Source organism: Candidatus Yanofskybacteria bacterium (genome assembly GCA_016181175.1).
Lineage (GTDB): Bacteria > Patescibacteriota > Minisyncoccia > 2-02-FULL-40-12 > IGHO2-01-FULL-4-A > 2-01-FULL-44-17.
Window position 1 is genome coordinate 1 of sequence record JACOZV010000002.1, and the last position, 57,405, is coordinate 57,405.

Here is a 57,405-nt window from a genome sequence, read left to right on the forward strand (position 1 = left end):
CATCGCCTCAACTTCAAGCAACTATACTTGGGATTTCTTGGACACGCAGGTTAGTTTTGCCGGAGGCAGGATAATGCCGAATGGCAATGTGGGGATAGGGACGACGGCGCCGGGAACCAAGTTAGAGATGGTTAACTCTGAAAACACATCAACTGACTATGATATAAAATTTATCAAAATCGGGGCAAGTATTAACAGTACAAATGTAGTTTGGAGTGCATTGGGAATGTATGATGATAACGGGTCAATATACGGGGCCGATATAGGGTTTTCGACTCCTGTTGGCGGCGGTTACTCGCTGACCTTTGGTACGAATAATGATATAGTCGGAAATCCCATAACACGCATGACCATTAATAATTTTGGCAATATTGGAATGGGAACAACAACACCGGCAATGAAGTTGCATGTGGCGTCCACGTCGGACGAGGCCGTCCTGCGTTTGCAAGATAGCGACGGAACTTGCGATTATAACCCGGAATCTACCGATACCGGTTTTTCTTGTTCATCTGATGCCAGGCTCAAAACTAATATAAGGGAAGCATCTCCAGCTCTTCCGTATTTGTTGGGCCTTCCAATAAAAGATTATGTGGTCATATCTTCGCAGGAAGAAAAAACCGGTGTAGTCGCGCAGGATTTACTGGAAAAGTATTCAGAACTGGTTTCACTTGGCGACGATGGTTTTTACAAAGTTACGCCGGTAACTTCATGGAAAGTAGTTAAGGGCATACAGGAACTTGATGCTAAAATAGCCAGTTTGTCGGCGCAATTAAACAACAACGGAGTTATTGTCGATTCTGGCAGTTCCGGCGGCAGTGTTACAATTAATAACCGGTTATCTGTTGATGATATACTGGGAGTTTACGCATCGGGGAGCGCGGTGGCGCTAGAACATTCAAGCGAGTTTGACAGTCTAAAGTTAAAAGCGGTAAAAAATTTAATTTTTGATGCGCCGGTTTCGATATTCCAGAGTATTTGGGCTAAAGGAGATTTTATAACCGATGGCATTAAAAAAACTTATTATACCGTGGCAAATATCTTACCGAACGTGGATATTGCGACAATGGCTGCCAACTGGGTTTCAAGGGATGTAATCATTTCAAATGACGCCGATTTGGATACGCTGTCGCTGTTCAGCGGTAATGGGGCGCAGGCGGCGGAGCAATCAAAGGCAGACTTGGCCGAAAACGGCAACTATATAGCAACTTATGGTGTAGATTCCACGAGGGGAGAAGTGCAACTAAGTGGGTCATCTGATTTGGTGGGTGGTGAGGCAAAAATTTACTTTGATTACTCATTCACGGCCTTGATATCTGATGTAGCGTCAATTAAGGTCATAGTTACGCCTACGACGAATACAATCCGCGGACAACTATATGTTGCAAACAAAACACCCTATGGGTTTACTATCCGCGAGCTCAACGGACTAAGCGATGGTAAATTTGACTGGTTGGTGATTGCAAGAAGAAAAGGATATGAAGGCGCAGATGGGCAAAACACAAACAGTCAAACTCAAACAACAAATGAGCCAACTCCGTTTCCGATACCAATTCCAGAGCCGAGCCTATCAGAAAATCCAACGCCATCTACGGAGCCCTCAATTAACCTCGAGTCTAGCGTGTCTCCGATTCCAACACCAGAGATATTATTGACCCCAGAACCGATCTTGTCTGAATCGCCAAGTCATACCCCATTAGAGCCGACCCCGGAACCACCCGCCAATAGCGGAGTTACGGGACAGGTACCAACACTTTCTTCTGGTCCTACACCAGAATCAAGTGTGGAAACGATACTAAGTCCAACCCCAACCCCGACTGACGCGTTGACACCATAAATTAATTTTTTTAATATCTTAATTCAGCCCTTGGTAATTTGCACGGGAGGCCGATTTGATTGGCAATTCGCTGTGATTACCGGGTCATGATTTTATGAAGGTTGATTCATACGAAGAGGATTTTGGAAATTTTTCAGAAATAAGTCAGTCAGATTCCACGGTGGTGGAAGAAGGTGAAAACCGAGATGGCAGTTCTGATGCCGTTCAGTACCAAGAAGAGCCAATTTTGGCCAACGTTACTCCTTTGTTTCGAACGACAATACGCCGGTTAGTTTATTCCGCAGTCTTTATATTGCCGCTTTGGTTTTTACCGTGGACGGCGGATATTTTGGAATTCAATAAGCAAACTTTGTTAATTGCGGTAGCCGGTATCGGGCTAGTCTTGTATCTGGTTGATATTATCAGGGGCGGTATTGTTAGTTATAAACCGACTTTGTTTTATTTTCCTGTTGCCGGCATCATGGCAGCTAGTGCCATATCGGTTATTTTTTCAGTTAACAAGTTTACCAGTTTATTTGGTGTTGGAGAGAGTCGAAGCGCCGCTTTTGTAACCGTTGCTTCATTGGCTGTCTTGTTTTTCTTGGCAGTAAACGTCATTGAAGACAGAGGAAATAAATTGAAGAAAATTGTCACTGCATCATTGGCGCTGGCATTTATTTTTGGAGTATTGCAAGTTTTTGGCATTTTTCTTTTTAAGGGAACGGTTTTTGCTTCCAGAGCTTTTAACAGTGTCGGCTCTTTGAACTCTCTAGGCATATTGGCCGCCTTATCCCTAGTATTTTTTATTCCTTCTGGTATTGCAAAAAAACATGACGACGAAAACTTGGCCGAACCGAATTTGATTTCAATGCTTGCCGGCGGCTTGCGTTATATAGGCATAGTGTCCGCTCTTTTGCTGGTCATACTTATCAATTGGTGGCCGGTTTGGGTTATTACTTTTATATCCTTGTTGACATTGGTGTACTTTGATTCTGTCGGTGATGCCAGGTTGGTCAAAAATAGGAAGATGAAATTGTTTGCAATGCCGATGGTCGTGATCGTTTTGGGCGTTTTCTTAATGTTGATTAATTTTAACTGGACGTCATTAAAATCAAAATTACCGGTAGAGGTTGCGCCATCGCACAAAACTTCTTGGAAGATAGATTTAAATTCTTTGAGAACCAAGCCTTCGGGCTATGGAGCTGAAAATTTTGCGATTGCTTATGATAAGTTTAAGCCGACTAGCATAGCTAACTCTGTTTTTTACCGATTCAGGTTTAGTGATTCGGCATCAGAGTTGTACAATTCTGCGGCAGAAGGAGGTTTTTTGGCCATATTAAGTTTTATTGCGCTTCTTTGGTTCTACTGGAAGGAGATGACAGCACGAATTAAGGACAGTTTTAATAGCGGTGCGGAGACAAGCGCTATTTGGGCCGCAAGTTTTGGCTTATTGGTAGCTTACTTTTTATACCCATTCAATGTTGTAACCATGGCATTTTTATTCTTGTTGCTTGCCTTGATAGTTCTGACTTCGGATTCCAGCCAAGAACGCACAATTAGTCTTGAAAGTGATGCGAAACTATCTTTTGCCGGTTCACTGGCCTTTATAATGGGATTAGTATTGGTTTTGGTCGCGGGTTACTTTACAACCAAAAATTACGCGGCCAATATTTCTTTGGCTAGAGCTTTGGAAAATAGCAATTTGAGCAAATCCATAGAATATTTTGTAAAAAGTGCCAACGGTAACCCGAATGATACCAGGGCTTACAGATTACTATCCCAAGCGGTTGTGGCCCAATTGGCGGAAGATTTGAAAAAAGGTCCGCAAAAGGGCGAAAGCCGTGAAACTTATGACAGCAAAATACAAAACCAGATTGCTTCGGCAGTCAGCATTGCATTAAGGGCAACCGATACCAATTCGGCTGATTCTCAAAATTGGATAAATCGCGGTTTGATTTATGAAAACATCATGACCTTAGTTAGCGGAGCCAATCAGGCGGCGGTTAATATGTATAACGAGTCTCTGACGCGCAATCCGGCCGATCCGAATACTTATTTAAGAATAGGTAATGTCTACTTGTCCGCATCTGATAATCTGCAAAGGGCGTTAAATAATTCTCAAAATCGGGGAGGTGTTGATTTTGCCGCCGTTCGCAAACAAATAAGCGATGACTTGGTAAGGGCGGAGGAAAATTATAAAAAAGCAATTTCTTTTTATAACAACTTTGGCCAAGCCCTCTTTAACTTAGCGGTGGTTTATGATCGGCAAGATAAGTTGCCGGATGCTATCAAGCAGTTTGAGAAATTACGAGCGGCCAATCCAAAGGATCCAAGCGTGGCGTTCCAATTGGGACTCCTTTATTATCGCAACAACCAGAAGAATAACGCTTTTACGGTGTGGCAACAGGCGGTGATACTTTTCCCGAACTATTCCAACGCCAGATGGTATTTGTCATTAGTCTTTGAAGAACGTGGTGATCTGGATAATGCGCTAAAGCAGGTTGAGGAAATAGAAAAATTCAACCCCGATAACGAATTAATTAGACAAAGATTGACCCAGTTGCGTTCCGGCAAAAGAACGATACCCCCGGACAGGGTTTTAGATAAAAAACCCTTAGATCAATAACCTATTCTGAAAAATAATTATTATAAAATTAGCGCCATGATTATCATGGTTGCCCTAATTATCGGGGTAGTTATGATAATTTTGCCAAACTCTTTAATTCACAGAACGCTTCCCATAGAAGCAAGTTTTGTTATTGAGAGGGGCCAATCTTTGGGTTCAGTTGCACGTTCATTGGCAAAACAAGATTTGATATTAAATAAGTATCTTTTTGTGATTTATGCCATAGCTTCCGGCAACGAGAGAAATTTTAAAGCCGGAAATTATAAAATACCCGCCAATGCCAGTATCGGAGAACTGGTAAATATTTTTGCGGAAGGCAGATCAGAGCCGGAGGGTATGGTTGTTACCATTCCGGAGGGGACGAATATCGCAGATGCGGACAGGATATTAACAAAAGCTAATATAATAAAGGCGGGAGAATTTTTGGGGGCGGCATTACAACACGAGGGATATCTCTTCCCGGACACATATAGATTTAATGAAGCCGGTGGCAATAATACGGCAAATAATGGTGTTGAAGAAATTGTTAAAAAGATGCGGGAAAATTTTGAGCTGAAAACCGTAGATGTATTTAAAGGAATTAGCCAGCCAAGAATTAAAGAGATTGTTATTACAGCTTCAATTTTAGAGAGGGAGGTAAAGACAGAGCAGGATATGAAAATAGTAGCGGGCATTATTGAAAAAAGGTTTAGTTTGGATTTGCCGCTGGAAATTGATGCCACGGTTGCTTATGGAGTTTGTTACCCGGAATTTTTATTCGGGCGTATCTGCGATGTTTCACTGGCAAATATTGTGGATAACATACCAAAGAATTCGGTCTATAATACATATAAAAGGAAGGGATTGCCAATCGGTCCGATAACGAATCCTGGATTGACGGCGATAAACGCCGCCTTGAATCCGCAGCCAAGCGATTATCTGTTTTATCTTAGTGCAAGGGACGGAACCACAATTTTTTCTAAGACCGCAGAAGAACACGCGAGAGCGAGGGCTAAGTATCTGAAATTATAAATTTTAAATTATAAATTATAATTCAAAAAAAATATGTTAATAAATTTTTTAGTAAATTACGCTCGGGCGGTTGAACTACCGACATTTGACCAGCCGGATTTGCCGGCTTTTATTAGTTCAGTTTATAGTTTCTCTCTTACTATAGTAGGTATAATTGTTTTTGTCAGGATTTTGTATGCCGGTTTTTTACTGCTGACTGCCGCAGGCAATGTTGGCAAAATAAGCGATGCTAAGACAAAAATAACCAATGCGGTTGTAGGCACAATTTTACTTTTTGCGGCTTACCTGATTCTGTATGTTATCAACCCGGATTTGGTTAAAAATACGTTTAATTTTGGCTTGAACCAATAGGGGTTGACCCCTAAAAAAATATTTGCTAAGCTAATTTTACCGTAGAAAGCGGGCAGGTTCTCGATATAGAGAATGGCATAAGTCCCGCCGAGGTATTAAGCCTTTTTTGGATCGAGCTACGGTTTAAAAGACCGTTTTTGTTTTAAAAATGAATCCCGTACGAAGTCCGAAATATTATTTCGGCAGAAACCGGAGGTTTCTTACTTCGTTCGGGATGCAGCAGCTACTTCATACGGGATGAAATCAAAAACACAAAAAAAAGAAGAACTGGCAAAGCTAAAAGACAAATTGGCAAAAGCTAAGATTGTAGTATTTTCTTCTTTTGCCAGAGATGGTGAAAAGGGTTTGAATGTCGCGGAAATGAGGAGATTAAAAAATGAACTCCGGGTAATTAACTCGGAATATTTGGTTGAGAAAAAAACACTGCTTGACAGGGCGTTAAAAGATGTCAAAAGTGAAATTGATGTTTTTCAGTACCAGGGTTCGTTGGGTGCCGCTATCGGATATGGAGACGGACAAACGGTCGCCAAGACAATTTATAGTTTTGCGAGGAAAAGCCCGGCATTGAAGTATTTCGGTGCCATATGGAACGACAAGTTCTTGGATCTCGCGCAATTTATTGAATTTGCCAAGCTGCCGTCAAAAGAGGTTATGATTGCAAGATTGCTGGGCATGATGAAGTACCCCTTGCAAGCCTTAGCGATAACATTAAAACAAATAGCAGATAAAAAATAAAACTAATTTTATAATTTTTAATTTTATAATTTTATAAATAATTTTTAATGTTTAAAAATTAAAACATTAAGATTTATTTAAAAACTAAAAATTGGAAATTAAAAATTTAAACAAAATGAACAAAGAGGATTTCATAAAGGATATTGAATCTATGTCTGTGGTCGAATTGAACGAATTAGTTAAGTCTCTTGAAGAGAAATTCGGTGTATCCGCCGCGGCTATGGCTGCGCCGGCAGCCGGAGCGGCAGCTGAAGAGGGAGTGGGAGCAGCCGAAGAAAAGGATAGCTTTTCGGTAATTTTGAAAGACGGGGGACAACAGAAGATACAAGTTATCAAGGTTGTTCGCGAAGTAACCGGCAAGGGTCTTAAAGAAGCCAAGGATTTGGTTGATGGCGTGCCGCAAACCGTCAAAGAAGGAGCCAAAAAAGAAGAGGCCGAGGAACTCAAAAAGAAGTTAGAAGATGCAGGCGCGACAGTGGAACTAAAATAAGAACCAAGAACCGCTTGAAATCAACTAACTAAAAATCCGCCGAAAGGCGGATTTTTAGTTAGTTGATTATTTGATTGTCCAAATTTTATTGTCTGCCGAGAGTATCCAGATAGTGCCGTCGGGAGATATAGAAATGTCTTGTGGCGTGCCGACGGTGTCAAGTTTGTATGTTGTCTTGATTTCACCTGTTGTTTTGTCAAAAATATAAACTCTTTTGTTGGCTTTATCTGTTTGATAAATGAATGCCGAATCCTTAGAGGTGAAAATGCGGCTGCCTGAAGCAGGAATCAGCTTAAGGTCCGACTCGCCAACTTTCTCACCCTTGAAGTATTTGAACAATTTTCCCTCACTTGTGAGTGCATAGATGTTGCCGTCGGCAGTTATGGATAGCAGATTGGCACTTTGATCACTATTGGACCAGCCAGTTCGTTTTGTGCCGCCCGTTGCTGCATCGGCATATTTGTAAATAATGTTTCCCGAGAGTGTATAAAGATTGTTTTCATACAGAATAGCATCGACTGCTGGTGATGCATCCTTTAATGAGTATTCACTCATTTTTTTAGATTCCAAATTGTAAACTCCAAAAGTTTCCGAACCGTTAAACAACAAGATTCCTGATGGAATGCTAAACAAAAATTGCGGTATTATCTTAAACTGACTCAAATTAGAATTTTCATTTGGAGTGACAGACGACACGATTCCATCGGAATCAGTCAAAAAAGCCAGATCGCCAGCTGCTGTTATAAAGTTTGCTTTGAAATTTTGATTTTGAACCGTCGGATCAGCAAAAAGTACCGGTTCCTTATTACTGGCGTGATCCAGGCCATCCAGTATCTGGTTTATTTGTTGTTTTGTATCATCGGCTTTTTTTCCGGAAATATCAGTCAGGCTTACCAGTGACGCTTGGAGCAATGATCTCGCGTCTCTTAAGTTGTTTTGAGTTATGCGTGATTCCGCAAGTTTCAGGTTTTCGCCGGCTTGTTTAATGATATTTTTCTCTGTGCCGGAATTGCCCCCAGTTTTCAATAAGACGAAAGCCAAAATTGGTATTAAAACAATTACCGATAATGCAATAAAACTGTGACGGTGAGCACGATTGTTTAATTTACCGATTAATCCCAGCTTTTTAATGGTGTTCAAAAGCGGTGTAAAAATATTAACCCTTTTGCTAACCAAAAATTCTGCGGGTATAATTCTTGACTGTTCCGGCAATTCTTGCAAGGAAACAGATTTGGTCGGTTCCTCGTTTAACAGTTGGTTTTGGTTTTCTTTTTGAACAGCGGCTGAATTTGGAGAGTTAGTAGTAAGTGATGCCGCTAATTTATCAGATGGCCCGTCAGTTTTTTCGCTTTTGATTTGGACTGGCCTGATTGTTTTGGGGGCCATAGCTGAAATTGGTATCTCTTTTATTTCGCGTATGTCCATGTGGACGCCGCAACAAGAAAAGTTGGTGGCATTGGCCGCAAGGTGGGCGATTTTTTGACCGAATTCGTCCTGGCCATCTTTAACAAAAATGTCATTTAACTGTTTCTCTCTTGAAGTTATGGATCTAAACGGAAAATAAGCAAAAATTTTGTCGTTTGGCTGTACTTTGCCAGAAATAATATTTGAAAACTGTTTTTCTCCCTCCGCATCTTTGCTGAAAAGCTCTATGTTGTTGAGGATATCTATATATCTGCCGTTGCGCGCCAAGGCTATTTTAAATTTGCCCAACCTTGAGATATAGATATTGTCGCCGGATATGGCCGCTAGGCCGATATCCAATTTGAAATTTTTATTTTGGAAAAAATCATCCAGAACCTCATTGAGTTTTTTAAGTGTTCGTTCAAAGGAGCCCTTGGCGTTTTGTTCGCGGAGAGAATACTCGGAATAATATTCCCTTTTTGCCAAAGACGAAATCAGGCTTACAACATAGGCAAGATTTTCGTCAGCATACTTAATGTGTCCCAGGATAAAAAGTGAACCCAGCATTTTTTCCTGCCCGTTTGCGCCCTGGTAAGACAAAACATCAAAGTGAACGTTGCCCCCGCTGTTTTTATATATGAGTTCTTTTACGCTTGGTTTTAGAGTTATCTTTTCCATCCCGTACGAGACAGGAAATGCTTTTTGAGCATTTCCGTATTATATAAGTTTATCTTGCTGGTATTGATAATCATAATTTTACAAAACGATTATTTGTGTTGCTCTTGCTGTCTCGTTCGGGATCCATGCTTGTATTGATAATTGACACAGTAAAGCCGATTTACTACTCTTCCTAGTGTAATTCCCTACTCTAATTCTAATCCGAAAGATATAAACATGTCAAAACACAAATCCCTCTTCGAATTATTGTTTGGTTCAAAAACAAGAGTTAAAATACTCAAGTTTTTATTTCGCAACCCTAGCCTGTCATTTAGTGTTAAAGAATTATCAGTTCGGATACAAGAACCATTGTCGGTAGTAAATAAAGAAGTTAAAAATTTTACTGAAATCGGATTGATTAAATTTAAAAAATAGCCATATTTTTAGATCATGAAAAAATCCAAAAACAAAAAAAGACGGTCAAAAAAAGAACCAGCCAAAAAGATAGCCCAAAAAATTGACAGAAAATTAAGCTATATTTTAAATACAGAGTTCGGTTCTTTTTTTGAACTGCGAGATCTGATCCTCAAATCCTTACCAGCGGAAAAAAATGACATGGTAGAAAGAATAAATAATCTTGGCAAGGTAAAACTGGCTGTTGTTTCAGGCGTGTTTATAAATAAAGACAACCCCGATCCTTATATTCCGGACCTCTTGATAGTTGGCGATGATTTGGAAAAAAGAAAGTTGCGGTCTTTTTTAAAGGCTCTAGAAGCGGAAGTCGGCAAAGAAATTAAATTCGTCATTCTAGACAAAGATGAATTTCAATACCGCCTCAACATGTTTGACCGTTTCATACGCGTGCTTCTAGACGGCCCTCACGAGAAATTGATAAATAGATTGGGAATATAACAGGGCACTTAGTTCAGTGGTAGAACGTTGCATTCACATTGCAAAGGTCGGAGGTTCAAATCCTCCAGTGCCCACACAGAGCAAACCAATTGATTGGTTTGCGTGAGGATTTGAAGACCGTAGCGATATATTTTCTGCAATTGGCGGAAAATATCGCGAGGGGCGGCCTGCGACCGAGCCGACGGAAGTCGGCGAGAATTGTAGGCAACTTCTTCGTTGCCCACCAGGCAGTGGATGTTGATAACTTGTACATAGAATTACACAAAAAGTGAATATTCAAGTTGAATAACCACCAAAAAATCGGCCATTCTAGGCGATTTTTTGGTGGTTGTGACTAATATCGGATTGACGTTAAAGTTATACACATTGCGTAGTGTTGCGGTTCTATAATTGGGTGGTATATAATTAAGGTAAAGTGTAAGAAAGTGGATAGAAGTGTGAATAAGCCAAACTTTTTGTTGATAAACATTTATAAAGAAAGATGAGAATTTTAGAATACGAACCTGTAAAAAAGATTAATGACGATTACTTAAGACTGGTAATTTATTATTTGCTGTTGCAACTATGCTTATTGGAGAATACAAACACACGCTTGATCCCAAGAAGCGTCTATCTATCCCGGTCAGACTTAGAAAAGAAATCGGTGATCGAGCGGTGCTGACCAGGGGTTTGGATAGCTGTCTTTTTCTTTTTCCAATGAAAGAATGGGAACAGTTGGCGGACAAGTTGGGCAAATTGCCTTTCGGCCAGCAGGACACAAGGGGATTTGTGAGGTTATTGTTGTCGGGTGCTTCCGAAGTTGAAATGGATCAGCTGGGAAGAATATTGATACCTGATTTTTTGAAAGATTACGCAGTGCTTAAAAAAAATGTAGTTGTCGCCGGGCTTTTCAACAGATTAGAAGTTTGGGATGAGGAACGATGGACGAATTATAAAAATAGTCTTGAAAAAAATAGCGACAGAATAGCGGAGAAGTTGGGGGAGCTTGGGGTCATCTGAATTTTGTAATTTTGTAATTTTGTAATTTTTAAATAAATCTTAATTTCTAAATGTTTAAAAATTAGGACATTATTTATAAAATTAAAAATTTAAAAATTGGTATGCATGCACCGGTTCTTCTAAACGAAGTTATAGAATATTTTGATCCCAAACCTGGGCAAAAATTCGTGGATGCGACTATTGACGGTGGTGGACACGCGCTGGCGATTTTAGAAAGAATTATGCCCAATGGTAAATTATTGGGTATAGATCCGGATAACGAACTGGTAAACAAGTTAAAATTAAAAATTCAAAATTCCGAATTCAAAAATAATGCGATTTTAGTAAATGACAGTTATGTAAATTTAAAAAAAATTGTCGGGGAGAATGATTTTATGGAAGTTGACGGGGTTTTATTTGATTTAGGCGTGTCCAGTTGGCACCTGGAAGAAGCGGGCAGGGGATTCAGTTTTCAAAAGAACGAACCCCTTGATATGAGATTCGGATTAGGCCAAGAATTAACCGCGGAAAAGATTGTAAACCGTTATTCTTACGATGAATTAGCCGAGATATTCAAAGATTACGGAGAGGAAAGGTTTGCTAAATCAATAGCCGCGGGAATAACAAAAGCCAGAAAAGACAAACCAATAAAAAATACATTTGAATTGGTAGAAGTGATTAAAAACGCGGTGCCATTCTGGTATAGGCGTGGAAGAATACATTACGCGACGAGGACTTTTCAGGCTTTGAGAATAGCGGTAAACAACGAACTTGATAATTTGAAATCAGGTCTTGAGTGTGGTGTAAATGTTTTAAAAGCTGGAGGCAAGATAGTGGTTATATCTTTTCATTCGTTGGAAGACAGGATAGTCAAAAATTTTTTCAGAGAAAGGGCTAAAGACGGTGATTTGGCCATAATCACAAAGAAACCAATTGTTGCCGGACTTGCGGAAACAAGTGAAAATCCGCGAGCCAGGAGTGCCAAGTTAAGAGTTGCCGAGAAGGAACGTCTCGGTTAAAACAAGTGGCAGTTTATGCAGAAATACTAAACCATCGCCCTTTTTACAAAAGAGGCGGGGCAAACGGATACCAAACAGTCTCTACGAAGATGGAGAATTCTTCGGTTTATAGATTCAATTTAATTTTGGTGGCAATGGCGATCGTTGCCATGACAACTTACATCTTTTTGTCTAATTTGTTGGTTTCTCAAAGATATGCTTTGGGTTTGCGTTGGTCGGAGCTTAACCGATTAAATGCCGGATTATTAACTGAAGAACAACAAGGCGTGAGCTACAATATGAAGGAATTACTTATTTATGGGCAAAAATCGGGATTAATAGAAGCCAAGGACATTGATTCAATTTTAGAAAATGACGGTTTTGCCGTTCTTAATAGATGATAGCTAGGAATATAAGAAGCGGAACACGGGCAAACGTATTATTAATTGCCATATTTTTTTTAACAGGCCTAATCATTTATAGGCTTTTTAATTTAACTCTTGCCCAACATTCTGAATTTGTAAAATCAGCAAAAAGTCAGTACAGCAACCCATCGGCATTATTGGCCGGTCGGGGCAATATTTATTTTTCTGATATTGCTTCCAATGGTACTAAAATCGTTGCGACCAACAGATCTTCCTTTTTTGCGTATTCCAACAATTCCGCTATTTCTTTTGCCAAAGAGTTGGCGGAAAAAATAGCACCGATTTTAAACCAGAATAAAGATGTCCTGGAAGCATTACTTTCACAAAAAGATAAAACTTACTTAGTTCTTGCCAGGAATCTGACAAAAAAACAAGCCGAAGCGATCAATGGTTTGAAAGTAAAAGGTTTGGCCGCCACTTCAGAAATAACTCGCTACTATGATGAAGTGTTTTCAGCGGCGCATGTTCTGGGTTTTGTCGGTTTTGATGGTAATCAGCGTGTTGGCCGCTCTGGTGTGGAATTTTCTTACGATAAAATATTGGGCGGCGAAACAAAAACGCTGGAAATTCTGGGTAACAAAACCTACTCGGATATTTTCAAATTTTTAAAATTTTGGAGAAAAGATGATGCCAAAAAAGAAAATGCTGAAGCAGAAGGCAACGAAGCAAAGCAAGATCTTAACATAGTTGGCAGCGATATTGTTTTAACAATTGACCAAAATATACAGTCTGTAGTTGCATTAGCGTTAAACTCTGTTTTAAAAAAATGGAGCGCGCCGAGAGGTTCCATTATTGTGGAGGACCCGAATACTGGCGCAATACTAGCAATGGCTTCTTCACCCAGTTTTGACCCCAATAACTATTCGGAATATCAATTAAACGATTTTTTAAACCCCAATACTCAAGAAGTTTTTGAACCCGGCTCATCGTTTAAACCGGTTACAATGGCGGCCGCGTTGGATAGTGGCGTAATTACGCCAAATACAACTTATGATGACACCGGTGCGGTAAAAATTGGCGGATATACAATTCGTAATTTCAATGAAAAAGCCAATGGGATTCAAACCATGCGGCAAGTATTGGAACATTCGCTAAACACGGGGGCAATTTTTGCGCAAGAAAAAACTGGAGATGATCAGTTTTTAAATTATGTGGTTAGTTTTGGTTTCGGTCAAAAAACCGGAATAGATTTAAATGCCGAAATTTCAGGCAATATCTCCAATCTTTACAGTGGCCGTAAAATAAATTTTTTGACTGCTTCATTCGGCCAAGGCATTGCGGTTACACCGCTTCAATTGGCAAATGCCTATTCAGCCATTGCAAACGGGGGGAAACTTATGCGGCCATATTTGGTAAAAGAAATAATGAGACCCGATGGAACTACAGTTAAGACGGAACCCAAAATTTTGGGCGCACCCATAACAGAAAAAACTTCTGTTCAACTTAAATCCATGCTGGTTGATGTGGTAGACAAAGGGTTTGATAAGGCCAGGATTAAGGGATATGATGTAGCCGGTAAAACAGGCACGGCGCAAATCCCGGATCCTAGTGGGGGTGGCTATTTGGACAACGATCAGTTTGTACACGATTTTGTCGGTTTTGCTCCGGCTTATTCTCCAAGATTTGTAATTTTAATCAAAATGGAACGGCCAAAAGGAATTAAATTTGCCGCCGATAGTTTATCGCCGGTATTTGGGGATATAGCAAGATACCTTATTAGATACTTCAATATACCCCCAACAAGATGAAATTTTTAATTTCCAATTTTTAATTTTTAAATAAATCTTAATGTTTTAATTTTTAAACATTAGAAATTATTTATAAAATTATAAAATTAAAAATTATATATCAGCCGACAGTTATTGGCATCACCGGTTCGGTGGGTAAGACTATGGCCAAAGAAGCGATTTTCACGGTTTTGAGCCGCAAGTTTTGGGTAAGAAAAACTGAAGAAAATTTTAATAATGAATTTGGAGTGTCGGAAACAGTTATTGGGATTAATCCGCGCTTATCAACTGCAAATCTAAGATTTAAAAATTGGTTACGGCTCTTAAAGTTCTGGAATCAGATTGTACCAGCTTTTTGGCTGGCATTTGGATTACCAAAGAAAAAATATCCCAAAGCGCTGGTCTTAGAGCTGGCTGCCGCCAAGCCCGGCGATATTGATTATTTGGCTGATATTGTCAGGCCGGAAATCGGTGTTATAACGGCGGTAGGCGAGGTGCCGGTGCATGTGGGGTTTTATGCAAGTCCGGAAGAGGTAGCTAAAGAAAAGTCCAAACTGATAACACGTCTGCCAGCGCATAATGGTTTGGCAGTGTTAAATTATGATGACCAAACGGTTTTAGATATGAAAGAAACTTTTGGTGCCAAAGTTGTGACGTTTGGTTTTTCTAACCTTGCCGATGTGTGGGCCTCTGATGTGTCATATTTTGCAGTTGATGATAACCAAAACATAGGCGGACTATCTTTTAAAATAAACAGCAAAAATACTTTTATTCCGATTAGGATTAATAAATTCGCCGGCCAGCACCAGATATACGGTATTTTGGCGGCAACGGCGGTTGGTTTGCATTTTGGCATGAATCTGGTTGATATTGCAGGTGCGCTTGAAAATATAGATCTGCAACACGGACGCATGAACCTATTATCGGGAATTAAAAATTCGGTGGTTATTGATGATACCTACAATGCTTCCCCACTTTCAATGCATGGGGCGTTAGATGCGCTTAAAAATTTTACGAAGGCCAAGGAAGAATTAGGTCGGAAGGGCCGCAGAATCGCGGTATTGGGCGACATGAGAGAGTTGGGTAAATATGAAATAGAAGCCCATCGTGCGATAGGGAACTTGGCCGCTGAATGTTGCGACTTATTGGTAACAGTCGGAAATGCCGCTAAGCTAATCGCTGACTCTGCGGCCAATCAGATGTCCAAGGAAAATATAATGAGTTTTAATACTTCCGAGGAGGCTAAATTAAAAGTGCAGGAAATGATTAAAGAAAATGATGTTGTACTGGTGAAGGGGTCTAGAGCAATGAAAATGGAAAAAATAGTTGAAGAAATCGCACTTGATTCTCAAAAAAGTTTATAACATTAAGGTTTGCTGACCGGCTACGCGCGCGTGTTTTGCTGGCCCTTCGGGACAGGCGCAAAATACGCGCGCCTCCACCGGCAACAAACATCCTTTTCTCATCAATTATAAAAGTGATAAAAACCGCCGATTGGTATCGGCTTTTGTTTTTAAGAATCAAATGCGATTTCCTTGGGCGATAAACTAAAATAAAATTTAAAAACCCGCTAATTGCGAGTTTTGCTAGAGCTGGAGTAGCCAGTCAAATAGTAGTCTCCAGGCGTGCGGGATTTTGAGACGGCGGAGAATGTAGGGTAAAGCTACGCTGTCTTCGCCGTAAGGCAAATAAATTCTTACGGGGAAGCCCTCGCTTAGCAACTGGCGGCCCAGCGCCAAATAGCCGTGAAGCAATTGGAACTCTATGCAATTCTTATCCAGGATTCGGTGATTGGACTCAAAACATTTCCTAGCGTAGTCAATTATTTCCTTATCTCTGCTTGCAATGGCATGCACGGGTTCCATTATGCTTCGCAGTTTATTTCGTATTGTGCCTAAAAAAGCCAGATTTATTAATAACTTAAAATTTTCCGTTATGTCTTCCTGGTTGTAAAATGACACATCCGATGCCTCTTCATAAGCGCCCTTTACCAATCTAACCGAGTGACCATGGCCATGTAGGAGATCCAAATTCTCAAAAGAATTTTTTATATTTGCTTGAAGACAGATGCGGTTTTTATCTTCTGGTTTGGATAAATTCTGAAAAATTTCAATCGTATCATGATTGTATTTAAATTCCTCCATATCAAATTCAACACCTACGCAGTTTCGGCTAGCATAACTGACTAAATCTTTGACAACGTTGAAGCAGTAGCCAAAGCCGAGCTCCATACCGAGATGGGTAAGCTTGATTGAAATTGTGGACTGAATGCCATACTTTTTAATATCGTCCACGAGTTGTTTATATTCCGACAATGACTTTCCAACATTGTCTTCGTTTTTTGAATGTTCGCCAAGCACATCTATCGTAGTCAAAAATCCCTCTACATTTAGCCTGACCGCGACATTTAGAGCTTCTTGTCTAGTTTTACCGGCAATAAAAATTTTGCGCGGTAAAAATAGCATTGCTTTTGTGAATATGTTAATTTTCAAAGGATACTCCTTAAATTTTTAAAAAACTAAACTTTTTGTTAATATATAATAATAATTTGGGTTAGTCCACAATTGCCGCCATCGTCTAGCCCGGCCCAGGACACATGGTTCTCAGCCATGGAACACCGGTTCAAATCCGGTTGGCGGTACAGGCAGTTGACAACATAAAATATTGAGCGTATGCTTATAATAGCAAGAAAGAAAAGGGCAAGTCCCCAGACTTTAATGGCTATGAAGCCTAAAAAAGCCGGGAGCTGTCGACTCTATTCCTACGCGTGTTTTTGATGCGCAAAGGAAAAGATTCGAGAGTTTCCGGCTTTCTTGCGTGTTAGGACAAAGTTTTTTGAAAAAAGGAGAAAGGACATGAAAAACAGTCTTGTTTTAATGATTACGTTGATGACTATTTTAATCGGAGACGCGCGTGTTTTGGCGCAAGAGCCGGCTTATCCCACATCCGGAACGGCAGTGCAAGAGGAGCAGAAGTTAATGGTGAAGATGCATTTAGAGATTTCGGATGGTGGAATGACTTACCGTGAAGACCAAGACGGAATCATGATTCACCCGCAAACGATGTTAACCACCGTTTCCCCGCTAATGTTGATTGGCGCAAGAACGGTAGTTATTTATAAAGGGAAAAGAATTCCGGCAATTAGATTGACTTGGGATCTGGAAGAAGGACTCGTAATGTTTGCACTCATTCACCCGCTTCCGGTTAGCAACTTAGATTTGGGTGTTTTTCTTGATGTTGGCAATAGCGATGATGATTTACTCATGCTTTCGTCAGGTGGTGTTGTCAACGCCAGGGTTATCCAAAATGACCAAAGTCAGATTCACGGTGGTAACATCTTAGTTGATAATTGTGGGCGGCTTGTGGCGATGATTTTGAAAGATGCCGCCGGCAGATTGTCACAGACTGGAATTTCCAGAGAAAAAATAAGCGAGTTTCTTCATTTTTTTAGCCAAGGCCCGCCGATGCCCAAGTTGCCAGAAAAGGATGAAAAAGACCTGAAGACGGGGACGCATGAGATCTAAAAGATGTCCAGCTGGTTTTCTCGCTCTTAAGCAAAGAGCCGTTATGACACTGCGGCTCTTTTTTGTTGCAAATCATAGTTTTGTTGACTAAAGGAATAAAATTTGTTAGGTTTTAAAAATGTTTGCAATTATAAAAACAGGCGGAAAACAATACAAAGTTACCGAAGGCGGTAAGTTTTTAATTGAAAAAATAAACCCCAATGTGGGAGACGAGTTTGATTTTGAGGAAGTATTAATGATCGGCAACGGCAGTGCCGATAGCGTCAAAATAGGCACGCCATTGGTGGAAGGCGCGAAGGTTCATGCTCGCGTGCTTGACCATGGCAGGGCCAAAAAGAAAATCGTTTTCAAGTACCACAACAAAACACGTTATAAAAAGAAAAAAGGCCATCGTCAGCCGTTCACCAAGGTAGAAATTCTACAAATAATTTCTTAACTATCTTCTATTTTTTAGTGCGTTAGAAAGTGTGATTTCGTCAGCATACTCTACTGACGAACCGGCATTTAAACCTCTTGCCAGCCTTGTGGTTCTTACATTTAACGGCCGTAGTTCCTCTTCCAAATAAAGTGCCGTTGTTTCCCCATAAGTATTAGGATTGGTTGCAATAATTATTTCAATGTCCGGTGTTAGTTTTTGCAATTTTTGTATCCTTTCTTTTAATTCTGTGATTCTAAGGTTTTGGGGTAGCGAGCCATTAGCCGGGTTAATATGGCCACCCAACACGTGATAGACGCCGTTGTATGCGCCGGTATTTTCCATTGATTGCAAGTCGGTTACTTTTTCTACTACGGCAATGTGGGTTTTATCACGCTTGATGCCTGCGCAAATCGCGCACTTATTATCGTCCGCAAAATTAAAGCATTCATCACAAAAAATAGCCCCCTCTTTTAACGCGCTTACTGATTGTGAAAATTCGTCCAGTTCGTTTTTTGGCCATTCCACCATTGCCAAAACCAGCCGTGTTGCTTGCCTCGGCCCAATCCCCGGCAGTTTTGTGAAATATTCAATCAGTTTTTGGAGTTTAGAGCTCATATATTTTTAGCAAGGTTTTTAAACGACACAGTGTCTTCGTCAAAATAGAGTTCAATTGATCCGACCGGGCCATTTCTGTGCTTGGCAACGATAATCTCGGCGATGTTTTTCTTTTCCGTGTCTTTTTTGACGCGGTCTTCACGGTAAATAAACATAACCACGTCAGCGTCTTGTTCCAGCGAACCGCTATCGCGTAAATCAGATAACTTGGGCCGCTGGTCGGGGCGCGACTCCGAATTGCGTGATAACTGAGAAATGGCAATAACCGGAATACTTAGCTCTCTGGCGAGCGCCTTAAGATTTCTTGATATTTCGGTAATCTGTTGAACCGGGCTGTCATAGCCCCTGTTGGGTTGTATTAACTGCAAATAGTCAACAATCAGCATGCCAAGCCCTCTTTCGGCCTGAAGGCGCCTTGCCATGGCGCGAATCTGGAGCACTGACGGTGATGAGGCATCATCAATGAAAATATTGCTTTGCGCGAGGTTATCTAGGGCAATCTGAATTTTTTCAAAGTCATTACCGTCGCCCTCTGATGACAAGCGCCCAGTTCTTAATTTCCATAAACTTATACCAGCTTCAGCGGCAATTAGCTTATCAACGACCTGATCTTTGGACATTTCAAGAGTAAATATGCCGACTGGCAATCCGGTAGTTTTGGCGGCATGTCTGGCAATATCAAGAGCAATAGTGCTTTTACCGAGAGACGGCCTGGCTCCCAAAATGATTAAGTCTGATTTTTGAAATCCCGCGGTAATATTGTCCAGATCGTAAAACCCGCTGGGAATTCCCCGCATGGTACCGTCTGATTTATGCAGCATGTCAAGGCGTTCAAATGCCTCGTGCAATGATTTATCAAGGGGTTGGAAAGATTGCTGGATTGATTTTTGAGAAACTGAAAATATTTTTTGTTCAGCTTGATCAAGGAGTGTATCCACATCCTCGTCTTCTTGATAGCCAAGACCAAGTATGTGGTGCGCGGTGTCAATGAGGTCGCGTAGGACCTTTTTGCGTTCAACAATTTTGGCGTAATTTACTACGTGAGCGGCGGTGGGAACGGAATTGACCAGGGAGGTGAGATAGCCGACGCCGCCGATGGCTTCAAGGTGGCCGGTTTCTTCAAGCAGATTGGACAAACTCAAAATATCTATCGGTTCCCGTTTTTCGTAAAGACGGAGCATGCTTTCGTATATTATCTGATGGGTGCGGCTGTAAAAATCTTGTGGTTCAAGAGAATCAACAATTTTATTTATTGATTCTTTATCAAGCAAAAGCGAACCAATCAAACTTTTTTCGGCTTCAATATTTTGCGGTGGAAGTTTGTCTATGGCAGTTTGAGATTTGTTCATAACCAATAATTATAATGCAGGCATTGGCACTTGGGTAGAGGATAAGATGTTATTAAATTACCAGCCGCCATTTTTTTAAATTTACCATTTGACACTAAACAGTAATCGTGTATAATACATAATACTATTGAGTTGCTTAACAATTTAGGAAAAAGGAGAAAAAATTATGGAAAAAAAGTACCAAAAAGGTAGCGTTGGGTCTGCTTTTCTCATATTAATTGCGACGATATGTATAATCATAGCCATGGTTGGAATCCTTTTATCGCCTAGCCTAGAATTTCGAATAATTTTTGGTGTTAATCCTCCTATATCTGTATCAGAAGAACCAGAGCGACGAATTATTCAGCCATTGGTAACAAAAAAATTAGATGAATTGAGAGAAAATTTGAAAATAGCAGAGAGTGAAAGAACGGCTTTTATTGATCAACCCCTGGAGTCGGTTACTAGAGAAGAGGTAGAAAATAAAATTAAAAAGTTAAAAGAATTAAGATACAAAATAGCTTCCGCTTCCAAAAAATTAGAAAAAGCTAAAAAATCCGCGAAATTCTATCAATTCAAGACAGAGTGAGCTCCTGACAAGTTTTATGGTTATTGCCGCTTCATAAAAAGCGGTTTTTTATTTGGCTAGTTAGCAAAATACGAAAACTTGCATTTCTTTTGGGTTTATGTTATAATGAAAGTGTTAAAAATCTCGTTGTTTAACAACCCAATTTGTAGAGGAGAATCAGGAAATGACCAGAAAACCCAATGCAGTAAAGGGCAATGGAAACGGTTTTGCTAGGCCTTTGGGTCTGGCAAAACCAATCGGAGCGGCTGGTTTTGCCGCCTCCGCTCTAAGCACAGAAGGCTTGCGAGTGGCTTCGCAAGTGCGCAATGCGCACTTGGCAATCGCCAAACGCACCGATCCCGATACCAAGGAGCTTGAGAAGCGTACTAAGCACCTTGAGAGTTTCGTTGACGGCAAGCTCAAGGAGTACGCCACAAGTCACCCCACGTTCTTTTGGTGGAGCCGGATAACAGGCTGCTATCTGGAGATCATGGGCAAAATCCTCGGCATCATTGAGGAATTCGGAAAGTGGTATCCCGCCGGGGACGTCATGATTCCGCCGGGCATCAAATATCCTCAGCCGGTGGATGACGGTAGTGGTAATCTCTGGGTTTTCGTCCGGGGGATTGAGCGTCTGACCAAACCGAGCGCCCTGCGCAAGTTTGCCGGTTTAACCCCGGAAAGCAAGCGCGAGGCTGGTGAGTTGTTGGAGTTCAACCTTGAGCTCCGGACGATTCTGTTCCGGCTTGGCCAGTTTGGTTTCATGTTCAGGAAGAACAGGTACTACGAGCAGTACCTTCTTTACAAGGGCTGGAAGCTGGCCGAGCTTGGACGTCTTGGTGTCAAGGTGATGCCTACGCCCAAAGGTCGCTACTGTGCCAAATGTGTTCAGGAGAAGACAGTCCCAAAGACGACCTTCTTCTGCCCCGATTGCAACACCAAACTGTCTCCCAAAAAGGAGCAGGAGGGGGTGTTGTTTGAGGGGCATCTGGACATGATGTGCCGGCGGTGGATGGTTCAGAGATTTTTGGACCACCTCTGGGCCATTTGGCGCGAAGCCGAGGGCTTGCCAGTAACCAATCCCTACGTGCAGGGCATACTCGGCCACGTGGACATCATCGACCCGTGGCAGATGTGCGACAAAGACGTGGGGTCTTTGGAACGGGTGTCCGACGCCGACGTCACGACCGAGGAGAGCAAAACGGTAACGGTCTAAGACCGTTACACACGGGCTCAACCTTCTGAAGGTTGAGCCCAAATCTTTTTGGCAGTGGAAGTGAGCCATTATTTTCGAGTAACCCATGAGTGAGGAGCGAGCCACACGAAAGAAGAAACCCATAAGAAACGAGTGAGCCATAAAATGAAAGAAACCCGTGACCACCAAGTGAGCCGTGCAAGAAAAGTAACCCACGACTGATAAGTGAACCACAAGATTTGAGCAATCCAACGACGGTGAGTGAACTACAGGAGACGAGCAACCCAATGGATTTGAGTGAGCCATACAAATGGAGCAAACCATTATATCCGAGCGAGCCAAGACACGTGAGCAACCAACTCACAGTGAGTGAGCCATCAGAGATGAGCAAACCCACAAGAAAAGAGTGAGCCGATGTCTGCGAGTAACCCATAATCTACGAGTGAGCCATCACATCCTAGAAACCCAATGGGTGCAAGTGAGTCACAACGTAAAAGTAACCCATAGGAAATGAGCGAACCATGAAATGCAAGCAACCCAGTGTCAGTGAGTGAGCCAAGAAATGTGAGAAACCCACTCCCAGTGAGTGAGCCAGAAAGGACAAGAAACCCAATATGTGCGAGCGAGTCACAATAGGCGAGCAACCCAAAATAATTGAGTGAGCCATACAAGAGTAGTAACCCACAAAGTGGGAGTGAGCCAGAATTGTCGAGCAACCCATTTACTTTGAGTGAACCATAGGGACAGAGTAACCCACACACCTTGAGTGCAGCCAGCCCAACCAGCTGGTTTTTTGTTTTTTGAGAAAAGTGGCGAAGCGGGCCTCATGATTTTTATCATTCATATCCCGATTAACAAATTAGCTTTGTGAGCGTTAAGAATTGTCGGGTAACACTAGGACTAGTCGGAAAACGCGCAGAAAACAAGGATTTATTAATATAAATCCGCAGTTTTCAAGCGGCAAACGGAGAACTGTGTAAGAAAATCAGGAGGCCTGTGGAAGTTTTTTGATTAACGCCCCGTAATTAGTATCCTCAACCTCATAGCCGAGGTTTTTTATTTGTTCACGGAGTTCATCGGCGCGGGTGAAATCTTTTTGTTGGCGGGCAGTTTCCCGTTCACTGGCTAGTTTTTGTATTTCCGCTGGTATTTCTTGGATTTTTTCAGGGATAATACCAAGGACTTTATTAATATTATTTAGCAAGCCAATAATTTTTTTAGAATCATCCTTGTCTAATTTACCGGAATCTATCATCGGATTAACCGTTCTCACTAAATCAAATATATGGCTAATGGCGCGAGGAGTATTAAAGTCATCATCCATTTCTTTTTCAAAATTTTCCTTGATTTTACCAACCATATCCAACTTAGTAGCTGAGCTACCAAGTGAATTTTGAGCAGATTTTAGCCTGGAAATAAATTCAGCAAGACGATTTGTTGCGGCCTCTGCTTGTTTCAGCAATTCTTCGTTGTAATCTAATGGCGAGCGGTAGTGCGAGCTTAGGAAATAAAACCGTAAAACTTCTGGACTGTAGTTTTTCAAAGCTTCGCGTAAAATCATAAAATTACCTAATGATTTAGACATTTTTTGGGTTTTATTAACCAAAAATCCTGCATGCATCCAGTATCGGACAAAAGGTTTTAGTCCGGAAGCTGACTCTTGCTGAGCAATTTCCGCTTCGTGGTGTGGAAACATCAAATCTGCACCAGCACCATGCAAGTCATATTGGGGCCCAAAGTATTTCTCGGTGATGGCGGTATCTTCTATGTGCCAGCCCGGTCTACCGTAGCCGAACTCGCTATCCCAGCCGGGTTCTTCCGGTTTAGAAAATTTCCAGAGACAAAAATCACCGCGATTCCTCTTGTTTGGATTATCATCAATGCGGGATAGACCATCTTCGGCCATTTCAACTGTCCTGCCGGATAATTTGCCATATTCCGGGAACGTTTTTAGATCAAAATATAAACCGTCGCCCTCTATTTTATACGCGTTACTCTTTTTTATGAGAGTTTGGACTTGTTTTATGACTTGATCAATGTTTTTCGTGGCCGGTTCGTAATGACTAACCGAATCAATTCCCAACTTTTTTATATCTTCTAAAAATAGGTCAGCATAATCTTTTGCGTAATCTAATGGGTCTCTTCCTAGATCAAGCGCGCGAGTAATTATTTTATCGTCAATATCGGTAATGTTTTGTATATATTCAACATCATAATCCTTGTGTCTTAAATATTTTGCGACAACGTCAAAAACCGTATAGGTTCTGGCGTTGCCAACGTGGATATAATCATAAACCGTTGGTCCGCAGACAAACATTTTAACCTTCTTGGGTTCAGCCGGTTTAAATTCTTCTTTTTGGCGAGTTAGGGTGTTGTAGATTTGCATAAGAGATGGTTTCAAAACTCCTTTCGTAGCGAAATTTCTGATTTTTTAATAAGACGAGAAAGATGAGTAAAATGCCCGGAAACGTAGCAAAAGCTACGGTGAGGACATTTTACGAAATCTGACAAAGTATTATTCAAAAATCAGGGGTTGCAGCAGAAATGGAGTTTTGAAACCATCTCATACTACAAAATAAAGAAAATTAATACTGCAAAAAATGTCATAATAAAAAATGTAAGGTAACCCAGTATATTCAATGTGCGGCTATTTACGCGTTCCCCGACCACTTTTTTGTTGTTTGCCATATGTATTACCATCAATATCAAAATTGGAGCAATAATGCCATATAATATGGAAGTGTAAAACAAGGCTTTTATGGGATGGAACCCGAAAAGCGGGATTAGCAGGCCGATTACCGCTGAAATTATAATTATACCGTAAAATTGCTTGGCTTTGGTAAAACTTCTATCCAGACCTTCAGACCAACCGAAAATTTCCGCCACAACGTAAGCGGCCGAACCGGCCAATACTGGTATTGCCAAAAATCCCGAGCTTATTATACCAATTGTGAATAAAAGGTAAGAATATTCCCCGGCAAGCGGTTTTAATGCTTCGGCGGCGTCACGCAGAGTTTCAATATTATTAATTCCAGCTCTAAAAAGAGTGGAGGCGGTCAAGGCGATTATAAAAAAAGTTATGATATTGGAAAAAACCATGCCAAACCGCGTATCCATTTTTAAGGTTTTCAATTCGTCATCGGTTGTCGGGCGCAAGTGGCATATCTGGCCGGGCTTGCATTGCTCAATTGTTTTTTCCTCAACTTCCTGATTTGCCTGCCAAAAATACAAGTAGGGCGACAATGTCGTGCCCATAAAAGCAGTCAGAACCACAAAAAAATCTTTGTTAAAAACAAAACTGGGCACAAAGGTATGATAAAAGACTTGCGACCAGTTTTGGTGGACGGTGAATGTGGCAAATATATATGCAAACAAGCTCAAAGCCAGCCATTTGAATATTATGAAAATTTTCTGATAAGACACAAAGATCGTAACGGCTAAAATAATTATCATCATAACAACGGCGGTTATTTTTTCAGGAAAAGGCGTAATTATTGCCAAAGCTTGCGACATGCCGGACATATCGGCCCCGATGTTGATCGTATTGGTTCCCACAATCAAGATGGCTATCAAAAACATAAGCCAGCGCGGATAGAACTTTTTCATATTGCCGGCCAGGCCGCGATTTGAAATCCTACCGATGCGGGCGCTCATTTCCTGGATTGCTATCATAAGTGGAAGCGAGAACAAGGCTACCCACAAAAAACGGTAACCGAATTTGGCTCCGGCAATGGAGTAGGTGGCAATAGCCGACGGTTCGTCATCCGAAGCCCCGGTAATCAAGCCTGGACCTAACCGCTGCCAGAATTGTTTTAGTTTGTGCATTCTTGAATTATAACAACTGGATTTGTTTTTACCAATTGGCACTCTTGACCTTAGAGTGCCAATGTGTATAATGGGTAATATGATTACTAATAGACAGGGAGCGCTGCTTGCCTCTATAATTGAAAATTTTATTAGGACCGCAGAACCGGTAAGTTCAAAACTGCTTGAAAAATCAGGATTTTTTGGCTTAAGTTCGGCTACTATTAGGTCTGAAATGAATGATTTGGAAGAGCTTGGTTTTTTGGCACATTTATACACCTCCAGCGGTCGTATACCGACAGATATGGCATACAGATATTATGTGGATAATATTGTAAGCGAAAAGCAAGAGATGAAAAATGAAAAACAAGAAAAAGAAATAAAAACTGCCATTGTCGGAGCCGGAGATGATCCGAGAGAAATAAATAGGATAGTGGCGCAGACACTCTCGGATTTATCAGAAAATTTGGTTATAACCAACATCATTGATGAAGACGAATTTTTCAAGGTCGGGCTTTCAAGTCTATTTGAAATGCCGGAATTCCGGGAGTTTGATAGAATGTTCAGGTTGACCAGTTTTTTTGATGAGTTCGATTCCTTATTTAATCAAATCGAAAAAGAATTTTTTATTGATGATATTAAAGTTTTTATTGGGCGAGAAAATCCTGTTCGGAATATCAGGGATGAGACGATTATGTTTGCAAGATACAACCTGCCGCAGAATTTAACCGGTTCACTGACGTTGGTGGGTCCTACCAGGATGGACTACGCAAAAAATTTGGGGTTAATTAAGTATGTGACACACGAGTTAAACAAACTAAGCAAAACAGTATAGACAAGTTAGAAAACACCACACAACAAAAATTTGAACACAAAGCAGAAACAGATGCGCTTAAGGAAGCTATTTTGAGCGGTGATGAAGGAAGGGTATACGAGTTGTTAGAAAAAATAAACGAAATTCTGATTGGAGAAAAGGGTACTTATTCCTTGCCAGAATGGAGTAGGGAAGAAATTCGTGCTCTGATAAATTCTAAAAAGCTAGATGTAAAAGTTTATCTGGGCGATGGAGGACTGTCGCGCCTTCTTTTAATACGGTTAAAAAATAAAATCATTTTTGAAATAAGTATTGCATCAAGCGGGGAAGTAAAAGAAAGGTGGAAAAAACTTTTTGGGCCCAGTCACTAAATTTTTGCCAATTAAATCAAAAAATATGGATGACCAAAAACAAAAAAACGAAAATCAAAATCAAAACAATATAAATCAAACCATTGTTGCCGACGAGAAAGATATGACAGAAGAATATTTAAATAATTGGAAGCGCGAGAGAGCCGATTTTGTAAACTACAAAAAAGATGAGGCCAAGAGAATGGAGGAATTTGTTAAGTTTGCAAATGCGGGTTTGATTTTAGAATTATTGGATACCATGGACGATTTATATATGGCTACAAAGCAAGTCAAAGATGCAGGTCTGGGGCAGGTAATTAAAAAGTTTGAAGATTTGTTAAAAAAATATGGCGTGGAAAAAATTGAGGTAGGCGGCCCTTCGACGGGCTCAGGGCAGGTAAAATTTGATCCAATGTTACATGAGGTAGTAAGCATGGAAGAAGGCGACCCCGTAAAATCGCCTGACGGCGACAACGGGGCAAGAAATATAGAGGAAGTAAGAGTCGGCTATACAATGAATGGCAGAGTAATCAGGCCGGCAAGGGTTAAAATTATAAAATAATAAAGCGGTTTTAGCCAAAGCATGCCTCAGGCACGCTTCGCCGCTCCAGCGGCGGCTACGCTATTTCGTCTCACGGATTTGATTTTTGACGGAGAAATATTTTATCAAAAATCAACCGAGCAATCCGTTCGTCGGAATGCCTGAAACATACTTTGGCAAAAACCTAAAAATAATAAACATGAGCAAGGTACTTGGAATTGATTTGGGAACAACTAATTCGGCGATGGCGATTGTGGAGATCGGACAGCCGAGAGTGCTGGAAAATAAGGAAGGGATGAGGACCACTCCTTCGGTGGTTGCTGTTGGTAAAAACGGCGAGCGTTATGTCGGCGTTACTGCCAAGCGCCAAGCCGTTACCAACCCCGCCAATACCATTTTTTCAGTTAAGAGGCTTATCGGTCGCCGTTTTTCAGATACAGAGGTTCAACACGACAAGAAGCTTCTGCCCTATGAGATTAAGGAGGGTTCAAATGGCGATGTAGAAGTAAAAATGCAGGAAAAATGGTATAAGCCTGCAGAAATCTCGGCAATGGTTTTGCAAAAATTAAAAACGGACACTGAAGATAAGCTTGGTGAGAAGATTACCGACGCTATTATTACAGTGCCCGCATATTTTGACGACTCCCAGCGTAAAGCTACTAAAGACGCTGGTGAAATTGCCGGACTTAACGTTAAGCGCGTTATCAATGAACCGACAGCGGCCGCGCTTGCTTATGGTTTCAACAAGAAAAAAGATGAAAAAATTGTCGTCTACGACTTTGGCGGCGGAACTTTTGACGTTTCAGTGCTCGAGGTTTCCGAAGACACCATAGAAGTCCGTAGTACTGGCGGAGATACCCATTTGGGGGGAGATGATATTGACCAGAAGATTATCCAATATCTAATTGATGAATTTAAAAAAGAAAATGGCGTGGACATAAGCAAAGATCAGTTGGCGGTTCAGCGTCTCAAGGATGCGGCGGAAAAAGCAAAGCACGAGTTATCAAGCACGATGCAGACAGAAATTAATATTCCTTTTTTGACCGCCGATGCTTCCGGGCCTAAGCATTTCAGCATGTCGTTTACGCGAGCCAAACTTGATGATTTAGTCAAAGACTATATTGATAAATCGATAGAATTAACCAGTAAAACCGTAGAAGAAGCGGGGCTTAAAATGTCTGACATAAACGAGGTAATTCTTGTTGGTGGTCAGACCAGAATGCCAGCTATTATTGAGGCGGTTAAAAAATTATTCGGCAAAGAACCGCACAAAGACATAAATCCTGATGAAGTTGTGGCAATAGGCGCGGCAATTCAGGGCGGTATAATGCAGGGTGATATTCGCGATGTATTACTGCTTGACGTAACTCCTCTTTCACTTGGCATAGAGACTCTCGGTGGCGTAATGACCAAAATGATAGAGAAAAACACCACCGTGCCGACTGCCAAGACCCAAACATTTTCAACGGCGGCAGATAATCAGCCATCAGTTGAAATACACGTATTGCAAGGCGAGCGGGCAATGTCAGCGGACAATAAAACGCTTGGCAAGTTTATTCTGGATGGTATTCCGCCTGCTCCGCGCGGTGTGCCGCAGGTTGAAGTGACTTTTGACATTGATGTTAACGGTATTTTGAATGTAAAAGCCAAGGACAAGGCAACAAACAAAGAGCAGTCTATTAGGATTGAGGGATCGTCTGGATTGACAGATGAAGAAAAGAAAAAAATGACAGCCGAAGCGGAAAAATTTGCCGCCGAAGATGCCAAGAAAAAAGAGCTGGTTGATTCTTGCAATATGGCGGAGACATTGGTTTATTCGACGGAAAAAGCAATGAAAGATGCGGGGGATAAGATAAGTGCCGAGGAACGCAAAAATATTGAAGACAAAATGGCAGCTCTAAACGAAGCTAAGAAAAGTGAAGACGTTGGCATAATTAAAAAAGCCACAGAAGAATTGTCCGTGGCAGCGCAGAAAATAGGGGAAATATTGTATAAGCAATCAACCCCGAAAAGTGGTGATGCCACCTCGGGGCAGGCAGGGGAGCAGAAGCCGGAGGAGAAACCAGAGAGCGAGGAGTTAAAAGAGGAAGACCAAAAAACAGGGGGAAAATAGATAGTTCGCCGTTTTGCTGTCCGGCTACGCGCGCGTGTTTTGCTGGCCCTTCGGGACAGGAGCAAAACGCGCGCGCCTCCGCCGGAAAATCCGTCGGGCTAGTACTTTTCTTAGCAATTTGCGAACGATAAAAGCCGCCGATTGGTATCGGCTTATGGTTTGTAATTTTTTAGTAAATAAAAATCAGGATTTCTCCTGATTACCAGACCCTCCTGTCTATTTCATGCCTTCTTTTTAGTTTTCTGGACAAGTCAACAATACAGAACACTCACAACTTCTAGCCTGCCCATCTGAAGCTCTCAATATAACATCTGATGCCAAAATTTTTAAACCGCCAGATTCAAGCATTCGTTGTACTGAATCGAAGATTTCTGATGTACTGACGCTTACCTTATCTTTTTTCTCTAGGGAGTAACGAATTGCTGATGTATTAATAAATACCACAACATTAGTTGAAATATTGTTAGCAAGATATGGAGCAATAAAACTGTTTGTTTCTTCTTTGTTTAGCCCGTGCTTAATAGTAGTAGATGCCATTTTCCACCTCTTTTTTAAAGAAAAGACGGATATGTTAAAATACTAACAAATAGAAAAAATTATGTTAACTACCGATGACTTTTATACAACTTTAGGGGTGCCAAAAAGCGCCTCGCAGGAAGATATTAAAAAGGCCTATCGAAAGCTGGCCCATCAATATCATCCCGACAAGCAAGGCGGGGACGAGAAAAAATTCAAAGAAATAAACGAGGCCTATCAAGTGCTTTCCGACCCCAATAAACGTTCGCGATACGATCAATTCGGATCTGCTTTTGGTTCCCAGGGATTCAGCAGGCAAGGTCCTTTTGATGGTTTTGATTTTTCACAGGGATTCGGTGGATTTAGACAGGGACCTTTCGGGGAAGCTCAAGGCGGGCAGAATTTTAATTTTGAAGATATTTTTGATATTTTCGGTGATGCTTTTGGCGGGCGAAGCAGGGCAGCTAGGCGCGAGCCAGAAGAATCTGGCATAGGCATGGATTTGAGAATCAGTTTAGCCATTAGTCTTTACGAAGCTGCTCGCGGCGCGAAGAAAACCATTCAGATTAAACAAGATGTTTCCTGTAGGGAATGCGGCGGCAGTGGTGCTGAAAAGGGGACCGACTTGGTCAACTGTTCCGTTTGCGGCGGTAGGGGTGAAGTCAGAGAAGCCACTGCTTCATTTTTTGGAAATATAACCAGAGTGTATATATGCAATATTTGTCGTGGTAGTGGCAAGGTGCCCAAAACGAACTGTCATGCTTGTAAGGGTGAGGGTAAAAAACGTGAAGATAAAACCATTGAGCTTAAAATTCCCGCAGGTATCAATAACGGCGAAGCATTTATTGTCAAAGGCGAAGGACAGGCTGGTTTTCGCGGCAAAAAATCCGGGAATTTATACGTTCAGGTCAGCGTTGAGACGGACAAGAGCTTTAGACGTGTTGGCAATGACATAGTTTATGAAATGCCTATAAAAATCACCGATGCGGTTCTTGGTGCGCATTTGTCTGTTCCGACACTGGACGGAGAAAAAGAAATTGAGATACCGTCTGGTGTCCAAAATGGCGAATTATTGCGTCTGAAGGGCTTGGGTGTGCACGGTTCCCACAAAGGTGACCAGATAGTTAAAATAAAAATTGAAACACCGCGAAAATTAAGCGGTAAAGCCAGGAAGTTAGTTGAGGAATTGGCCAGGGAAATTTAATATGAAATTTGTAATTTTTGACTAAACGCGTTATTTTAGTTTCATGATTTTTGACAACCAAGGAGAGCTAGATGATTTATATAGCCAATGACGTTGAATCTGCCGGTGGGAAACTTGGACGGCACAGCACCATATCTATTGGGGCGGCCGTAATAACACGTGAAAAAATCACTTTTGAGGATTATTGGAAAAAGGGACTGGTTTTTTATGCCGAGTTGATTCCCGATTCCTATTGTTATGACATAGAAGCGATGAGGGTCGGTTGTTCTCAATTAATGTGTATTGAAGAGATCAAGTTGAGAGATGACAGGTTTGACTCTAAAAGTTTGAAATTTGATCCGGAAAAAGTTTTAAGATTCATGGCAAAACGTTGTGAAGAACGATTTTCGGCCATGCAAAGGTTTAGCGATTGGATTAAAAGCATGAAAAGTGGAGAAGAAAAAGTTATCGGTGTGACCGATACCGTCTTTTTTGATGGTGGTAGAATAGATTTATGTTTCGGTCTTTACGATGATCTACGGTCGCCGTCTCCTTATGGATGGAGTGGTCTTGATTTGGACTCCGTTTATCGTGGTTACATGAGAAAAGCAGGCGCTTCTTTAAGAGAATTAGGCGTAAAAGATGAGCGTACAAAGCCTCATCGGGCCGACCAGGACGCGGTTTTTCTTGCTCAGCAGGGTCACGATTTGTTGTTTGAAAAAATGGGCTGGTGAGCCGTTTAATTAAAGATTGCTTATTCACCTCGTAAATAACGAGGTTTTTTAATCTTATTGACTGATGTTATAATTACATTGATCATGGCTAACCAAATTATTTCTCAAATATTGATTTATCTAATGGATTTTTCCAAGTTTGCCCAGGGGCTGGCAGGTAATATTAATGTATCAGGTTTGCGTTATGATTGGTTAATTATTTCTTTTTTTGTTTTTGCAATTTTGTTGGTGGCATTAAGCTTAGGCCGGTCACGTATACTATTGGTATTATTGAGCTTGTACGTTGCCGCTTTTCTGGAATCGCATTTTGTATATTTTGATAAATTGCGTACATCAATAAAAAACGTGCCCGACTATTGGCTGCACTTTGGTTTATTTTTCTTAATTTATGGAATTGCCTTTGGAATTTTAAATCGTTCGGTTCTTAAGCATCGCCTGACCCTTGCCGAATCGTCAATCGCCGCCGTTGTATTAATCGCGGTAGTGGAAATGGGATTTTTGGCGACAATTATGCTTTCTTACTTTCCGCCGGAACTTATAGAGCGTGTTCCGTCAAAACTAGTCCCATATTTTGCGACAAAAACCGCCCAATTCTGGTGGGCGGTGGTTCCTTTATTTGTTCTGATTTTTTCTAAAAAGAATAAAGAGGCGAGTGTTAGCTCCTAGCCTTTACTGGCTCTCTCTACATATTCTCCAGTTTCGGTATTAAGACGGACAATATCACCCTCACCAACGAATAGCGGGACGTTAACCATGGCGCCTGTTTCCAATTTAACTTGTTTGACTCCTCCTTGGGCCGTATCGCCGCGTATGGCCGGCGGGGCCTCTATTACACGGAAATCCATTTTAATAGGTAATTCTATGTTTATTATTTTTCCATCAAAAGTTATAGCTTCAAGCAAAGTGTTGGGTTTAAGGAATTTGTAATTGTCGCCGATAATTTCCTTTTCCAGTTTAAACCTTTGCGCTGGGTTTGACGGATCGGCAAACCAATATTCATCACGGTGGTTATATAAAAACTTAACGCCCTTGCGTTCGATGTTAGCTTCCTCAAAAATATCTGACTGGGCAAAATTGCGCTCCAAGGTTTTGCCGTTAAGCAGGTTGCGCATGCGTGTTTGTACCACTGGACGTCGTTGTTGCATCTTAAGATGATGCGTTTCAAGCACCTCATAAGGTTGACCTTCCCAGATAAAGAAAGTTTTGGGTTTTAGTTCGTTTACGCCAAGAGACATAATCCGATAATTGAAACAAAATTATTTTTTAAATGCAAGAGTGGCCAAAAATATGGCTGTACTGGTAAGAACCGCTATGGGGCCTGGCGGAAGTCCAAATCGAGTAGCCAAGATGATTCCCCCAACTAAACTCACCAAACCGATGGCGGCACTAGTTTTGGTGTAACTGTACATGTTGGAAGTAATATTTTTGGAGGCAATCGCGGGGATTATAACCAAGGCGCCCATAAGGAGAGTGCCAACACTTTTAATTCCCAGAGCTACAATTAGAGCAACTAAAATCATGAAAATAAAATTATCACGGGCCACTTTGATGCCGGATGCCTTAGCCAAGTCCTTTGAAATTGTTCCAAGAATAAATCCTTTTGAAATAGATTTCATTATAAAAAGCACTGTCAGAGAGAAAATTATGGCTAGCAAGGCGTCGGTACCAGATATGGTTGCAATATCTCCGAATAATGCTTCAAGTAATTCTTCTTCAGGCGTGATAAGTAAGCCAACGGCAAGAGAAAAAGTAAAAAACAAGCCGACTACTGATTCGGCCGGCAATTCCGTCTTATGTTCTATAAGCCAGATGCCGATTATGCCAGCAAACAATGTGGCAAAAGCGCCTAAAAATGGGTTTATGTTAAAAAGTAATGCCAATGCTATGCCAGGCAAGGCGACATGAGACAAGGCATCACCCACAAGAGCCATACGCTTGAGGACCATAAAGGAACCCAGATAGCCGGAAGCTATACCGACGAAAATCGCAGAAATCAATTGTAATTCGTTAACCATTTTTATAACTATCGTAGATGTTTTTAATTCTCACTCAAAGAGTGGTCATGATGGTAAAACTTTGCTTCCCCGCCGTAAAGTGATGATAAATCTTTTGGGCTTAATACAGTATGTGGTTCCCCAAAACAAACCTGCTGCCTGTTAAGGCAAATGACAGTTTTAGCATATTTATAAACAACGTTCAGGTCGTGGGATATTAAAATAATCGTTAATTTTCTTTTGTCTTGAAGCTCGTGAAGGAGATTGTAAATAGTTTCTTCTCCGCCGATGTCTATGCCAGAAGTTGGTTCGTCGAAAAGCAGAACGTCAGGATTATCAACCAGAGACCAGGCGACAAGAACTCTTTGGAATTCTCCGCCGGACAATAAACCCATTTGGCGATTGAGAATATGGTGTTCAAGGTGGTGCTCGTGTTCGGAGTCTGTATTAATGCCAACGGAGGACAAGGCTTGCAGCATGTTTGTTTTGGATGCCGACTTGAGACCAAGAAACTCCTTGACGCTTAGCGGCAGTCCTCGGTCAATGATGAGCTTTTGGGGTGCATAGGCAATTTTGAGTCCGGTTTCCCAATTTATTTTTCCAGAATAGGGGACAAGTCCAAGCAAAGTGCGGAATAGCACGCTCTTACCTGAACCATTAGGACCGATTACGGCCAAAACCTCGCCCCTGTTCAGGGAAAAATTAATATTATCCAAAACCTTTTGGCCGTTAAATGAAACTGATAAATTTTCTACTTCAAGGACTCTTTCTTTTTCCATCCCGTACGAGACAGGATTAGGTTTAAATCTTTAAACCTTAAACCTAATCCGTATCTTTTAAGTTATCCCGTAAAAGAAAGCCTGGTTTGATTATTTGGTTTTGCTTATAATATAAACTCTTGCTGTCTCGTTCGGGATCCACAATAAAAATTATAACAGATTTACTTTAAAATTGGGATGGCCTGCCAAAAATTCTTTTATATCCATTGGCTTGCCACCTTCAAGTTGCACTCTTTTAAATTTTGGGCGACCATTTTCCATTTCGGCGGCCAATATCTTTAGACTTATTTTTTTACCGTTTTTTTCAAGCCATATAAACACGCCCGGTTCCGGGTTCAGAGCCCGTATTTTATTATATGTTTGTTCGGGGGTGTCGTTAGGTTTGATCTCCCCGTCTTCGGCCGTAAATTTTTTAGTAAAAGTTGCTTGTGTGTGGTCTTGCGGTCGCGGTTTAATTTTGCCGGATAAATAATCCGGCAAGGTTTTTATCAAAAGTTCCGCGCCTAATTGCCATATCTCTGCATTAATTTTGGGGAATAAGTCAATGCCGGATATTTTGTAATTTTCCGAAGAAATAATTGGTCCATGGTCTAATTCCTCGTCAATTTTCATTATAGTAGCGCCAGATATTTTTTCTCCATTTAAAATAGCTGTTTGAACTGGTGAGGGGCCACGATATTTAGGTAGTAAAGAAGGATGAACGACCACCATACTATGCCCGGGCAAATTAAAAATTTCTGGCGGGATAAGTTTGCCATAAGCGGCAACGACACCGATATCTAATTTTAAATTATAAATTATAAATTTTAAATCGGGATCATTTTTAAGACTAGACGGTTGTAAAACATTGAGGCCTAGTTTTTGTGCTGCAACCTTAATCGGCGGGGGAGTGAGGATTTGTTTGCGCCCAACTGGCTTATCCGGCGTAGTAACAACTGCCACAATATAGTAGCCCGCCTTAACTAATGCTCCCAATACCGGCACCGCAAAATCCGCCGTCCCAAAGAAAATTATTTTGGTTTTTGACTCTTGCACGTTAATTATGTATAATAAACTAAGAGGTGTGTTTATATGAACTATTTGATTGCCGGACTTTCTGGAGTGGCTGTTGCTTTGATAAGTAAAAAAATGGGCTTACCACTTTGGGCCGCATTACTGATTTATATAGTCGGATTCATTATTCATAAGGTGGCTGGTTTTTTAGCTGAAACAAATTAAACCCGATCTCTTATGAGCATTCCTTGCAAGTGATCATATTCGTGTTGTAAGACACGCGCGAGAAACCCTCGCGCTTTTATTTTGATTTTTTTGCCGTTTTCATCAAGTGCCTTTATTTTTATTTTTTTTGAGCGTTTTATCTGGTGCCAATACCCGGGTATACTCAAACAGCCCTCCTCTACTTCGCCGGTATTTTTGGAAAACTCCGTAATCTCCGGGTTGATGTAGGCATCTGGCGCGCCGTTTTCGTCTGCCAGATTTTTATCAATCACAAAAATCTGCAAATCATGGCCTATCTGATTAGCCGCCAATCCCACGCCATTGGACTCAACCATCTTTTTCCTCATATCAGAAATTAGCGCTTTAATTTCAGGCGTTATCTTTTCTACGCTTTTTAATTTTTTGCGAAGTATTTTTTTGGGTTCTTTTACGATTTCCATTTTGAGGTAGATTGTTATTTTTTTCTTTTACCGGCTTTTTACCCCGCACCTTTTCTGGATTATTGGATTCTTGATGCGTAGCATCCTGTCCAGAAAAGGTGCGGGGTTTGTAGGCAGATAAATAAAGGAATAATTTGCCTGGTGTCTCAATTTTTTTTGCTTGTTTTAATTCGGCGAATATTTTGTATGCGCGTGGCAAGCCGATATTTTTAATTATTCCCAAATACATTCCGAATTTTTTAGGTTCTCCGCAAAAATCGGATATTTCTTTAGCAAGGGCATGCCTTTCACTATGCAGGCCATGTTCAGGTTTTTTGATGAAATATTCTATTTTTTGAAGTCCGCCGTTCAATTCGCCCTGCTGGATGCCACATTTGCTACATTTGCCGCCTATGACATCAAAGTCATGTCCAAATTTCTGGCCGTAGCAAAGAGCGTTTTTTTGGATATCTGTGGCCATTTCTACTTAAAAGATAAACCTTTCTGACTATTTTTTCAACCACTTCTTTGATATAATGGTTTTATGACTAAGGTGAAAAAAGAAGTAGTTAGGGTGCGAATTGCGCCATCGCCAACGGGATATTTACATATCGGTACTGCTAGAGCGGCCCTTTTTAATTGGCTTTTTGCTCGTCACAAAAGCGAGGGCAAATTTATTTTACGTATTGAAGATACTGACCTTGAGCGCTCGGAAAAGAGGTTTGAAGACGATATTATTTCTTCCCTTGAATGGCTTGGCCTGAAATGGGATGAGTTTTATAAACAAAGTGACAGAACCAAAATTTACTCCAAATATATTCAAAAGTTGCTGGACGACAGAAAGGCGTTTTGGTGCTATCACAGCGAGGAAGAATTAGAAAAAGAGAGACAAGAGCAGATGACAAACAAAAACATGCCCAGGCACGTGTGCAGTTTTCGTGACAATGTAGATGCGGCCGATGGTCGGCAAGGAATCATAAGATTAAAGATTGACCCGGATTCAACAAGAAAAATTTCGTTCTTGGATGTTATTCGAGGAAATATTGAATTTGAAGAACGATTGCTAGGAGATGTCAGTATCGCCAAGTCGGTTGACGTGCCGCTTTATCATTTTGCGGTGGTGGTTGATGATTATGAGATGGATATAACGCACGTAATTCGTGGCGAGGACCATATTGCAAATACGCCCAAACAAATTCTTTTGCAAGAAGCACTTGGTTTTGAACAGCCGCAATACGCGCACTTGCCGTTGATACTAGGGCCTGACCGGTCTAAATTATCTAAGCGCCATGCCTCAACATCTATTGCAGAATACCGCGGATTAGGTTATTTGCCTGATGCTATAGTCAACTTTCTTTTCCTTTTGGGGTGGACGCCGGATAAGTCGGAAAATGAAATTTTGACCAAGAACGAGGCAATTGAGCAATTTAACTTGGAAAAAGTTCATAAAGCGGGTGCGATTTTTGATATTAAAAAGTTGAACTGGATAAATTCACAATACATAAAAATGGAGAACGACGAAGGTCTGGCTAAATTGGTTCAGCCATTCGTGGCAAAACATTTTGGCCATCAAGAGAAAGAATTAATTGTAAAAATTGCTCCACTTTTGCGGGAACGATTGGAATATCTGGATCAAGTCAAGGAATTTCATTTTTTCTTCAAAGAACCGGAATACAGCAAAGAGTTACTGCAATGGAAGTCCAGAAGCGAGGACGAAGTCAAAAATTCTCTTGCGGAAGTTAAAAAAGTAATTGAGGAAATCGGTACGGAAGACAAAAGCCGGCTGCGCCAAGAGTTGGATGAACTTGGCAAGCGCCTTGAAGACAGGGGATTGGTGTATTGGCCGTTTAGGGTTTCATTAACGGGTGAAAAGGCGTCTCCCGATCCGGTGGATGTGGCTTTTGTGCTTGGAAAGGAAATGACTCTTCAAAGAATGGGTTCGGCGACTAAAAAGTCATAAAAATGTTAAAACTCTCTAGTAATTCCCACAAATTAAGCCGAGGGGTTTTAATTTTTACTTTGCTTGCTGCTTGTTATTTACTACTTGCAGCGCCCGTTTTTGCCCTTGACGATACAAGTCCCGTTAGAAGTCAGACATCAGTAGCGATGTCTGCAGATCTGCAAGCAGATCTTACTTCTAACGGGACAAGTCAAAAAATCCTTGACCTGCGCAAACAAATTGAAGAATTGACAAAGCAGGCGGAGCAATATAAAGGCACCATTGCGCAAAAACAAAAACAAGCGGATACTCTGAAAAAACAGATAGACATTTTAAATAATCAGATTTTACAACTCCAAACCAAGATAGTAATTACTGATCGTCAGGTTACTTCAACAAAACTTGAGATTGTGGACTTGGAAGGGCAGATATTTGATGCCAGTGAAAAGATAAATAAACAAAAGTTGGCAGTAGGGGAGCTTCTCTTGTTTCTTTACGAGCAAGACAGGTTAAGCTTGCTGGCGGTATTGCTCAAAAGTCCGCGGCTTTCTGATTTTACCGACCAGGCGCACCAAGTCCAGAACTTAAACAATAAACTCGTAGGATTATTGACGGAGCTCAAGACGCAAAAAGAAGACTTGGAACAAGGTAAACAAAAGTTGGATTTGAAAAAGTCGGAACTCGAGGCGCTCAACAGTAAACAAGTAAGCCAAAAAATTGCATTAAGCGGCAATAAAGTTGGCAAAGACGTGTTATTGGCGCAAACAAAGGGCCAGGAAGCCAAATATCAGCAACTTTTAAGCAGTGTAGAAAAGAAAAAAGCAGAATTTTTCGCTGAGTTGCAAAAATTTGAAGCAGAAGCGGTAAAAAGCGGAGCTTTTATTGTTCACGTTACCGCAGATTCGGTACCGATGCGTGGCAGTAAAATTTTCCAGTGGCCATATGACGACTATTATCTCACCCAAGGTTATGGTATGACGGCATACGCGCGGCGCGGCGCCTACGGAGGAGCGCCTCATAATGGGATAGATATTGCGGCCGGTTATGGCACACCTATCAGGCCAGTTGCGAGTGGCGCGATATTGGCAAGCGGTTTTAACAATGGTTTCGGCAACTGGGTAGCGGTTAGGCACGACCGCGGTCTCGTGACTGTTTACGCCCACATGCGCAGTCCAAGCGGTCTTGTTAACGGGACGCCTGTAACAGCTAACTCAATAATCGGCTACGAGGGCTCAACCGGTAATTCAACCGGTTCGCACTTGCACCTCTCACTGTACCGTGATTTCTTCACTTATATCAACGACAAAAACGGCCAACTATACTTCAACTATTTCGATGGCTCCCTAAACCCACTTGACTATTTATAAGCAGTATGTAAAGATATAATGGTCAGTGTTGCACTTTAAAAACCTATTTTAGTTGGTTTTATAGCTAAAACATCATCAGGAGGATACAAAAATGGTCAGACAGGTTATAGTACTAGAAAAAGAGTATACTTGTCCTTTGTGTTGTAGTGTGTACAAAAAACTGGAAAAAGCTAAAAACTGTCTAAAAAAACACAATGATGCCTGCAGGAAAATTTTACCAAATTACGAAATTGGTGATCGGGTTTTAACCCACCTTTTTAATGATGCCAACCATGGAAAAGAACATACTACTATTGTAAGAATTAAAGGAGACCTATTTGATATGGAACTTTTGGTTGAAAATGATAGAGGAGAACGTTATTGGGTCCAGGTGATAAGATATGGTACTTTAAATCTACAAGATAATCCCACGTTAGGCTTTAGAGTCTGCGTGCCCATCATTAAAAATTATAGCCATAACTAATTATGTCCGGCCGAAAAGCCGGTTTTATTTTTATTTATCCACACCCCCATCTTACTTAGGAGTTGAACTCCTAAGTAAAGTCAGATAGAATAACGCAAATGATAAAACCCAAATTTACAACTGGCGAGTTTTACCACATATTCAATAGGGGAAATAATAAGAGGGCGATTTTTTTGAAACCATTTGATTTAATGAGGTTTTTGCAAAGTATGCAGGAGTTTAATACCAAAGAACCAATTGGCAGTATTTATATCAATTCATTCAAAAACGAAGAACTTAGAAGTTCAACTCCAAAGTTAGAGAAAATAGTTGATTTTGTATGCTACTGTTTAAACCAAAATCATTTCCACATTCTTATTAAACAAATAGCGGATGGTGGTATAATTAAGTTTATGCATAGACTTGGTACTGGATACACAAACTATTTTAATGGAAAGAATAAAACTAGCGGAGCTTTATTCCAGGGGAGATATAAAGCTATCCATGTAGATACTAACGAGTACCTACTTTATTTAAGTGCCTACATTAATCTGAATTACAAAGTCCACCAACTTAGGAGTTCAACTCCTAAGTTGTGTAAATCAAGCTGGGAGGAATACACTAATGTCATGAATGGATTTTGTAATAAAAAAATAATTATGTCGCAGTTTAACAGTGCGGCAAATTATAAAGATTTTGCCGAGGAAGCTTTAAAAATAATAAGAAACAGAAAGGATATGGAAAAATCTCTAAACCTTATCACTTAGGAGTTGAACTCCTAAGTGAGTGATTTTGATACAATTAGTGCATGACTAAAATACTAATTCTTGGTGGGGGATTCGGTGGTATACGTGTGGCTTTGGATTTGGAGAGTAAACTTGGGAAAAGGGGAGATACGAAAATTACTTTGATTGATAGAAATAACAGTCAAACCTTCCATCCGTCTTTGTATGAAGTAGCCTCCATTTATGGTGTTAACCACGAACATCCGTATCACACCAAACTCCGTGGTACGATTTGCATTCCATTTAGTAAAATTTTTAAGGGAAAGAAAGTAGAATTTGTACAAGCTGAAATTAACCATATAGATTTGCAAGCTAAGCATGTCGTTACAAACGGCGGTGCTGTTATTGAATTTGATTATCTCGTGCTGGCTTTCGGTTCGATCGTTTCTACCTTTGGAACACCCGGTGTTGAGGAATACGCATTTAAGTTTAAAACAATTGAAAACGCGCTTATGCTTAACGACAAAATAGAGCAATTATTTATTGAGGCCAGTGAAAATAAAAGATCCCTGCCGATTAATATATTGATAGGCGGGGCAGGCTTCAATGGCATAGAGTTGGCGGCGGAGTTTTCAAATTGCGCGGTTCATGTAGCCCATCGGCATGCTATTGCCCAGCCCAATTGTGCGGCTATTACCCTGATAGAAGCCACACCGGCCATATTGCCGATGGTTTCAGATAAAGAGAGAAAAATAATAGAAAAACGACTGAAAAAACTCGGCATCAACATACTTACTAATTCTCCTATTGAAGAAGTCGGCCCGGATTATGTGAAAATAAAAAACGGCGATGTTTTAAGTGGCGATCTTATTGTCTGGACGGCTGGGGTAAAAACTCTCGATTTATTTAAGGGTATTTCTGGTCTTGAGCTAGATGATCGCGGCAGGATATTTGCGAATGAATTTTTACAGACAAAAAACCATACTAATATTTTTGCTATAGGTGATAACATTGTTTTTATTGATCCTAAAACTCAAAAACCAATTCCTCAAATGGCATTTCTGGCAATAGAGCAGGGGAGAGTGGCGGCAGAAAATATTATCCGACTCATCAACAGTAAAATGCAGTTAAAAAAATATGAACCAGATTATGATATTTGGATTGCGCCGGTTGGGGGCAAGTATGCCTTGGTGCACCTAAACGGATATAATTTTTCCGGCCTTTTGGGATATATTGCTAGAGAAGTGGTTGATTTAAGATATTTTTTGAGTGTTTTGCCACTTTTTGAAGCCATAAAACTATTTTTTGAAGATGCAAGAGTATTCAGCAGGAACGATTAAGGGTGTGGATAACTTCATTGACCTGATATATCAAATGTGGCATAATATAATTATAACAAAAGAGGGGAGGTGCTGATTTTGAAAAAAAATCTAGTTTACACAATCTCATTTCTTGCTGTTATCGCATCAATTATGTTTGTAGTTAGATATTCTTCGGCGTATTCAATTAATGAAACTTCTTTGCCTTTACCCTCAATTCTAAACATTAATCCTTTTGACAGCGATTTATTTAAAAATTTGGTTCCCAATATCGATTTAGGTACTACTATGCCAAACCTTAATCTTTTGAATATCAATAACCTTTCTAGCAATGACTTCGTAAGCGTTCTAAGGGCGGTTGCCATTCTAGCCATTAACCTTTTCTTAATTGTTATACAGACAGTGGCGGGCATATTGAAGGCCTTACTGCCGTTCCTGACTTAACCGGAAGACTTATTTTTAGTAACAGAGAGTTAGAACAATTCAGAGTGGTACGTCGCATAACTACGATTGTGCGACGTTATGTTTATATTTAAAATTGTGTCCACTCGCCTATTCCCCATAAAAAAGCCGCTTATTAGCGGACTTTATTTTTATAAATTTCTATCTTTTCTATGTTGATCGATACATTTGATTAACGGTTAACTCAAACTTTTTAAGCAAAGAGTTTTTTTTGATTTTCATTGTTGGGGTCATTTCCAATTCGGTATTATTTAATAACACAAAATTCTTTAGTTTGTGTATGCCCTCCCCCACTTGTGGTAGTCTCAACTTTATTTTTTCAGACAGTTCCCGAAATTCTGAATTTCCGTCAATAAATATTAAAGCTACCAAGTGTGGCCTGTTGACCCCGCAAATTACCGCTTCGTTTATTCTTGGATCAATTTTTCTGATTTCCTCTTCAATGAATTCAATTTTTTCCGGATTCACGTACTCACCATTTGCCAATTTGAAGCCATTGCCGAGCCTGCCAGTCCAAAAAATTTTTTCACCGTCTTTTCTGCAGGTATCGCCGGTGTGATAAATAACCTCGCCCACTTCGTTTTTACTGAAAACCTGTTCATTTGCCGAAGGGTTTTGGAAATATCCGGCCATAACACAGTCCCCAACCACCACTATCTCTTCTTCTTTAACACACATTTTGTTGTTTGGGCCAAGCGGCACGCCGTTAAATGTTAGGGGTCCGGCAGTTTCAGTTTGTCCGTATATGTCGTCTACTCGTATACCCAACTTGTCAAAGAATTCCAGGTCATCGCCGCTTATTTTAGCGGCCGCACTCACAAAAATCCTTGTTTTTCTAAAACCTAGTTTTTTCTTAATTGCGCGTTTTTTTAGCCACTGCGGTATTATCAAACCATGCATCGGTAATTTTTTAATTTGAGCTTCAATACTTTTTCTAAAACTGGTCCAAATCTTCGGAACTCCTATAAAAATTGTTGGTTTGACTTGCTGAAGAACAATTGGAAAATTTTTTCTTAGTTTTTCGGGGTTTTTTATAGCTTCTTTCACGTGTTCAGTGAAATAAACGGTGTAGCCGGCGTAAATTTGCCCAAAAAAAGTGGCGACCAATTCGGCTATGTGGCCAAGAGGCAAATATGATAAAATTCTTTCTTCTTCCGTCGCTTCTAGGGCGGCAGTGATAGCTTCAAGGCGGTTTAATATGTTTTTTTGTGTTAGCATAACACCCTTTGGCTGTCCCGAAGTGCCGGAAGTGTATGGCATAATAAGCAGGTCGTTTTCTCCCATTGCGGTGTAAAAGCGATAATAATATGACCGAGGTTTGTTAGATTTTAATAGGAGTAATTCGGTTCTCGCGATAATACCCTCAATCAAATAAGGATCTATTTCCGGCATTAATTCATACAGGGATTCGTTGGCCAAAACTAACTTTGGTTTGCAGTCGTCAATTATTTTTCTTAAATCAACCAACCCCTTTTCTTTAAGAAGCTGAACGTTGATTGGTACCGGAACGGCACCGATCAGGATTATACCCAATAGTGCGAAAAATGAATCTGGCAAATTAAGCGGGATGATTGCTACAAAATCCCCTCTTTTTATTCCTTGTTTACTTAGCCATTCGGCTACACACATTGCTTTCTCTTGATAATTGTACCAAGAATACTTTTCTTCTGTGCCGTCGGCTTTTAGAAGTACTATTGCTGTTTTTTGAAGATTAACCCGTTCTAAGCGTTTTTCAAAAAGCGATGAAATATTCATTCGGTTCACCACGTATGTATTGTTAAATTTCTGAACTGATATTACATGGTATTAATGAAACCGTCAATTAAAAGTTTTTATTATGGCGTGTTAAAATAAGAGCTATGTATTATTCTGATGTAGAAAATTTTAAGGCTGCAACAGGATACGAAATTGACGGAATTTGGTATCCGCGGGTTACTTCCATCGTTTCCATTAAGGCCAAACCGGCGCTTTATAAGTTTTACGCCGGCCAGGCAAGTTTTGCCGCTGGCGAAGCGGTTAAAAACAAATCGGCCGAGGAAGGCACGCTTTTGCATGAGACCGTTGAAGCGATTCTTAAGAACGAGCAACCCGCTATCCCCGATTCGGTGGCCCCCGCTGTTACAGCGTTTTTGGATTTTAAAAAACAAAATGAAATAATACCTCATCAGATTGAGACAAGAATCGTCAGTAAGAAGCACCATTATGCTGGTACCATGGATTGTCTTGCTGAGCTGAATGGCCAATTAGGAGTGCTTGATATCAAAACATCTTACGCGATTTATAGAGACTACGGCATACAGACCTCGGCATATGTAGAGGCTTTGCGAGAAAGTCCCTCCATGCCGTCTCTCAAGCGTTGGATTTTGCGGCTGGATCAATCTAGGTTTTGTTTGAAAGGTTGTGGTTCCAAGATGCGCGAAAAAGGCGGAAATATAAAAATACGTCCCGCTAAGGGAGTGGCTGCTTCCAAGTGTCCGCATGTTTGGGGCGAACTTCTTGGTGAAGTTGAACTGCGCGAACTTCTGGATATTGACAAAGATGTTCAAGCCTTTCTCGCCGCCAAAACTCTCTGGGAATGGGAGCATGATTACTGGCTCCGACAAATTCCCCGTCCCCGTCCTTGACCGTTAATTTTGTAATTGCTAATTTTTGTTAAAGCACTTTAAAAATTTTGGAGGCGCTATGTGGAAATCAGATCCTTGGCGCCTGTATCACATTGGTGATTTCTTTACTGATTTGGCGCTAAAGATTTTGGGTGGTGAAAAAACTGCCAGCTCTCAAGATTCCGGTGATATTAATAATTGGGATTTTGATAGCCAGATAGAAGTAAAGGGTTGCAGCAATCGCAATACTCTCAAGATCTATTCAAAGCAACTGGATGAAGAAGTTGAACAACTCGGATTTCCATTCAGTCACTTGTTGTATGTGATATTTTTTTATAGAAATCGTTGGTCAGATAGATCAAGGTCTTTGAGTAAAGAGACTCCCAACTACAAAACGCTTAATGCGTTTTTAAGTAAAAACATAATGGTTGCTTTTGTAATTGATGCAAGAGTGCTTATGGCTATTCGTCGGGTTAATGGCTTGAGAATGGAACAGCGAAATAATGATGTTGTTCATGTTATTAGGATAAGCAAGGGAATTCTTCACAATTTTGTAAAAGATTCCAAGGGTACACTTAAGCACTTTAAGCTTCGGGGATTCGGTGTTTTTAGTCATAAGATATATGGGGAATTTCGGGGTTCTTTGACTAATTTTGATTTAGTTTTTATCCTATCTAAAAAGCAACTGAAGAAGATTTTACAGTTCGACATACATTTTGATTCCGAAGACATAGAAATAGCCGGTACGCAATAGCTTTTTATTAAAAAACGCCCGTTGGGCGTTTTTAACTTTCAAATATTAAAAATTCTTGCGGTGGTTTTTGTCTAGTACCCCTTATTACTATATTACCTGTAATATAGTAATAAGCCGAAGGAATGTTAAATTTGCAGGTTCTCTCAATTGGGCACGAACCGCAAGTCCTGAAATAACTATTTACTTGGCTTCGATTCCAGGTTATATCAATTGGTTTGATGGTGGTTTTTCTTGCTTCATAATCGCCAACATTGGAGATATTCCCAGGATGCTGACTGCAAAGAGTCCTGGAGATAATCCACATGGCTTCGCACAAGCGCAAGGGATTGACGTTGTATTTAAGCAAATAACCAGAAAGAAGCTCACGGATGAGCGAGAGAGTTTTTTTGTTGTAATTGTCCTTGTCCCATTCTTCAATAAGCAATATCTCGTGTCCAAACATGGTACGCAAAACATGAAAATCTACAGGCGGCGGAAAATGGAATGAATCTATAAAACCTGCCTCCATGAGAAAATGTATAAGCATACTAACCATTTTCTCCTGGAATCCCAAGAAACCAGAGTTTTTGTTTTCAATACGGTTCTTTTTGACTAATTTATTTCTAATTCTTTCACACGCCTCTTCATAAGTTTCAACTCCTTCAAGAAGTTTTACCGGACTGCTGTCCCAGTACCGAACTAGCATTTTAAAATTCTCAACCCAGGCCCTGCCTATTTCTCTAGATTGAAAACCGAGGCCGACTTCACGTAAAAACCCAGTAATTTCCTGGGGATCTCTGTTCATTCCGTTTTCTGGGACGAATATTTCCGGTTTTGTTTCATATAGTTTTGCAAGTGATTTTATGGCTGTTATACTGTCAATTCCGCCCCTCATGTGATAACAAAGACAAAAAAGAAAAAGTGGGTGTTCTTTTGATCCTAAGGTCAGGTTCCTAGGCATGTTTTCCGGTATCTGTGGTGGTTTTGCCCACGGTTTGTCAAAAGGGTATTGGCCGGTATCGAAGGCGGCCATCAAACGGTTTAATACCAATTCGAGTTTTTAGATGTCTGCTCGCATTTTGTTTCCTTTTTAAGGTTCTAGCTTAAGACACGAGAGCAATATTAACTGTATTTATCAATAAAGTAAAATATTTTAAGAGTGGAGGGTATTATGGATTGCAATTTCCGGCAAGGATGTAGCCGGCTGATATTGCCGCGGTTTCGGTGGCGAAAGTAATTTTGTTTTTTTCGGTGATTTTGGAAGCGCTTGGGCACCATGGGAAATGATAGATTTTGTTGGCGCTATTTTTAGAAGCAACGACGAAACTAGGCGTTAGGTTGTAGGTGCTAGGTTCTAGCTTTGAATTTTGAATCCCCTTTTCATTGTTTCCTGTTGCCTGCCGACTATTAACCGGTTCAGTTATTGTAATTGGCAACTTTTGCTTATGTAATATTGAAATTTTACCAAGGTTGAAACTGATCATTGAAATGAAAATAACAACGAAAGTTAAAACAATATCTGACTGGTACATTTTGACTAATTTTAGTAATTTTGCTAACATAAGATTAATAAAATGGCGCATACAAAAGCTAAATCTACAACTAAGTTAGGCCGCGATTCCGAATCCAAACGCTTGGGCGTCAAGCTTTCAGACGGCCAGGTTGCTATTCCAGGCAACATTATTATCCGTCAGCGTGGCAGCAAGGTTATTGCTGGTTCGGGTACTCGCATGGGCAGTGATGATACTATCTATGCCATAAATACTGGCAAGGTTAAGTTTTCAACCAAAAAAAAGAACAATTTCGATGGCTCCAGACGATTGGTTAAAATTGTAAGCGTAGTATAGGTAAAGTCAACCCCATCTAGATCACATAAAAAACATGGTTATAACCATGTTTTTTATGTGATCTAGATTAATAATCCTACGTCTATTTATTAGCTGAAATTAAAATCTTAATTTTGCTTTTAACTTCCGGGTGCAGTTCTATTTCAACTTCGTGTTCACCTAACATCTTGAGATGTTGTGGTAAGTTTATATTTTCTTCTTTAAGGTTTATCCCCTTCTCCTTGACGGCCGCTAGTATTTTTTTCTCATTAACCGAACCGTAAAGATGCCCTTCTTCATTGGCATCTTCCTGGATTTCAATAGTTAGACCTTCCAGTTTTTTGGCGAATTCTAGCGCCCCCTCCTTACCTGTTTCATATTGTTTCTCGCGTTTTGACTTCAATATTTCTGCCTGTTTTTCAGCATCGGCTGTTGCGGGTTTTGCCAAATTTTTTATGAACAAAAAATTGCGGGCATAACCATCAGCCACATTCTTGATATCCCCTATTTGGGCTACACCTTTTATGTTTTGCAAAAAAATTACTTTCATAGGCTAGCGTAGGTTTTTTATAAGTTCCTTTGCCTTATCCAACTGCGGGTCTTTGTCGGCGTTAATGTCTTCCTCAGTTCGTTTGACCTCAATATCCGGCTTTATACCGTTTTCGTTTATTGATATACCGTTTGGGGTAAACCATTTGGCAATAGTAACTTTCAACGAGGCTTTTTGTGGAAGATCCAGTACTTCCTGAACCGATCCTTTGCCAAAACTGGTTTCTCCGACAATCGTAATTCCGCGGTTATCTTTTAAGGCGCCTGCAAGAATCTCGGACGCTGAAGCAGAACCTTTGTTTATCAAGACAATAATCGGATAGTTTTTAAGTTGGCCGTTCGGTTGGGTTCGGAATTGATTTTCTTGACCATCGCCAAATCTTTCGATTGTTACAATCTTATTGGCATCCAAGAAGTACCCCGCAATATTTACCGACGAATCAAGCAAACCACCCGGATTGTTACGCAGGTCAAGTATAATTTTTTCAGCTTTTGAATCACTGATTTCCTGCGCGGCTTTTTTAAATTCCGCATCAGCATTTTGATTGAAGGTAAAAATTTCAAGATAAGCAACTTCTTCGTCTAACAGTTTCCAATCTATGGCCGGTATTTTTATGATATCCCTGGTAATTTCTACTTCTTTAGCTTTTTCCAGACCATCGCGAGTAATCACTAATGTTACCTTGGTTCCTTTTTGTCCGCGTATCAAACCGACGGCTTCGTCCAGTTTCATGCCCTCGCTGGGTTTATCATTTATTTTCAATATTTTATCTCCCGCCATGAGGCCGGCACGTGCCGCAGGCGTATCTTTGATGGGTGAAATGACGGTTAAAATGTTTTTGCGAAGGCCAATTTCAATCCCAATACCGCTGAATGCTCCTTTAATTTGCTGTTGGAACTCTTCATTTTCTTTGGGTTTGAGGAAAACCGTATAAGGGTCACCAACCTTTTGCACCATACCGTCAATGGCCCCGTAAACCAGATCTTGTGTGTTTAGTTTTGACTTGTCTACATAACGATTATGCAGCATGTCCCACACATTCCAAAAGAGAGAAAAATCCACATCGCGCGGTTGGCCGTAGTCTTTGTTAACAAGATTTAATAATTGAACGGGAGATTGCCAATTTTGATAATAAAAACCGCCCAAGAATCCAACGGTGAGTGCAAGAACTATTACTACCGGAACTAATCTTTTTTGCATGAAGTTAAAGTTATTTATTCAGTGGGATTTTTTGTAAGTTATGATATTTCCAAAAAAACTTTATTGCACTGGCGATATGCCAGCGCGTTTTTTTATTAAATATCACATCCAGTAATCCCAGGCGCGAACTGGATTCACGCTGATGGTAATGATACATTATGGCCTCTGGGTAATACACAACCTTGTAATCATTGTGCCAAAACCTTCTGGCCCAGTCAACATCTTCAAAATACATAAAAAATCTTTCATCCATGCCGCCAACCTTTTCAAGCGCTTCCTTGCTCACCATTATAGCCGAGCCCATTATCCAGTCCGGTGTTTGGATTTTGGACGGATCGGCATCGGCCACGAGAAAATCATCCAGGACTTTTTTAAATCGTCCGAATCTACCCAGAAAACTACGCCGAGCAAGTATTGTGGCCGGTTTATAATAACCGAAATATGTATTCTGGTGGGTTCCGTTGAAATTGAGCATGCGCGGCCCAAGCATACCAATGTCTGGATGTTTTTCCATATAGTCAGTCATTTTTATAATTGCGTTGTCAGTAACGACCACGTCTGGGTTAAGGACTAAAATATACTTGCCGTTGGAGTTCTTGATTCCCGTGTTAACCCCCCGCGCATAACCCAGATTTTCTTTAAATGACAGATATTTTATTTCCGGATACTGCTCAACAACCAAATCTCTTGCCTGACGTGAAATGGTCGAGTCAATAATAATAGTTTCAAGGTCTATGTTTTTGCATGTTTCCGCAAGCGATTTCAAGCAGAGCTTTAAAAGTTCGGGTGTCTGATGGTGGACGATAATTATTGTTAGCTTGCGCATGACTAATCAGTTAGAATATTTTTAAACAGATTTTTAATTCCTTCAAAATTTGCTTCTTTGGGTAATAATATATATTCGCCTTTTTCGGTTTTGGTTTCATAGACTAAATTTTCCGTGGTAATTACATAATTTTTTGCTTTATTTTTAGAACTAAAGGTATTTGCCAGTGAAAGCAAATCGCCGACATCCCAAATTTGAAAGTCGGTGCGTATGTTATCTTTTAGATCGGAAAGCAGAGAAGTTACTTTAACCGGATTGGACAAAAATCCCAAAGACAGTGCTTTATTCTTAATGATCTTAATTATTTCTTGTTGTCGTCTTGCCCTGTCGAAATCGCTTGTTGAATACCTGGACCGGGCATAATACAGTGCTTGCTCGCCGTCTAAATGATTGTCTCCGGCCGGCAGAAAGAACTCATAACCCCACTGATTTTTTTCTTCAAACGGTTTGGCAAGGTAAACATCAATACCGCCAAGATTGTTTACTATCTCCTTGAATGCATTAAAATCAACGACCACGACATTATCAATGTAGATGCCAGTAATCCTTGATATTATTTGTTTAGCCAAAGTTAGCCCGCCGCCATTTTCCAATCCTCTCTCATAAACCTCATTTATCCTCCCCTTTAATTTTATGTTTTTGCCATTCTGTATTTCTGCTGACATGTCCATATAAAGGTCGCGTGGTATGGAAATGGTTGCAGCTTTTTGTGTTACCTTATCAATACTCGTTACCATTATCGTGTCAGTAAGCAAGCCGCCCTCTTCTTCAATGGCTATTTCATCTTCTCCTCTTATGCCCAAAATCAAAATATCCAGACGATCCGGCTCTTGTCTGGGTATCGGGTTGGGGTCAATTGTCGGTTTAGACTCGTCGCCGATATTAAAAATACCAGCTACACTTTTCCACCAGGAGCTATTTTCTACGGAGATCGTGTTATACACCATCCCCAATTGATACACATAATAACCGACAACAATCAATAAAACCAGAAAAATACAAAATAATGGTTTTTTAAACCATCGTTTTTTTGATTGCAATTTTTGAAAATTATCCGGCAGTATCATATGATCCATTGGCGTAATTCTTCGGGTGTTACATTGCTTTTACTCATTATTTCGCTTCTCCTTTTTAACATACTTGGTAGTAGTTTGGCAACCTTAAAAAATTCTAAAAACACCGATGGTTCAAATATCAGAAAATATATCCCAAGCCGCAATTGCCGCCATAAAATATGTGGTAAATCTCGCAAGAGATTAATGGTAAAATCATTTTTAATTATCGTGAGTGTAGTGTTTCTCAAATCAAGGCGGCGTTTAAACATGGGGATAGTTTTGCGGATTTTTATAAACTCTTTCCATCCTCCGGCTAGTGTCTTGGTAGTTTTACGATCATGCCAAGCAATGACGCTTGGCGCGTAAACTTGTTTCCAGCCGAACAATCTCATCCGCCATGCCAGATCAAGATCGTCGCCGTACCAGAAATAGTCACGGTCTATAATTTGATTGTTTTGTGATTCTAAACGGCAATCTTCCAGTGCTTGTCGGCGGAAAATCGGTACAGCTCCCTCTACGGCAAAAATTTCACGCTTTTGATTGTATTGTCCGGAATCAGTTTCTCCATGTCCAATATTTACAATTCGGCGGGATTTAAAAATCTTAAACCCACAAGTATCAATAATTTCGGTGTCATCACAAGACCCATTTATGGTCTTGCGATGACCATGGATTGGATTATGGTCCAGTTCATATTTATAGACTTTTGCTTGGAGAGCTCCGATTTGGTAGTCCCGTTCCATTACTTCAACGGCATTTTTAATAAAATCTTTATCCAAAATTACGTCTACCGAGAGTGCGATAATATATTTACCGTGACTCTGTTCAAGCAATTTTTCTTGGCCGGGCCACATGCCCAAATTTTCTCTAGATTCTACTAGCGAAAATTTGGGCGACTGTCCACCGTCCACCGTCCACCGTCCACTTTTTAAAATTTCTCTTGTGGAGTCAGTCGAATTGTTATCTAAAATATTAAGTTCAATAAACTCATGCGAATAAGATTGTTCCAAAATCGAATCCAAACACCGGCGAATATATTTTTCACCATTATGGACAACAATATTTATAGAAACTAATTTACTTGGCATAACTAGATAAATTTATTATATTGTGCATAGTTGTTTGAATTTTTTAATATAGACAGAAAGGTAGCTAATGGCCAAGGCAAGAGAAAGGTTAGAGTGTGCGCTGTCGAGTTTTTGTAAAATTAAGATAGAGGAAAAGGCGGCTTATTTTACACCCAACATGCTGTTACAACATCTTGGTGATATGTGGGGAGACAAAAACTCACTGCCATCTCCGCAAAAGCTAACCAGATCTCTATTTTCTTTGTATGAAAACGGCAAAGTGATAATATATTCGATCCTGGCAAAGGAAACCGATGGCATTATAAGATTAAGTTTTATTGGTTTGATAATGTGTTATCCGGAAGAATTTTCCCAGTCCCAGAAATTATCGCCGCAGTTACTGCGAAAAGTAAAAAGGCGCGTTCATCGAACATTGCGACGTCTGTTAAAGAATAGATCAAGACCCACGGGAGGAAAATTAGGAGGGAAGCGAAGTAAATAATAATCGGTAACTGGTAACTAGTAACTGATGTCAAAAAATTGCGATGCGATTTTTTCAGAAGAAGCCAAAGGAACCAAAGCGCAAGAATTAATGCTGGCAAGCCCGTTTCGGCGGCGATATGGAGGTAAAGATTGTGCGCTGACGAACCTGCCTTGGCTCTGGCCAAATCTTCCCCCACCACGGCCGGAAAATTTCCTATTCCGACACCCAGCAATGGGTGTTTTATTATTGAACGGATTGAATCTTTCCAAATTTCAATTCGGCGTGCATTGGAGGTTTCGGAGATATCTAAAACGGAGCGGGCGCGTTTGGCAAGCAAACCAGTTGAATCCTTTTCTGCCATGAACTGATTTGAGGCGATAATATAATATGCCACGCCGAATAATAAAAAGAAAATAACCAAGAAAGAACTAATATAGGCAAAAACTGCACGACATGTGATGTTGGGCGTGCACGACATGCGATGTCGTGCAATAAGAAAAATGGCCCAAACGGAAGAAGCGGCTCCGGCAGCCCAAATGCCGCGGGTGCCAGTGAGAATAAGTGCTAGAAAAATTACAGGAATAAAAATAATAATCACAGAAGCGCGGGACTGTAGCATGGTTTTGAAATTGCCACTTTTTTCAGTAACTCGTTTGAGAGCGATAGTCATAACTGCCGGTAATCCCAAAAGCATAAATATGGGAAAAGAATGTGAATCTGGGAAAATTGAGAACATTCGCAAAGATAATTGATTGCCGAAATAAGCAAACCACGTATTGGCTTTAATGGCCGTTTCAGCCCACACATTGCCGTACATGTTACGTTCTACTACGCCGCCCCAGAAATCTACGAACTGAAAAATATCCATAAAATATGTAGAAACAAGCTGAACCATGCCGACCAGAGCCACAAATATCGTAGGTATAGCAACATTTTTGATAATTCGCTGACAAAAATCTTGGTTTTTGCGAATTAAATCATAAATTACAATACCAATCATAGAAAGATTAACAAAATAGATAATTCTTTTGACTGCTAAAACATGGCTTTGTGCTTGAGAGATTGATAATATCATCAGCAATAACAAGGCCAAGAGAATAAAAGACGAGCGTGAAAATCTGGGCATAATCTTTGGTTTTAATACCCAAAACCATTTCAAAAAAATCAGTCCGGAAAAAATACGCCACATATTTAGAGAATCAAAGCCGGCGGTTATGGGGATGGCGACAAAAAATGGAATTGAACGGACGAAGAATACAGTTGAGTTTTCAAGTGACGCCATCAATACATAAACTGCAAGCGCAATTGTCCAAAAAGGCACAACCGTCCGCGGCAGAATCCCGCTTGCTACCAAGGCGATCACCGCGGGTTGAGATACAAATAAAATATTTAGGGTCGAATAATTTCCAAAAATTTGTCTGTATGTTTTTGCCATGTATATTTTGTCAAAATGCTCTGACGGGCATTTTTTATTTCTTGTCGTTTTGTCTCGTTGGTTAATCCCTTCGTAATTGCTTCGGCGATTGAATTGGGATCATCAGGGTTAGAAACAAAAAAGGCGTTATCCCCAAAAATCTCATGGCTTATTTCAGAATCAGACACAACCGCTGGTACGCCATGTCCCAACGCTTCAAGTGGCGGTAAGCCGAAGGCTTCTTTGGAAGAAACGTATACTAACAGTTTAGCATGAGCGTAAAGCTGGACTAGTTCATTTTCGCTGACGTATTCTTTATAAATTATTTTTTCTTTGCCGATACGATTATTTATTTCTTTAACAAGTGTTTTTATAATTGGTGGGTTATATTTATCTTTGCCGATTGCGACTAATTTTAAATCTGGAAAGCGTGATGATATTAATTCAAAAGCCAACATGGTTTCGCGCAGGTGTCTTCTTGGAAATGCTTGGCCGACATAGAGAATGTAATTGGTAATTGGTAATTGGTAATTAGTAATTGGTTTGGGTTGGTCAACACCGAGTTGGTTTACTACAATGCGGGTAGGGTTTATTTTGAACAACTGAGCCATTTCTTTTTTTGAAGTTTCGGAGATAGCCATAATTTTGGTAGCGTGTCTTGCTGTCCACCAGCCGGCAAAGATTTTGTAGGCAAGTTTGTAACGGAAGGGCAATGTACTGGTATGAATTTCGTAATAAATATCCTCGGTCAGCATAACCAGTGATTTGCCGAGAAATAAAATCGGAAGCATGTAATTAGGCAAAAACATTAGATCGAGTTTTTCGAACCAAAGTTTAATTGGCAGAAGTAAATAATAATACAAGCTGAATGATGATACTCCCGATACTTTCTTTACAAAAATAGGATTATCCAAAAACGGTAATTTGGGAATGTGTGATTTGAAATAAAGAAAAAATCTGAACTCGCTGGTGAGTTCAGGTCTTAGTGATATTTCTTCAAGAAGATTTTTTACGATTCTACCGATCCCCCATGACTCGAGACCCTCAATAGATTCGCATTCTATGCCAATTTTAAGCATTTATTTTTCCGAACCTTCCTTTATAAAAATCTAATACCCCAGCTAATATTGCTTTTGATATTTCAACATTGTGCCTCAATATAATTTTAGTGAGCTGTTTAATTATAATAAAAAATGACCAAAATGGCAAGGAGAATTTAACCCAAAACGGCCCATTTTTACAGTTAAATAAGTGAGCATTTCTGTAGTGGTAGTGGAGTAATATGGGTGCTCCCAATGATGAGGTAGACGACGATTGTTTATGATGAATCAGTTCTTCAGGCACAATTTTGAGCTTGTAGCCCGCTTTTTGCGCGCGCAGGCAGTAATCAGCATCTTCAAAATAGAGAAAATAGCGTTCATCAAACAATCCAATCTTTTCTAAAACTTCTCGTTTGATAAGCATACAAGCTCCTACAACATACTTAGTGGTTGAACTACTAAGTGCACTTAGTAGTTCAACCACTAAGTGCGAAAGTTCGGGTTTTAGCCAGCCAATTTTGCCGCCATAAATTATTTGGTTACCCTCGTTTATTGCGGGTCCTGCAATGCCTATTTGCTGATCAGATTCTGTTGCTTCTACTAATTTTGATAACGCATCCTTTCTAATTGTCGTATCGGGGTTCAATATCAAGACATAATCAGCGCCATGCTCTAACGCATGTTTGATACCCAGATTATTTCCGCCAGAATAACCAGAGTTGTAAGAAGTAGTAAGTAAAAAGTAACAAGTAGCAGAACTTGTATTGCCTGTTTTTTCTATCCAATTTCTAACCTCGTCGATTGCATTGACATCTGAGCCGTTATCCACTATAATTGTCTCATAGTTCTGATAGTCCAGTTCTTTAACAGAATTAAGGCACCTAATGGTGTCTTGAGAATTATTATATTGGAGGATGACAATGAAAACTTTAGATTGATTCATTAGATTGATACCTTTTTCACCAAATCCGTTATCTCGTTTTTAAACCTTTTTTCTGAAAACCGTTCTGCGGTTTTTTTTATTTTTTCGGAATCATAATTGGGCAAATTTTGTTTTAGACGGCGGATGCCGTCGGCTAGCACCTCTTCGGTTGGGTCGTCAAAAAATTCGCCATTTATGCCTTCTTGTATATATTCTAACGCGCCGCCGCGCTTGAGCGCCAATACTGGTTTGCCGTAGCTCATTGCTTCGATGGGTGTAATGCCAAAATCTTCCTCTTGCGGCATTATAAACGCTATACAGTTTTGATAATAATGGGGCAGTTCTTTGTCAGAAACAAAACCCAACATTTTAATATTTTTTAAATTTGAGATTTGAGATTTGAGATTTTTGTTTTCGGGGCCATTTCCTATTATGATGAGAGGCCAGCCTAATTTATTAAAAGCCCCGATTGCTATATCTATATTTTTATGTTTAAAAAGACGGCTTACAATTAAAAAATAACCTTTAGTAATTGGTAACTGGTAATTAGCAACTGGTAATTTGGTTACCGGCGGGTATATTACGGAAGAATCTCGCTGGTAGTATTTCTTTATGCGTTGGCGGACGTTTTCAGAAATTGCGACAAAATGATCAACTCGTGTTGAGGCGTGCCGGTCCCAGATTCTTAGAAAGTGTTGGACCAAAGATGCCCACAACTTGGGTGTAAAACTGATTTCTTTTTTATATTCTGCGTGCCAGTCCCATAATTGCCTGGTGGGGCTGTAACAATAACAGATGTGTTTTGTGCGCGGTTTGAGCACAAGTCCTTTGGCAAATGCGACAGATGATGAAATTACCAAGTCAAAATCACTTAAATCAATAGTCTCAATGGCAATTGGCAGAAGCGGAGTTAGCAATTTATGACTTTGGAAAATGCGATAGAAGTTTTGAGTAAAAGTTGTTCTAATTTCTGCTTGCGGCAAAAACCAATCGGTAAATTTTTTATTATAAAAAAGTGTATAAATCGGAGCTTGCGGAAATATGTCATGAAATGTTTTCAATGTCTTTTCTGCCCCGCCAACACCTAAAAGCCAGTCATGAATTAAAGCAATCTTTATGTTTTGGGTATTGTTTGACAATTAATCGTGTGACCTATATCTTCTTATTATGGTTTTTTAAAAAAAACGGAGA

Annotated in this window: 58 protein-coding genes and 2 tRNA genes; 35 read left to right on the forward strand and 25 right to left on the reverse strand. The window is 40.4% G+C overall.

Annotated elements, in window-relative coordinates; genetic code table 11:
• From HYT61_01855 to rplL, 6 genes are all read left to right on the forward strand, one after another.
• On the forward strand, positions 1–1,834 hold a 1,834-nt coding region (locus HYT61_01855), incomplete at its 5' end, for a tail fiber domain-containing protein (protein ID MBI2062966.1).
• 94 nt (positions 1,835–1,928) lie between these two features.
• Positions 1,929–4,439 carry a tetratricopeptide repeat protein gene (locus tag HYT61_01860; GenBank protein ID MBI2062967.1) on the forward strand — a complete coding sequence of 837 codons (2,511 nt, stop codon included), beginning with the start codon at positions 1,929–1,931 and terminating at the stop codon, positions 4,437–4,439.
• 36 nt (positions 4,440–4,475) lie between these two features.
• Positions 4,476–5,450 carry an endolytic transglycosylase MltG gene (gene mltG / locus HYT61_01865; GenBank protein ID MBI2062968.1) on the forward strand — a complete coding sequence of 325 codons (975 nt, stop codon included), beginning with the start codon at positions 4,476–4,478 and terminating at the stop codon, positions 5,448–5,450.
• Positions 5,451–5,483: 33 nt separating this feature from the next.
• Positions 5,484–5,801: a hypothetical protein gene (locus HYT61_01870; protein ID MBI2062969.1), complete on the forward strand. Its 318-nt coding sequence runs from the start codon at positions 5,484–5,486 to the stop codon at positions 5,799–5,801.
• A gap of 237 nt (positions 5,802–6,038) precedes the next feature.
• A complete protein-coding gene (locus HYT61_01875) occupies positions 6,039–6,536 on the forward strand; it encodes a 50S ribosomal protein L10 (GenBank protein ID MBI2062970.1) in 498 nt (165 codons plus the stop codon).
• A gap of 115 nt (positions 6,537–6,651) precedes the next feature.
• The gene (gene rplL / locus HYT61_01880) at positions 6,652–7,026 is read left to right on the forward strand and encodes a 50S ribosomal protein L7/L12 (protein ID MBI2062971.1); all 375 of its coding nucleotides are present in this window, start codon (positions 6,652–6,654) and stop codon (positions 7,024–7,026) included.
• Between the two features lie 66 nt (positions 7,027–7,092).
• Here the strand turns inward: rplL and HYT61_01885 are convergent, their stop codons facing one another.
• Complete coding sequence (locus HYT61_01885) at positions 7,093–9,108, reverse strand: hypothetical protein (protein MBI2062972.1); 2,016 nt, start codon at positions 9,106–9,108, stop codon at positions 7,093–7,095.
• Positions 9,109–9,537: 429 nt separating this feature from the next.
• On the opposite strand from HYT61_01885, the gene HYT61_01890 reads away from it, so the two are divergent.
• The 7 genes from HYT61_01890 to HYT61_01920 all read left to right on the forward strand — a co-directional run bounded on the left by HYT61_01890 (position 9,538) and on the right by HYT61_01920 (position 15,491).
• Positions 9,538–9,999: a hypothetical protein gene (locus tag HYT61_01890; GenBank protein MBI2062973.1), complete on the forward strand. Its 462-nt coding sequence runs from the start codon at positions 9,538–9,540 to the stop codon at positions 9,997–9,999.
• Positions 10,000–10,001: 2 nt separating this feature from the next.
• Positions 10,002–10,073: transfer RNA gene (locus tag HYT61_01895), tRNA-Val, on the forward strand.
• A gap of 490 nt (positions 10,074–10,563) precedes the next feature.
• Positions 10,564–10,998: a division/cell wall cluster transcriptional repressor MraZ gene (gene mraZ, locus HYT61_01900; GenBank protein MBI2062974.1), complete on the forward strand. Its 435-nt coding sequence runs from the start codon at positions 10,564–10,566 to the stop codon at positions 10,996–10,998.
• Positions 10,999–11,099: 101 nt separating this feature from the next.
• On the forward strand, positions 11,100–11,996 hold the full coding sequence (gene rsmH / locus HYT61_01905) for a 16S rRNA (cytosine(1402)-N(4))-methyltransferase RsmH (protein MBI2062975.1): 897 nt from the start codon (positions 11,100–11,102) through the stop codon (positions 11,994–11,996).
• Positions 11,997–12,085: 89 nt separating this feature from the next.
• A complete protein-coding gene (locus tag HYT61_01910) occupies positions 12,086–12,376 on the forward strand; it encodes a hypothetical protein (protein ID MBI2062976.1) in 291 nt (96 codons plus the stop codon).
• Positions 12,373–14,148: a penicillin-binding protein 2 gene (locus HYT61_01915; protein MBI2062977.1), complete on the forward strand. Its 1,776-nt coding sequence runs from the start codon at positions 12,373–12,375 to the stop codon at positions 14,146–14,148. The genes HYT61_01910 and HYT61_01915 overlap by 4 nt, the downstream gene beginning before the upstream one ends.
• A 143-nt stretch (positions 14,149–14,291) precedes the next feature.
• Complete coding sequence (locus tag HYT61_01920; protein MBI2062978.1) at positions 14,292–15,491, forward strand: hypothetical protein; 1,200 nt, start codon at positions 14,292–14,294, stop codon at positions 15,489–15,491.
• Positions 15,492–15,713: 222 nt separating this feature from the next.
• Here the strand turns inward: HYT61_01920 and HYT61_01925 are convergent, their stop codons facing one another.
• Positions 15,714–16,619, reverse strand: coding sequence for a proline dehydrogenase family protein (locus HYT61_01925; protein MBI2062979.1), 906 nt, complete (start codon positions 16,617–16,619; stop codon positions 15,714–15,716).
• A 74-nt stretch (positions 16,620–16,693) separates the two neighbouring features.
• Here HYT61_01925 and HYT61_01930 point away from each other — a divergent pair.
• From HYT61_01930 to rplU, 3 genes are all read left to right on the forward strand, one after another.
• Positions 16,694–16,768, forward strand: a tRNA-Glu gene (locus tag HYT61_01930).
• Between the two features lie 214 nt (positions 16,769–16,982).
• Positions 16,983–17,651, forward strand: a complete 669-nt coding sequence (locus HYT61_01935) for a hypothetical protein (GenBank protein MBI2062980.1) — start codon at positions 16,983–16,985, stop codon at positions 17,649–17,651.
• Between the two features lie 118 nt (positions 17,652–17,769).
• Positions 17,770–18,087: a 50S ribosomal protein L21 gene (gene rplU / locus HYT61_01940; GenBank protein MBI2062981.1), complete on the forward strand. Its 318-nt coding sequence runs from the start codon at positions 17,770–17,772 to the stop codon at positions 18,085–18,087.
• On the opposite strand, the gene recR is transcribed toward rplU, so the two are convergent.
• Together recR and dnaB are read right to left on the reverse strand one after the other, a co-directional pair.
• Positions 18,088–18,684: a recombination protein RecR gene (gene recR / locus HYT61_01945; GenBank protein MBI2062982.1), complete on the reverse strand. Its 597-nt coding sequence runs from the start codon at positions 18,682–18,684 to the stop codon at positions 18,088–18,090. It lies immediately after the preceding gene.
• On the reverse strand, positions 18,681–20,033 hold the full coding sequence (dnaB, locus tag HYT61_01950; protein MBI2062983.1) for a replicative DNA helicase: 1,353 nt from the start codon (positions 20,031–20,033) through the stop codon (positions 18,681–18,683). The genes recR and dnaB overlap by 4 nt, the downstream gene beginning before the upstream one ends.
• Positions 20,034–20,199: 166 nt before the next feature.
• On the opposite strand from dnaB, the gene HYT61_01955 reads away from it, so the two are divergent.
• Both HYT61_01955 and HYT61_01960 read left to right on the forward strand, forming a co-directional pair.
• Positions 20,200–20,601 (forward strand): hypothetical protein, encoded by a 402-nt coding sequence (locus tag HYT61_01955; GenBank protein ID MBI2062984.1) that lies wholly within the window; start codon positions 20,200–20,202, stop codon positions 20,599–20,601.
• A gap of 163 nt (positions 20,602–20,764) precedes the next feature.
• On the forward strand, positions 20,765–21,796 hold the full coding sequence (locus HYT61_01960) for a hypothetical protein (GenBank protein ID MBI2062985.1): 1,032 nt from the start codon (positions 20,765–20,767) through the stop codon (positions 21,794–21,796).
• Positions 21,797–22,760: 964 nt separating this feature from the next.
• On the opposite strand, the gene HYT61_01965 is transcribed toward HYT61_01960, so the two are convergent.
• Both HYT61_01965 and HYT61_01970 read right to left on the reverse strand, forming a co-directional pair.
• Positions 22,761–24,161: a cysteine--tRNA ligase gene (locus tag HYT61_01965; GenBank protein MBI2062986.1), complete on the reverse strand. Its 1,401-nt coding sequence runs from the start codon at positions 24,159–24,161 to the stop codon at positions 22,761–22,763.
• A 182-nt stretch (positions 24,162–24,343) separates the two neighbouring features.
• Positions 24,344–25,600 (reverse strand): Nramp family divalent metal transporter, encoded by a 1,257-nt coding sequence (locus HYT61_01970; protein MBI2062987.1) that lies wholly within the window; start codon positions 25,598–25,600, stop codon positions 24,344–24,346.
• A gap of 79 nt (positions 25,601–25,679) precedes the next feature.
• On the opposite strand from HYT61_01970, the gene HYT61_01975 reads away from it, so the two are divergent.
• From HYT61_01975 to dnaK, 4 genes are all read left to right on the forward strand, one after another.
• Positions 25,680–26,414, forward strand: coding sequence for a hypothetical protein (locus HYT61_01975; GenBank protein ID MBI2062988.1), 735 nt, complete (start codon positions 25,680–25,682; stop codon positions 26,412–26,414).
• A 101-nt stretch (positions 26,415–26,515) separates the two neighbouring features.
• Complete coding sequence (locus HYT61_01980; GenBank protein ID MBI2062989.1) at positions 26,516–26,764, forward strand: hypothetical protein; 249 nt, start codon at positions 26,516–26,518, stop codon at positions 26,762–26,764.
• A gap of 25 nt (positions 26,765–26,789) precedes the next feature.
• Positions 26,790–27,305 (forward strand): nucleotide exchange factor GrpE, encoded by a 516-nt coding sequence (locus HYT61_01985; protein MBI2062990.1) that lies wholly within the window; start codon positions 26,790–26,792, stop codon positions 27,303–27,305.
• 178 nt (positions 27,306–27,483) lie between these two features.
• A complete protein-coding gene (gene dnaK / locus HYT61_01990) occupies positions 27,484–29,397 on the forward strand; it encodes a molecular chaperone DnaK (protein MBI2062991.1) in 1,914 nt (637 codons plus the stop codon).
• 234 nt (positions 29,398–29,631) lie between these two features.
• Here dnaK and HYT61_01995 read toward each other — a convergent pair whose 3' ends face one another.
• Positions 29,632–29,934 carry a hypothetical protein gene (locus HYT61_01995; GenBank protein MBI2062992.1) on the reverse strand — a complete coding sequence of 101 codons (303 nt, stop codon included), beginning with the start codon at positions 29,932–29,934 and terminating at the stop codon, positions 29,632–29,634.
• 97 nt (positions 29,935–30,031) lie between these two features.
• On the opposite strand from HYT61_01995, the gene HYT61_02000 reads away from it, so the two are divergent.
• From HYT61_02000 to HYT61_02010, 3 genes are all read left to right on the forward strand, one after another.
• Complete coding sequence (locus HYT61_02000; protein MBI2062993.1) at positions 30,032–31,117, forward strand: DnaJ domain-containing protein; 1,086 nt, start codon at positions 30,032–30,034, stop codon at positions 31,115–31,117.
• A gap of 71 nt (positions 31,118–31,188) precedes the next feature.
• A complete protein-coding gene (locus HYT61_02005; GenBank protein MBI2062994.1) occupies positions 31,189–31,830 on the forward strand; it encodes a hypothetical protein in 642 nt (213 codons plus the stop codon).
• An 84-nt stretch (positions 31,831–31,914) separates the two neighbouring features.
• Complete coding sequence (locus HYT61_02010) at positions 31,915–32,496, forward strand: hypothetical protein (GenBank protein ID MBI2062995.1); 582 nt, start codon at positions 31,915–31,917, stop codon at positions 32,494–32,496.
• Here HYT61_02010 and HYT61_02015 read toward each other — a convergent pair.
• The 4 genes from HYT61_02015 to fmt form a co-directional block, all read right to left on the reverse strand.
• Entirely contained in the window at positions 32,493–33,065 is a 573-nt protein-coding gene (locus HYT61_02015) for an elongation factor P (protein MBI2062996.1), read from the reverse strand. The two genes, HYT61_02010 and HYT61_02015, sit on opposite strands and share 4 nt — an antisense overlap.
• Positions 33,066–33,086: 21 nt before the next feature.
• Positions 33,087–33,845: a metal ABC transporter permease gene (locus HYT61_02020; GenBank protein ID MBI2062997.1), complete on the reverse strand. Its 759-nt coding sequence runs from the start codon at positions 33,843–33,845 to the stop codon at positions 33,087–33,089.
• Between the two features lie 23 nt (positions 33,846–33,868).
• Positions 33,869–34,603 carry a metal ABC transporter ATP-binding protein gene (locus HYT61_02025; GenBank protein ID MBI2062998.1) on the reverse strand — a complete coding sequence of 245 codons (735 nt, stop codon included), beginning with the start codon at positions 34,601–34,603 and terminating at the stop codon, positions 33,869–33,871.
• Between the two features lie 150 nt (positions 34,604–34,753).
• On the reverse strand, positions 34,754–35,638 hold the full coding sequence (gene fmt / locus HYT61_02030) for a methionyl-tRNA formyltransferase (protein MBI2062999.1): 885 nt from the start codon (positions 35,636–35,638) through the stop codon (positions 34,754–34,756).
• Between the two features lie 36 nt (positions 35,639–35,674).
• On the opposite strand from fmt, the gene HYT61_02035 reads away from it, so the two are divergent.
• A complete protein-coding gene (locus HYT61_02035; GenBank protein MBI2063000.1) occupies positions 35,675–35,821 on the forward strand; it encodes a hypothetical protein in 147 nt (48 codons plus the stop codon).
• Here HYT61_02035 and def read toward each other — a convergent pair.
• Both def and HYT61_02045 read right to left on the reverse strand, forming a co-directional pair.
• The gene (gene def / locus HYT61_02040; protein MBI2063001.1) at positions 35,818–36,261 is read right to left on the reverse strand and encodes a peptide deformylase; all 444 of its coding nucleotides are present in this window, start codon (positions 36,259–36,261) and stop codon (positions 35,818–35,820) included. The genes HYT61_02035 and def overlap by 4 nt on opposite strands.
• On the reverse strand, positions 36,191–36,721 hold the full coding sequence (locus tag HYT61_02045) for a hypothetical protein (protein ID MBI2063002.1): 531 nt from the start codon (positions 36,719–36,721) through the stop codon (positions 36,191–36,193). The genes def and HYT61_02045 overlap by 71 nt, the downstream gene beginning before the upstream one ends.
• 63 nt (positions 36,722–36,784) lie before the next feature.
• Between HYT61_02045 and HYT61_02050 the strand changes: the two genes are divergently transcribed.
• The 6 genes from HYT61_02050 (at position 36,785) to HYT61_02075 (ending at position 42,476) form a co-directional block, all read left to right on the forward strand.
• Positions 36,785–38,200 carry a glutamate--tRNA ligase gene (locus HYT61_02050; protein ID MBI2063003.1) on the forward strand — a complete coding sequence of 472 codons (1,416 nt, stop codon included), beginning with the start codon at positions 36,785–36,787 and terminating at the stop codon, positions 38,198–38,200.
• Positions 38,201–38,202: 2 nt separating this feature from the next.
• Positions 38,203–39,546: a peptidoglycan DD-metalloendopeptidase family protein gene (locus tag HYT61_02055; protein MBI2063004.1), complete on the forward strand. Its 1,344-nt coding sequence runs from the start codon at positions 38,203–38,205 to the stop codon at positions 39,544–39,546.
• A 91-nt stretch (positions 39,547–39,637) separates the two neighbouring features.
• Entirely contained in the window at positions 39,638–40,009 is a 372-nt protein-coding gene (locus HYT61_02060; protein ID MBI2063005.1) for a hypothetical protein, read from the forward strand.
• A 98-nt stretch (positions 40,010–40,107) separates the two neighbouring features.
• Complete coding sequence (locus tag HYT61_02065; GenBank protein ID MBI2063006.1) at positions 40,108–40,755, forward strand: transposase; 648 nt, start codon at positions 40,108–40,110, stop codon at positions 40,753–40,755.
• 41 nt (positions 40,756–40,796) lie between these two features.
• Positions 40,797–42,053: an NAD(P)/FAD-dependent oxidoreductase gene (locus HYT61_02070; GenBank protein ID MBI2063007.1), complete on the forward strand. Its 1,257-nt coding sequence runs from the start codon at positions 40,797–40,799 to the stop codon at positions 42,051–42,053.
• A gap of 78 nt (positions 42,054–42,131) precedes the next feature.
• A complete protein-coding gene (locus tag HYT61_02075) occupies positions 42,132–42,476 on the forward strand; it encodes a hypothetical protein (protein MBI2063008.1) in 345 nt (114 codons plus the stop codon).
• A gap of 168 nt (positions 42,477–42,644) precedes the next feature.
• On the opposite strand, the gene HYT61_02080 is transcribed toward HYT61_02075, so the two are convergent.
• Positions 42,645–44,249, reverse strand: a complete 1,605-nt coding sequence (locus HYT61_02080; protein ID MBI2063009.1) for an AMP-binding protein — start codon at positions 44,247–44,249, stop codon at positions 42,645–42,647.
• Positions 44,250–44,353: 104 nt separating this feature from the next.
• Here HYT61_02080 and HYT61_02085 point away from each other — a divergent pair, with 104 nt between their 5' ends.
• Entirely contained in the window at positions 44,354–45,118 is a 765-nt protein-coding gene (locus HYT61_02085) for a hypothetical protein (GenBank protein ID MBI2063010.1), read from the forward strand.
• A 58-nt stretch (positions 45,119–45,176) separates the two neighbouring features.
• Positions 45,177–45,851, forward strand: coding sequence for a hypothetical protein (locus tag HYT61_02090; GenBank protein ID MBI2063011.1), 675 nt, complete (start codon positions 45,177–45,179; stop codon positions 45,849–45,851).
• A gap of 31 nt (positions 45,852–45,882) precedes the next feature.
• Here HYT61_02090 and HYT61_02095 read toward each other — a convergent pair whose 3' ends face one another.
• Positions 45,883–46,863 (reverse strand): hypothetical protein, encoded by a 981-nt coding sequence (locus HYT61_02095; GenBank protein ID MBI2063012.1) that lies wholly within the window; start codon positions 46,861–46,863, stop codon positions 45,883–45,885.
• Positions 46,864–46,999: 136 nt separating this feature from the next.
• Complete coding sequence (locus HYT61_02100) at positions 47,000–47,392, reverse strand: hypothetical protein (protein MBI2063013.1); 393 nt, start codon at positions 47,390–47,392, stop codon at positions 47,000–47,002.
• A 12-nt stretch (positions 47,393–47,404) separates the two neighbouring features.
• On the opposite strand from HYT61_02100, the gene rpmA reads away from it, so the two are divergent.
• Positions 47,405–47,677 (forward strand): 50S ribosomal protein L27, encoded by a 273-nt coding sequence (gene rpmA / locus HYT61_02105; GenBank protein MBI2063014.1) that lies wholly within the window; start codon positions 47,405–47,407, stop codon positions 47,675–47,677.
• Between the two features lie 82 nt (positions 47,678–47,759).
• On the opposite strand, the gene rplI is transcribed toward rpmA, so the two are convergent.
• The 9 genes from rplI to HYT61_02150 form a co-directional block, all read right to left on the reverse strand.
• Positions 47,760–48,206, reverse strand: a complete 447-nt coding sequence (rplI, locus tag HYT61_02110) for a 50S ribosomal protein L9 (protein ID MBI2063015.1) — start codon at positions 48,204–48,206, stop codon at positions 47,760–47,762.
• A 3-nt stretch (positions 48,207–48,209) separates the two neighbouring features.
• On the reverse strand, positions 48,210–49,406 hold the full coding sequence (locus HYT61_02115; protein ID MBI2063016.1) for a S41 family peptidase: 1,197 nt from the start codon (positions 49,404–49,406) through the stop codon (positions 48,210–48,212).
• Between the two features lie 10 nt (positions 49,407–49,416).
• A complete protein-coding gene (locus tag HYT61_02120; protein MBI2063017.1) occupies positions 49,417–50,232 on the reverse strand; it encodes a glycosyltransferase family 2 protein in 816 nt (271 codons plus the stop codon).
• Between the two features lie 2 nt (positions 50,233–50,234).
• Positions 50,235–51,308, reverse strand: coding sequence for an LCP family protein (locus HYT61_02125; GenBank protein MBI2063018.1), 1,074 nt, complete (start codon positions 51,306–51,308; stop codon positions 50,235–50,237).
• Positions 51,296–52,375, reverse strand: a complete 1,080-nt coding sequence (locus HYT61_02130) for a glycosyltransferase family 2 protein (GenBank protein ID MBI2063019.1) — start codon at positions 52,373–52,375, stop codon at positions 51,296–51,298. The genes HYT61_02125 and HYT61_02130 overlap by 13 nt, the downstream gene beginning before the upstream one ends.
• Positions 52,376–52,689: 314 nt before the next feature.
• Positions 52,690–54,273, reverse strand: coding sequence for an O-antigen ligase family protein (locus HYT61_02135; GenBank protein MBI2063020.1), 1,584 nt, complete (start codon positions 54,271–54,273; stop codon positions 52,690–52,692).
• Positions 54,228–55,331, reverse strand: a complete 1,104-nt coding sequence (locus tag HYT61_02140) for a glycosyltransferase family 4 protein (protein MBI2063021.1) — start codon at positions 55,329–55,331, stop codon at positions 54,228–54,230. Before HYT61_02140 ends, HYT61_02135 begins: the two co-directional genes overlap by 46 nt.
• Positions 55,324–56,235, reverse strand: coding sequence for a glycosyltransferase family 2 protein (locus HYT61_02145; protein MBI2063022.1), 912 nt, complete (start codon positions 56,233–56,235; stop codon positions 55,324–55,326). Before HYT61_02145 ends, HYT61_02140 begins: the two co-directional genes overlap by 8 nt.
• Positions 56,235–57,353: a glycosyltransferase gene (locus HYT61_02150; GenBank protein MBI2063023.1), complete on the reverse strand. Its 1,119-nt coding sequence runs from the start codon at positions 57,351–57,353 to the stop codon at positions 56,235–56,237. The genes HYT61_02145 and HYT61_02150 overlap by 1 nt, the downstream gene beginning before the upstream one ends.
• Between the last annotated feature and the right edge of the window lie 52 nt (positions 57,354–57,405).

Bases quoted from the DNA above. Each gene is read 5' to 3' on its own strand.
- HYT61_01860 (MBI2062967.1), top strand. From the start codon at position 1,929: ATGAAGGTTGATTCATACGAAGAGGATTTTGGAAATTTTTCAGAAATA.
- mltG (MBI2062968.1), top strand. From the start codon at position 4,476: ATGATTATCATGGTTGCCCTAATTATCGGGGTAGTTATGATAATTTTG.
- HYT61_01870 (MBI2062969.1), top strand. From the start codon at position 5,484: ATGTTAATAAATTTTTTAGTAAATTACGCTCGGGCGGTTGAACTACCG.
- HYT61_01875 (MBI2062970.1), top strand. From the start codon at position 6,039: ATGAAATCAAAAACACAAAAAAAAGAAGAACTGGCAAAGCTAAAAGAC.
- rplL (MBI2062971.1), top strand. From the start codon at position 6,652: ATGAACAAAGAGGATTTCATAAAGGATATTGAATCTATGTCTGTGGTC.
- HYT61_01885 (MBI2062972.1), bottom strand. From the start codon at position 9,108: ATGGAAAAGATAACTCTAAAACCAAGCGTAAAAGAACTCATATATAAA.
- HYT61_01890 (MBI2062973.1), top strand. From the start codon at position 9,538: ATGAAAAAATCCAAAAACAAAAAAAGACGGTCAAAAAAAGAACCAGCC.
- mraZ (MBI2062974.1), top strand. From the start codon at position 10,564: ATGCTTATTGGAGAATACAAACACACGCTTGATCCCAAGAAGCGTCTA.
- rsmH (MBI2062975.1), top strand. From the start codon at position 11,100: ATGCATGCACCGGTTCTTCTAAACGAAGTTATAGAATATTTTGATCCC.
- HYT61_01910 (MBI2062976.1), top strand. From the start codon at position 12,086: ATGGAGAATTCTTCGGTTTATAGATTCAATTTAATTTTGGTGGCAATG.
- HYT61_01915 (MBI2062977.1), top strand. From the start codon at position 12,373: ATGATAGCTAGGAATATAAGAAGCGGAACACGGGCAAACGTATTATTA.
- HYT61_01920 (MBI2062978.1), top strand. From the start codon at position 14,292: ATGGCCAAAGAAGCGATTTTCACGGTTTTGAGCCGCAAGTTTTGGGTA.
- HYT61_01935 (MBI2062980.1), top strand. From the start codon at position 16,983: ATGAAAAACAGTCTTGTTTTAATGATTACGTTGATGACTATTTTAATC.
- rplU (MBI2062981.1), top strand. From the start codon at position 17,770: ATGTTTGCAATTATAAAAACAGGCGGAAAACAATACAAAGTTACCGAA.
- recR (MBI2062982.1), bottom strand. From the start codon at position 18,684: ATGAGCTCTAAACTCCAAAAACTGATTGAATATTTCACAAAACTGCCG.
- dnaB (MBI2062983.1), bottom strand. From the start codon at position 20,033: ATGAACAAATCTCAAACTGCCATAGACAAACTTCCACCGCAAAATATT.
- HYT61_01955 (MBI2062984.1), top strand. From the start codon at position 20,200: ATGGAAAAAAAGTACCAAAAAGGTAGCGTTGGGTCTGCTTTTCTCATA.
- HYT61_01960 (MBI2062985.1), top strand. From the start codon at position 20,765: ATGACCAGAAAACCCAATGCAGTAAAGGGCAATGGAAACGGTTTTGCT.
- HYT61_01965 (MBI2062986.1), bottom strand. From the start codon at position 24,161: ATGCAAATCTACAACACCCTAACTCGCCAAAAAGAAGAATTTAAACCG.
- HYT61_01970 (MBI2062987.1), bottom strand. From the start codon at position 25,600: ATGCACAAACTAAAACAATTCTGGCAGCGGTTAGGTCCAGGCTTGATT.
- HYT61_01975 (MBI2062988.1), top strand. From the start codon at position 25,680: ATGATTACTAATAGACAGGGAGCGCTGCTTGCCTCTATAATTGAAAAT.
- HYT61_01985 (MBI2062990.1), top strand. From the start codon at position 26,790: ATGGATGACCAAAAACAAAAAAACGAAAATCAAAATCAAAACAATATA.
- dnaK (MBI2062991.1), top strand. From the start codon at position 27,484: ATGAGCAAGGTACTTGGAATTGATTTGGGAACAACTAATTCGGCGATG.
- HYT61_01995 (MBI2062992.1), bottom strand. From the start codon at position 29,934: ATGGCATCTACTACTATTAAGCACGGGCTAAACAAAGAAGAAACAAAC.
- HYT61_02005 (MBI2062994.1), top strand. From the start codon at position 31,189: ATGATTTATATAGCCAATGACGTTGAATCTGCCGGTGGGAAACTTGGA.
- HYT61_02010 (MBI2062995.1), top strand. From the start codon at position 31,915: ATGGCTAACCAAATTATTTCTCAAATATTGATTTATCTAATGGATTTT.
- HYT61_02015 (MBI2062996.1), bottom strand. From the start codon at position 33,065: ATGTCTCTTGGCGTAAACGAACTAAAACCCAAAACTTTCTTTATCTGG.
- HYT61_02020 (MBI2062997.1), bottom strand. From the start codon at position 33,845: ATGGTTAACGAATTACAATTGATTTCTGCGATTTTCGTCGGTATAGCT.
- HYT61_02025 (MBI2062998.1), bottom strand. From the start codon at position 34,603: ATGGAAAAAGAAAGAGTCCTTGAAGTAGAAAATTTATCAGTTTCATTT.
- HYT61_02035 (MBI2063000.1), top strand. From the start codon at position 35,675: ATGAACTATTTGATTGCCGGACTTTCTGGAGTGGCTGTTGCTTTGATA.
- def (MBI2063001.1), bottom strand. From the start codon at position 36,261: ATGGAAATCGTAAAAGAACCCAAAAAAATACTTCGCAAAAAATTAAAA.
- HYT61_02045 (MBI2063002.1), bottom strand. From the start codon at position 36,721: ATGGCCACAGATATCCAAAAAAACGCTCTTTGCTACGGCCAGAAATTT.
- HYT61_02050 (MBI2063003.1), top strand. From the start codon at position 36,785: ATGACTAAGGTGAAAAAAGAAGTAGTTAGGGTGCGAATTGCGCCATCG.
- HYT61_02055 (MBI2063004.1), top strand. From the start codon at position 38,203: ATGTTAAAACTCTCTAGTAATTCCCACAAATTAAGCCGAGGGGTTTTA.
- HYT61_02060 (MBI2063005.1), top strand. From the start codon at position 39,638: ATGGTCAGACAGGTTATAGTACTAGAAAAAGAGTATACTTGTCCTTTG.
- HYT61_02065 (MBI2063006.1), top strand. From the start codon at position 40,108: ATGATAAAACCCAAATTTACAACTGGCGAGTTTTACCACATATTCAAT.
- HYT61_02070 (MBI2063007.1), top strand. From the start codon at position 40,797: ATGACTAAAATACTAATTCTTGGTGGGGGATTCGGTGGTATACGTGTG.
- HYT61_02080 (MBI2063009.1), bottom strand. From the start codon at position 44,249: ATGAATATTTCATCGCTTTTTGAAAAACGCTTAGAACGGGTTAATCTT.
- HYT61_02085 (MBI2063010.1), top strand. From the start codon at position 44,354: ATGTATTATTCTGATGTAGAAAATTTTAAGGCTGCAACAGGATACGAA.
- HYT61_02090 (MBI2063011.1), top strand. From the start codon at position 45,177: ATGTGGAAATCAGATCCTTGGCGCCTGTATCACATTGGTGATTTCTTT.
- HYT61_02095 (MBI2063012.1), bottom strand. From the start codon at position 46,863: ATGGCCGCCTTCGATACCGGCCAATACCCTTTTGACAAACCGTGGGCA.
- HYT61_02100 (MBI2063013.1), bottom strand. From the start codon at position 47,392: ATGTTAGCAAAATTACTAAAATTAGTCAAAATGTACCAGTCAGATATT.
- rpmA (MBI2063014.1), top strand. From the start codon at position 47,405: ATGGCGCATACAAAAGCTAAATCTACAACTAAGTTAGGCCGCGATTCC.
- rplI (MBI2063015.1), bottom strand. From the start codon at position 48,206: ATGAAAGTAATTTTTTTGCAAAACATAAAAGGTGTAGCCCAAATAGGG.
- HYT61_02115 (MBI2063016.1), bottom strand. From the start codon at position 49,406: ATGCAAAAAAGATTAGTTCCGGTAGTAATAGTTCTTGCACTCACCGTT.
- HYT61_02120 (MBI2063017.1), bottom strand. From the start codon at position 50,232: ATGCGCAAGCTAACAATAATTATCGTCCACCATCAGACACCCGAACTT.
- HYT61_02125 (MBI2063018.1), bottom strand. From the start codon at position 51,308: ATGGATCATATGATACTGCCGGATAATTTTCAAAAATTGCAATCAAAA.
- HYT61_02130 (MBI2063019.1), bottom strand. From the start codon at position 52,375: ATGCCAAGTAAATTAGTTTCTATAAATATTGTTGTCCATAATGGTGAA.
- HYT61_02135 (MBI2063020.1), bottom strand. From the start codon at position 54,273: ATGGCAAAAACATACAGACAAATTTTTGGAAATTATTCGACCCTAAAT.
- HYT61_02140 (MBI2063021.1), bottom strand. From the start codon at position 55,331: ATGCTTAAAATTGGCATAGAATGCGAATCTATTGAGGGTCTCGAGTCA.
- HYT61_02145 (MBI2063022.1), bottom strand. From the start codon at position 56,235: ATGAATCAATCTAAAGTTTTCATTGTCATCCTCCAATATAATAATTCT.